Source organism: Pseudomonas sp. 102515 (genome assembly GCF_031085165.1).
GTDB lineage: Bacteria > Pseudomonadota > Gammaproteobacteria > Pseudomonadales > Pseudomonadaceae > Chryseomonas.
The window spans coordinates 111845-167792 of the sequence record NZ_JAVHTY010000006.1 but is presented as its reverse complement, the minus strand read 5'-3'; the positions used below and the strand labels follow the sequence as shown (position 1 = coordinate 167792).

General features: G+C 65.0%; 52 protein-coding genes, 1 tRNA gene and 2 pseudogenes (2 of these 55 cut by a window edge). 31 read left to right on the top strand and 24 right to left on the bottom strand.

Features of this window, described 5'->3' with window-relative positions:
• The 3 genes in view from RCF34_RS21370 to RCF34_RS21360 are tightly spaced (each overlapping or abutting the next) and all read right to left on the bottom strand, a layout consistent with a single transcriptional unit that may run on beyond the window.
• A protein-coding gene (locus tag RCF34_RS21370; protein ID WP_308709987.1) for a 4-hydroxythreonine-4-phosphate dehydrogenase PdxA crosses the window boundary here: on the bottom strand, positions 1-444 show its beginning. The gene continues 570 nt to the left of window position 1, outside the view; only the first 444 of its 1014 coding nucleotides appear in the window; the start codon lies at positions 442-444; its stop codon lies off the left edge, out of view.
• The gene (locus tag RCF34_RS21365) at positions 441-1391 is read right to left on the bottom strand and encodes an amidohydrolase family protein (RefSeq protein ID WP_308709986.1); all 951 of its coding nucleotides are present in this window, start codon (positions 1389-1391) and stop codon (positions 441-443) included. The genes RCF34_RS21370 and RCF34_RS21365 overlap by 4 nt, the downstream gene beginning before the upstream one ends.
• Complete coding sequence (locus tag RCF34_RS21360; RefSeq protein WP_308709985.1) at positions 1384-2703, bottom strand: MFS transporter; 1320 nt, start codon at positions 2701-2703, stop codon at positions 1384-1386. The genes RCF34_RS21365 and RCF34_RS21360 overlap by 8 nt, the downstream gene beginning before the upstream one ends.
• 293 nt (positions 2704-2996) lie before the next feature.
• Between RCF34_RS21360 and RCF34_RS21355 the strand changes: the two genes are divergently transcribed.
• The 10 genes from RCF34_RS21355 (at position 2997) to RCF34_RS21310 (ending at position 12598) form a co-directional block, all read left to right on the top strand.
• Positions 2997-3995, top strand: a complete 999-nt coding sequence (locus tag RCF34_RS21355) for a tripartite tricarboxylate transporter substrate binding protein (RefSeq protein ID WP_374941223.1) — start codon at positions 2997-2999, stop codon at positions 3993-3995.
• 28 nt (positions 3996-4023) lie between these two features.
• The gene (locus RCF34_RS21350; RefSeq protein WP_308709984.1) at positions 4024-4542 is read left to right on the top strand and encodes a tripartite tricarboxylate transporter TctB family protein; all 519 of its coding nucleotides are present in this window, start codon (positions 4024-4026) and stop codon (positions 4540-4542) included.
• Entirely contained in the window at positions 4539-6059 is a 1521-nt protein-coding gene (locus RCF34_RS21345; protein WP_308709983.1) for a tripartite tricarboxylate transporter permease, read from the top strand. Before RCF34_RS21350 ends, RCF34_RS21345 begins: the two co-directional genes overlap by 4 nt.
• Positions 6060-6151: 92 nt before the next feature.
• Positions 6152-7123 carry a LysR family transcriptional regulator gene (locus RCF34_RS21340; protein ID WP_308709982.1) on the top strand — a complete coding sequence of 324 codons (972 nt, stop codon included), beginning with the start codon at positions 6152-6154 and terminating at the stop codon, positions 7121-7123.
• Positions 7124-7252: 129 nt separating this feature from the next.
• Complete coding sequence (locus tag RCF34_RS21335; protein ID WP_308709981.1) at positions 7253-7987, top strand: SDR family oxidoreductase; 735 nt, start codon at positions 7253-7255, stop codon at positions 7985-7987.
• 202 nt (positions 7988-8189) lie between these two features.
• Complete coding sequence (gene zigA, locus RCF34_RS21330; protein ID WP_308709980.1) at positions 8190-9419, top strand: zinc metallochaperone GTPase ZigA; 1230 nt, start codon at positions 8190-8192, stop codon at positions 9417-9419.
• Between the two features lie 14 nt (positions 9420-9433).
• Positions 9434-10339, top strand: a complete 906-nt coding sequence (gene folE2, locus RCF34_RS21325) for a GTP cyclohydrolase FolE2 (RefSeq protein ID WP_308709979.1) — start codon at positions 9434-9436, stop codon at positions 10337-10339.
• A gap of 113 nt (positions 10340-10452) precedes the next feature.
• Entirely contained in the window at positions 10453-10716 is a 264-nt protein-coding gene (locus RCF34_RS21320; RefSeq protein WP_308709978.1) for a hypothetical protein, read from the top strand.
• Between the two features lie 268 nt (positions 10717-10984).
• Entirely contained in the window at positions 10985-11566 is a 582-nt protein-coding gene (locus RCF34_RS21315; RefSeq protein WP_308709977.1) for a hypothetical protein, read from the top strand.
• Between the two features lie 810 nt (positions 11567-12376).
• Positions 12377-12598: a hypothetical protein gene (locus tag RCF34_RS21310; RefSeq protein ID WP_308709976.1), complete on the top strand. Its 222-nt coding sequence runs from the start codon at positions 12377-12379 to the stop codon at positions 12596-12598.
• 710 nt (positions 12599-13308) lie between these two features.
• Here RCF34_RS21310 and RCF34_RS21305 read toward each other — a convergent pair.
• Positions 13309-13566, bottom strand: coding sequence for a hypothetical protein (locus RCF34_RS21305; RefSeq protein ID WP_308709975.1), 258 nt, complete (start codon positions 13564-13566; stop codon positions 13309-13311).
• Positions 13567-13725: 159 nt separating this feature from the next.
• Between RCF34_RS21305 and RCF34_RS21300 the strand changes: the two genes are divergently transcribed.
• Positions 13726-13959, top strand: a complete 234-nt coding sequence (locus RCF34_RS21300) for a hypothetical protein (protein ID WP_308709974.1) — start codon at positions 13726-13728, stop codon at positions 13957-13959.
• 768 nt (positions 13960-14727) lie between these two features.
• Here the strand turns inward: RCF34_RS21300 and RCF34_RS21295 are convergent.
• Positions 14728-15027, bottom strand: a complete 300-nt coding sequence (locus RCF34_RS21295; protein ID WP_308709973.1) for a hypothetical protein — start codon at positions 15025-15027, stop codon at positions 14728-14730.
• Positions 15028-17176: 2149 nt separating this feature from the next.
• Here RCF34_RS21295 and RCF34_RS21290 point away from each other — a divergent pair.
• Positions 17177-18103, top strand: a pseudogene (locus RCF34_RS21290) (integrase).
• 120 nt (positions 18104-18223) lie between these two features.
• Here RCF34_RS21290 and RCF34_RS21285 read toward each other — a convergent pair.
• Positions 18224-18311, bottom strand: a tRNA-Ser gene (locus RCF34_RS21285).
• Positions 18312-18438: 127 nt separating this feature from the next.
• Between RCF34_RS21285 and RCF34_RS21280 the strand changes: the two genes are divergently transcribed.
• The 7 genes from RCF34_RS21280 (at position 18439) to RCF34_RS21250 (ending at position 22571) form a co-directional block, all read left to right on the top strand.
• A complete protein-coding gene (locus RCF34_RS21280; RefSeq protein ID WP_308709972.1) occupies positions 18439-19107 on the top strand; it encodes a Bax inhibitor-1/YccA family protein in 669 nt (222 codons plus the stop codon).
• Positions 19108-19157: 50 nt separating this feature from the next.
• A complete protein-coding gene (gene tusD, locus RCF34_RS21275) occupies positions 19158-19553 on the top strand; it encodes a sulfurtransferase complex subunit TusD (RefSeq protein WP_308709971.1) in 396 nt (131 codons plus the stop codon).
• A gap of 1 nt (position 19554) precedes the next feature.
• Complete coding sequence (gene tusC, locus RCF34_RS21270) at positions 19555-19911, top strand: sulfurtransferase complex subunit TusC (RefSeq protein WP_308709970.1); 357 nt, start codon at positions 19555-19557, stop codon at positions 19909-19911.
• Positions 19908-20207 (top strand): sulfurtransferase complex subunit TusB, encoded by a 300-nt coding sequence (gene tusB, locus RCF34_RS21265; RefSeq protein WP_308709969.1) that lies wholly within the window; start codon positions 19908-19910, stop codon positions 20205-20207. The genes tusC and tusB overlap by 4 nt, the downstream gene beginning before the upstream one ends.
• 2 nt (positions 20208-20209) lie before the next feature.
• Positions 20210-20524 carry a TusE/DsrC/DsvC family sulfur relay protein gene (locus tag RCF34_RS21260; protein ID WP_308709968.1) on the top strand — a complete coding sequence of 105 codons (315 nt, stop codon included), beginning with the start codon at positions 20210-20212 and terminating at the stop codon, positions 20522-20524.
• On the top strand, positions 20521-21504 hold the full coding sequence (locus RCF34_RS21255) for a glycosyl transferase family protein (RefSeq protein WP_308709967.1): 984 nt from the start codon (positions 20521-20523) through the stop codon (positions 21502-21504). Before RCF34_RS21260 ends, RCF34_RS21255 begins: the two co-directional genes overlap by 4 nt.
• 65 nt (positions 21505-21569) lie before the next feature.
• On the top strand, positions 21570-22571 hold the full coding sequence (locus RCF34_RS21250; RefSeq protein WP_308709966.1) for a glutathione S-transferase family protein: 1002 nt from the start codon (positions 21570-21572) through the stop codon (positions 22569-22571).
• Positions 22572-22574: 3 nt separating this feature from the next.
• Here RCF34_RS21250 and cysG read toward each other — a convergent pair whose 3' ends face one another.
• The 5 genes from cysG to RCF34_RS21225 are packed head-to-tail and all read right to left on the bottom strand — an operon-like array spanning position 22575 to position 29756.
• The gene (gene cysG / locus RCF34_RS21245) at positions 22575-23969 is read right to left on the bottom strand and encodes a siroheme synthase CysG (protein ID WP_308709965.1); all 1395 of its coding nucleotides are present in this window, start codon (positions 23967-23969) and stop codon (positions 22575-22577) included.
• A complete protein-coding gene (serS, locus tag RCF34_RS21240) occupies positions 23969-25246 on the bottom strand; it encodes a serine--tRNA ligase (protein ID WP_017641767.1) in 1278 nt (425 codons plus the stop codon). The genes cysG and serS overlap by 1 nt, the downstream gene beginning before the upstream one ends.
• Before the next feature lie 47 nt (positions 25247-25293).
• On the bottom strand, positions 25294-26622 hold the full coding sequence (locus RCF34_RS21235; RefSeq protein WP_308709964.1) for a replication-associated recombination protein A: 1329 nt from the start codon (positions 26620-26622) through the stop codon (positions 25294-25296).
• 9 nt (positions 26623-26631) lie between these two features.
• On the bottom strand, positions 26632-27255 hold the full coding sequence (lolA, locus tag RCF34_RS21230) for an outer membrane lipoprotein chaperone LolA (protein ID WP_007162303.1): 624 nt from the start codon (positions 27253-27255) through the stop codon (positions 26632-26634).
• A gap of 17 nt (positions 27256-27272) precedes the next feature.
• Positions 27273-29756 (bottom strand): DNA translocase FtsK 4TM domain-containing protein, encoded by a 2484-nt coding sequence (locus RCF34_RS21225; protein ID WP_308709963.1) that lies wholly within the window; start codon positions 29754-29756, stop codon positions 27273-27275.
• A gap of 255 nt (positions 29757-30011) precedes the next feature.
• On the opposite strand from RCF34_RS21225, the gene aat reads away from it, so the two are divergent.
• The 3 genes from aat to infA all read left to right on the top strand — a co-directional run bounded on the left by aat (position 30012) and on the right by infA (position 31757).
• On the top strand, positions 30012-30701 hold the full coding sequence (gene aat, locus RCF34_RS21220) for a leucyl/phenylalanyl-tRNA--protein transferase (RefSeq protein ID WP_308709962.1): 690 nt from the start codon (positions 30012-30014) through the stop codon (positions 30699-30701).
• Positions 30702-30736: 35 nt separating this feature from the next.
• Positions 30737-31444, top strand: coding sequence for an arginyltransferase (locus tag RCF34_RS21215; RefSeq protein ID WP_308709961.1), 708 nt, complete (start codon positions 30737-30739; stop codon positions 31442-31444).
• Positions 31445-31538: 94 nt separating this feature from the next.
• Positions 31539-31757, top strand: a complete 219-nt coding sequence (gene infA, locus RCF34_RS21210) for a translation initiation factor IF-1 (RefSeq protein WP_002553999.1) — start codon at positions 31539-31541, stop codon at positions 31755-31757.
• A 71-nt stretch (positions 31758-31828) separates the two neighbouring features.
• Here the strand turns inward: infA and clpA are convergent, their stop codons facing one another.
• Together clpA and clpS are read right to left on the bottom strand one after the other, a co-directional pair.
• Positions 31829-34099, bottom strand: coding sequence for an ATP-dependent Clp protease ATP-binding subunit ClpA (gene clpA / locus RCF34_RS21205; RefSeq protein ID WP_308709960.1), 2271 nt, complete (start codon positions 34097-34099; stop codon positions 31829-31831).
• A gap of 48 nt (positions 34100-34147) precedes the next feature.
• Positions 34148-34504: an ATP-dependent Clp protease adapter ClpS gene (clpS, locus tag RCF34_RS21200; protein ID WP_007162298.1), complete on the bottom strand. Its 357-nt coding sequence runs from the start codon at positions 34502-34504 to the stop codon at positions 34148-34150.
• A gap of 221 nt (positions 34505-34725) precedes the next feature.
• Here clpS and cspD point away from each other — a divergent pair, with 221 nt between their 5' ends.
• Positions 34726-35001, top strand: a complete 276-nt coding sequence (gene cspD / locus RCF34_RS21195) for a cold shock domain-containing protein CspD (protein WP_133859227.1) — start codon at positions 34726-34728, stop codon at positions 34999-35001.
• A gap of 2 nt (positions 35002-35003) precedes the next feature.
• Here cspD and RCF34_RS21190 read toward each other — a convergent pair whose 3' ends face one another.
• Positions 35004-35324: a SelT/SelW/SelH family protein gene (locus RCF34_RS21190; RefSeq protein WP_308709959.1), complete on the bottom strand. Its 321-nt coding sequence runs from the start codon at positions 35322-35324 to the stop codon at positions 35004-35006.
• Between the two features lie 71 nt (positions 35325-35395).
• On the opposite strand from RCF34_RS21190, the gene RCF34_RS21185 reads away from it, so the two are divergent.
• Entirely contained in the window at positions 35396-37594 is a 2199-nt protein-coding gene (locus RCF34_RS21185; RefSeq protein ID WP_308709958.1) for a patatin-like phospholipase family protein, read from the top strand.
• Here RCF34_RS21185 and RCF34_RS21180 read toward each other — a convergent pair whose 3' ends face one another.
• The 3 genes from RCF34_RS21180 to recQ all read right to left on the bottom strand — a co-directional run bounded on the left by RCF34_RS21180 (position 37595) and on the right by recQ (position 42668).
• On the bottom strand, positions 37595-39778 hold the full coding sequence (locus RCF34_RS21180; protein ID WP_308709957.1) for a FimV/HubP family polar landmark protein: 2184 nt from the start codon (positions 39776-39778) through the stop codon (positions 37595-37597).
• A 240-nt stretch (positions 39779-40018) separates the two neighbouring features.
• Entirely contained in the window at positions 40019-40456 is a 438-nt protein-coding gene (locus RCF34_RS21175; RefSeq protein ID WP_007162293.1) for a MarR family transcriptional regulator, read from the bottom strand.
• 73 nt (positions 40457-40529) lie between these two features.
• Positions 40530-42668 (bottom strand): DNA helicase RecQ, encoded by a 2139-nt coding sequence (gene recQ / locus RCF34_RS21170; RefSeq protein WP_308709956.1) that lies wholly within the window; start codon positions 42666-42668, stop codon positions 40530-40532.
• Positions 42669-42830: 162 nt separating this feature from the next.
• Between recQ and RCF34_RS21165 the strand changes: the two genes are divergently transcribed.
• Together RCF34_RS21165 and RCF34_RS21160 are read left to right on the top strand one after the other, a co-directional pair.
• The gene (locus tag RCF34_RS21165) at positions 42831-43415 is read left to right on the top strand and encodes a YecA family protein (protein WP_308709955.1); all 585 of its coding nucleotides are present in this window, start codon (positions 42831-42833) and stop codon (positions 43413-43415) included.
• Positions 43416-43418: 3 nt separating this feature from the next.
• Positions 43419-43817, top strand: coding sequence for a YbaN family protein (locus RCF34_RS21160; protein ID WP_308709954.1), 399 nt, complete (start codon positions 43419-43421; stop codon positions 43815-43817).
• Between the two features lie 68 nt (positions 43818-43885).
• Here RCF34_RS21160 and RCF34_RS21155 read toward each other — a convergent pair whose 3' ends face one another.
• The 5 genes and pseudogenes from RCF34_RS21155 to RCF34_RS21140 all read right to left on the bottom strand — a co-directional run bounded on the left by RCF34_RS21155 (position 43886) and on the right by RCF34_RS21140 (position 47365).
• Positions 43886-44062 carry a hypothetical protein gene (locus tag RCF34_RS21155; RefSeq protein ID WP_308709953.1) on the bottom strand — a complete coding sequence of 59 codons (177 nt, stop codon included), beginning with the start codon at positions 44060-44062 and terminating at the stop codon, positions 43886-43888.
• 57 nt (positions 44063-44119) lie between these two features.
• Entirely contained in the window at positions 44120-44731 is a 612-nt protein-coding gene (locus RCF34_RS21150) for a tRNA-uridine aminocarboxypropyltransferase (RefSeq protein WP_308709952.1), read from the bottom strand.
• A 61-nt stretch (positions 44732-44792) separates the two neighbouring features.
• Positions 44793-46037: a methyl-accepting chemotaxis protein gene (locus RCF34_RS21145; RefSeq protein WP_374941226.1), complete on the bottom strand. Its 1245-nt coding sequence runs from the start codon at positions 46035-46037 to the stop codon at positions 44793-44795.
• Positions 46032-46358 (bottom strand): annotated as a pseudogene (locus RCF34_RS23205) (PAS domain-containing protein); the annotation flags it as partial. The pseudogene RCF34_RS23205 and the gene RCF34_RS21145, both read right to left, overlap by 6 nt.
• 107 nt (positions 46359-46465) lie before the next feature.
• Positions 46466-47365: a LysR family transcriptional regulator gene (locus tag RCF34_RS21140; protein WP_308709950.1), complete on the bottom strand. Its 900-nt coding sequence runs from the start codon at positions 47363-47365 to the stop codon at positions 46466-46468.
• A 135-nt stretch (positions 47366-47500) separates the two neighbouring features.
• On the opposite strand from RCF34_RS21140, the gene speB reads away from it, so the two are divergent.
• From speB to RCF34_RS21125, 3 genes are all read left to right on the top strand, one after another.
• Entirely contained in the window at positions 47501-48451 is a 951-nt protein-coding gene (gene speB, locus RCF34_RS21135; RefSeq protein ID WP_308709949.1) for an agmatinase, read from the top strand.
• Between the two features lie 295 nt (positions 48452-48746).
• Positions 48747-50252, top strand: a complete 1506-nt coding sequence (locus RCF34_RS21130) for a cytosine permease (RefSeq protein WP_308709948.1) — start codon at positions 48747-48749, stop codon at positions 50250-50252.
• Between the two features lie 62 nt (positions 50253-50314).
• Complete coding sequence (locus RCF34_RS21125) at positions 50315-51694, top strand: sodium:solute symporter (protein ID WP_308709947.1); 1380 nt, start codon at positions 50315-50317, stop codon at positions 51692-51694.
• 8 nt (positions 51695-51702) lie between these two features.
• Here RCF34_RS21125 and RCF34_RS21120 read toward each other — a convergent pair whose 3' ends face one another.
• Positions 51703-52965, bottom strand: coding sequence for a cytochrome P450 (locus RCF34_RS21120; RefSeq protein ID WP_308709946.1), 1263 nt, complete (start codon positions 52963-52965; stop codon positions 51703-51705).
• Positions 52966-53166: 201 nt separating this feature from the next.
• Here RCF34_RS21120 and RCF34_RS21115 point away from each other — a divergent pair, with 201 nt between their 5' ends.
• On the top strand, positions 53167-53826 hold the full coding sequence (locus RCF34_RS21115) for a DUF2238 domain-containing protein (RefSeq protein WP_308709945.1): 660 nt from the start codon (positions 53167-53169) through the stop codon (positions 53824-53826).
• On the opposite strand, the gene RCF34_RS21110 is transcribed toward RCF34_RS21115, so the two are convergent.
• Positions 53816-55513, bottom strand: a complete 1698-nt coding sequence (locus RCF34_RS21110; protein ID WP_308709944.1) for a dihydroxyacetone kinase family protein — start codon at positions 55511-55513, stop codon at positions 53816-53818. The genes RCF34_RS21115 and RCF34_RS21110 overlap by 11 nt on opposite strands.
• 213 nt (positions 55514-55726) lie before the next feature.
• On the opposite strand from RCF34_RS21110, the gene msrP reads away from it, so the two are divergent.
• On the top strand, positions 55727-55948 hold the 5' portion of the coding sequence (gene msrP / locus RCF34_RS21105) for a protein-methionine-sulfoxide reductase catalytic subunit MsrP (RefSeq protein ID WP_308709943.1). 789 nt of this gene lie beyond the right edge of the window; the window shows 222 of its 1011 coding nt (coding positions 1-222); the start codon lies at positions 55727-55729; the stop codon falls past the right edge of the window.

Below are 55948 nucleotides of genomic sequence, written 5' to 3'. Positions count from 1 at the left end.
CTCGGCGAACCAGTGCAGCTCGTCGTTATGGCCCATGCCCGCCAGGTGCAGGGAAGTCTTGTTGAGCGGACCGAAGAGGATGGCGTCGGTGTGGCCGGCCCGAGTCAGGTCGAGGGCGACGGCCAGGGTATCCAGGCTGTAGCGGCCACCAACGACACTGGCTTCGCTGCGGGGGAAGGCGCCCTCGGCACCGCCGCGGTAGGGATACAGCAGAGGCACGTCGTCCTGGAAATCGAGGGCATCCAGGCTGTCGATGCGGCGGTAGGAGTATTCGCAACCGGCGATGCGCATGCCGGTGCGCGCCTCGTCCTCGTCGGCGATCAGCACCATGCGGGCGCGGCTGCGCACCTCGGGATCGGCCAGCAGGCGGGCGATCAGTTCGGGGCCGATGCCGGCCGGGTCACCCAGCACCAGGGCCAGGCGGGGAAGCGGGGAATTGCTCATGCGAAAGTCCTCAGGTAGGTGTCCAGGCGGATGACGTCGGCCACCGGGCGATACAGGCGCTGGGCGGTGTCGTGGAAGAGCTGGCGCTGCGCCGTGATGGGCAGGTCGGCCACCAGGCGCTTGAAGCCGCCGATGATGGTGTCGTAGCTGCCGCACAGGCGGTCGACGGGAAAGTTGCTGGCGAACATGGCCCGCTCGGGACCGAAGACGGCGATGGCCTCGTGGACGATCCAAGCGTTGTCGTCGGCGCGCCAGGGCTGGCCGGCGAGGCCCAGGCCGGAGATCTTCAGCGCCACGTTGGGCCATTCGGCGAGGCGGGCCAGGGCAGCGCGCCAGGCGGCCAGACCTTCGGCGCTGCGGTCGGACGGCAGCCCCGTGTGGTTGAGGATCAACTGGATGGCCGGGAAATCCCGCGCCAGGTGACAGGCTTCGTCGAGGTTCCACCAGGGCGTCTGCAGATCGAAGTGCAGGCCGTGGCGCTGCAACTCGGCGTAGCCCTGGCGCCAGCGGTCGTCGCTCATCAGGGTGTGCCGGCTGCCCACCTCTTCGGGGCGCGCCGGGCCACCGGGCTTGTGTCTCACGCTGCGCACCCGTTCGAAGGCAGCCTGGGCAGCCAACAGCTCGGCGACGTCTTCGGCATCCAGCCAGGCCTGGGCGACCACCGCGTTGGGCGCGCCATGGCGGCGTGCCAGGTCATGGACGTAGCGGGTCTCGCCCAGGGGATCGCGCGGATCCCACTCGGTCTCGACATAGACAGTGTGGACCACCTCATGGCCGGCCGCGTCGGCCAGGTAGTGCTCGGGCAGGTAGTCACCCTTGATGGCGCTGTAGTCGCCATACCGGAAGGGGATGGTTTCCGTGCCAGACAGCCAGGGGTGGAAGTTGCGCTGGGGCTCCCAGAAGTGGTGGTGGGCATCGACGATGGGGCCGTCATAGAGTTCAGCCATGCTGCACCTCCCGCTGGTCCAGGGCGATCAGCAGGGTGCCGAGGATGAACAGGCCGGAGCAGAGGGCGAAGAAGCCCAGCACCGCAGGATAGCCACCCAGGTGCTGCAGCAGCAGGCCGACCAGGATGGGCACGGCGATGCCGCCGAGGCTGCCGGCCAGGTTCATCACCCCACCGATCAGCCCGACGCGTGCCGGCGCCGCCAGCAGCGCCGGGAAGCTCCAGTAGAGGCTGCCCCACATGAGGAAGAAGGCGGTGAGCGCCAGCAGCGCCACGGCGGCATAGGGATCGGTCAGCCGCGGCAGCAGCAGGAAGGCTGCCAGCGCCACCAGGCCGGAGCAGGACAGCAGTCCCTTGGCGGCGAGACCACGACGCATCCCCTTGCGCACCAGCAGGTCGCAGAGGAAACCACCGACCAGGGAGCCGGCCGCGCCGCAGAGGAAGATGACGAAGGTAGCGGCGCCTATGCCCTTGATGTCGAAGCCGCGAGCCTGGGCCAGGTAGCTGGGCCCCCAGGTCAGCAGGCCAAAGAAGACCATGGCCCAGCTGGCGCGGCCGATGAGGATGCCGGCCAAGGAGCGGCGGGCGATGCCCAGGCCCCGTGCGCCGGCCTTGGCGGCCTGGGCCACCGAGGTGGTGCGACCTTCATTGATGCACGCCAGCTCGGCGGCATTGACCCCGGGGTGGGTGGCCGGGTCGTCCCTCAGGTAGCGCCAGGCGAGCCAGGCCATGGCCAGGGTGGCGATACCGGCGATGAAGAAGGCGGTGCGCCAGGAACCGAAGACGGCGATCAGGTAGGCGATGAGTAGGCCGCCCAGGGCCACGCCCAGCGGTCCGCCGCAATCCATCAGTACCGCGCCGCGCCCGCGTTCGCTGGAGGCCAGCCAGAGGGAATTGAGCTTGCCACCGGCCGGGAACAGTGGCGCTTCGGCGGCGCCCAGGGCGACCCGAGCGAAGATCAGCGACAGCCCGCCGGTGGCGAAGGCGGCGAGGGTCTGGAAGACGCCCCAGAGGCCGGTGGACCAGCCGATGACGCGGCGCGGGCCGTAGCGGTCGATCAGCCAGCCGCCGGGAATCTGCAGGAGCGCATAGGCCCAGAAGAAGCTGCTGAGGATCAGCCCCTGGATGGCCGGCGTCAGCTGAAATTCGCGAGCGATGGTGGGCATGGCGATGGACAGCGACACGCGGTCCACCAGGTTGATGACGGTGAGGCCGAAGATGATGGCGAAGATGCGCCAGCGGACGCGGGAGGCCTGGAGCGCCGTGGGTACGGCGGCCTCGGCAAGGCGTGAGGAACGGAACGTCGAGAGCATGGCGTGGACCCCTGGGATTCTTGTTATGGGTGTTCAGCTGCCGGCTGGCGAGGTCGACTATCAGCCGGGAGGTGATAACCGTCTAATCAAATCTACGCATAGGTGTATAGCCACAGGATATAGGGCAATTCTTGCTCGTCCCTTACTGCCCTCTTACTGTAGGGTCTCAGGCAAAGCGCAGCGCCAGACATAACTCCAGGCTATCGGTACATGCCATCTTTTGAGTGGTCAGGATCGCCGGGTGCTGCGCACACTCGGCCCACTCAAAACAACGACAAGAAAGAGGTAGTCCCATGCGCAGCACTTCCCTGCTCGCCGCCCTCCCCCTAGGCCTGGCCGCTATGGTGGCTCCCGCCGCCCAGGCTGCCTGGCAACCCGAAGGCAAGGTGGAGATCGTGGTCGCCGGCGGCCCCGGTGGCGGCACCGACCAGCTCGGCCGACTGATCCAGTCGATCATCACCCAGCACCAGCTGCTCGACGCCAGCACCGTGGTGATGAACAAGGGCGGCGGCAATGGCGCCGAGGCCTTCCTTGAGATGAAGATGGCCAAGGGCGAGGCGGACAAACTGGTCATCGCCACCAACAACGTCTACCTGTTGCCGCTGACCGCCAAGCTCGGCTACCAGCTCGCCGACCTCACCCCGGTAGCGGCCATCGCCGAGGATGACTTCATCCTCTGGACCCATGCCGACGCGCCCTGGAAGGATGCCGGCCGGTACATCGAGGCGATCAAGCAGGATCCGGCCGGCAAGCGCATGGGCGGCAGCCAGTCCAAGGACGTCGACCAGACGCTGACCCTGCTGCTCAATCGCACCGAGGGCACCAAGCTCACCTACATTCCCTTCAAGAGCGGCAGCGAGGCGGCGACCCAACTGGCCGGCAAGCACATCACCTCCAACGTCAACAACCCCAGCGAGAGCCTGAGCCAGTGGCGCGGCGGACAGGTGGTGCCGCTGTGCGTGTTCAGCCAGACACGCATGGCCTACACCGCCAAGGTGACCGAGACCCAGGCCTGGTCCGACGTGCCCACCTGCAAGGAGCAGGGCCTCGGCATCGACCAGTACCGCTTCCCGCGTACCGTGCTGCTGCCGGGCGGGGTCAGCGAGGAACAACGGGCCTTCTATGTGGAGCTGCTGCGCAAGGTCAGCCAGACGCCGGAGTTCAAGGCCTACATCGAGCGCAATGCGCTGGTGCCCACCTTCCTCGAAGGTCAGGCGCTGCAGGACTACATCGCCCAGGACACCGCCCGGGTCACCCCGGTGTTCGAGGACGCGGGCTGGCTCAAGCGCTGATCGGCGCATCGACACAGGAGAGACGGCCATGACCGGAGATTCGCTGATCACCACCCGTTGGGTGGAACTGGGCCTGGCGGCCTTCACCGCCGGACTCGGTGGCATCGTGATGGTGGGCAGTCTGGAACAGGGTATCGGCTGGGGCGATGCCGGCCCCGAGCCGGGCTACTTCCCCTTCTACATCGGCCTGCTGCTGACCCTGGCCAGCCTGGCCACGGCGCTGCAGACCCTGTGGCGCTGGCAGACGCTGCGCACGAGCTTCGTCGAGCGCGCCGCCTTCGGCCAGGTGCTGCGGGTGTTCCTGCCGATGCTGGCCTTCGTCGTCGCCCTGCCCCTGCTGGGCCTCTATCTGACTGCTTTCCTGTTCATCGCCTGGTTCATGGCGCGGGATCGCCAGCGGCAAAGGCGCTATGGCGTATGGCAGATCCTCGCCACCGCGGGTGGCGTGAGCCTGGCCAGCTATCTGGTCTTCGCCCTCTGGTTCAAGGTGCCACTGGACGCCGGGCCCCTGGCCGACCTCGCCCGCCTGCTGAGGAGCCTGTCATGAGCGAATTCGATTCCCTTATGCACGGGATGGGCCTGATCCTGTCCTTCCATCACATCGCCCTGATGGTGATCGGCGTGCTGCTCGGCATCCTGGTCGGGGTGCTGCCCGGCCTGGGCGCGCCCAATGGCGTCGCCCTGCTGCTGCCGCTGACCTTCACCATGAGCCCGACCTCGGCCATCATCCTGCTCTCCTGCATGTACTGGGGGGCACTGTTCGGCGGCTCCATCACCTCGATCCTGTTCAACATCCCGGGCGAACCCTCGTCGGTGGCCACCACCTTCGACGGCTATCCGCTGGCGCGTCAGGGCCGCGCTGGCGAGGCCCTGACCGCGGCCTTCACCTCGGCGCTGCTGGGCGCCCTGGTCGGGGTGCTGCTGCTGACCTTCCTTTCCAGCCGCATCGCCGCCTTCGCCATGGAATTCAGCTCGCCGGAATTCTTCGCCGTCTACCTGCTGGCCTTCTGCACCTTCATCGGCATGAGCAAGAATCCGCCGCTGAAGACGGTGGCGGCCATGATGATCGGCTTCGCCATGGCGGCGGTGGGCATGGATACGGTGTCCGGCAATCTGCGCCTGACCTTCGACCAGCCGGCACTGCTCTCGGGCATCAGCTTCGAAGTGGCGGTGATCGGCCTGTTCGGCATAGGCGAGATCCTCTGCACCGTGGAGGAAGGCCTGGTCTTTCGTGGCGAGCAGGCGCGCATCACTCTGCGCACCGTGCTCGGTACCTGGAAACAACTGCCGCGCTACTGGCTGACCTGGCTGCGCAGCGCCCTGGTGGGCTGCTGGATGGGCGTGACACCTGGAGGACCTACCGCGGCGTCCTTCATGAGCTATAGCCTGGCGCGGCGTTTCTCGAAGAATCGCGAGGGCTTCGGCAAAGGCGAGCTGGAAGGGGTGATCGCCCCGGAGACCGCGGACCACAGTGCCGGCACCAGCGCCCTGCTGCCGATGCTGACCCTGGGCATTCCCGGCTCCGCCACCGCCGCGGTGATGCTTGGCGGCCTGATGATCTGGGGTCTGCACCCCGGCCCGACCCTGTTCACCGAACAGCACGACTTCGTCTGGAGCCTGATCGCCAGCATGTACCTGGGCAACGTGGTCAGCCTGATCGTGGTGCTGGCGACGGTGCCGCTGTTCGCCGCCATCCTGCGGATCCCCTTCTGCATCATCGCGCCGATCATCTTTACCGTCTGCGTGATCGGCGCCTACTCGGTGCACAACAGCCTGTTCGACGTCTGGCTGATGCTCGGCTTCGGCATCCTCGGCTACGCCTTCAAGAAGCTCGGCTATCCCATCGCCCCGCTGGTGCTGGCGGCGGTGCTGGGCGACAAGGCCGAGGACGCCTTCCGCCAGTCGATGCTGTTCTCCGATGGCCAACTGGGTATCTTCTGGTCCAACGCGCTGGTGGGCAGCCTGACCACCGCGGCGCTGCTGATGCTCTGCTGGCCCCTGCTCGCGCGGGGCCTGCAGGCGCTGCGCCAGGGCCAGCCGCGGGCCAAGGTACGGCCCTCGTGAACGCCCCGGCCTGGCGCGGACGTACCCCGCCGATGCCGGGCCTGGGCGCATGCGCTACCCTAGCCGGCTCCCCTGCCCCAAGGTCCGCCAGCATGACGCGCATTCCCGATGCCCACACCATCCACAGCCGTCTGCGCCTGCGCCAGTTGCGGCTGGTGCTGGCGCTGGCGGAATTCGGCTCGCTGCGCCGCGCCGCGGACGACATCGGCATGACCCAGCCGGCCGCCACCAAGATGCTGCACGAGATCGAGAATCTGCTGGGCGTGGGACTGTTCGAGCGGCTGCCACGGGGCATGCGCGCGACGGCCTTTGGCGAGACGGTGATCTACTACGCGCGGATGGTGTTCGCCGAACTCTCGGGCATGCGCGAGGAGCTGGTCGCACTGGAGTCGGGCAATCTCGGTCGCGTCGCGGTGGGCGCCATCCCAGCGCTGGCGTCGGGGCTGCTGACCCGCACCATCGCCACGCTCAAGCAGAGCCATCCGCGGTTGTCCATGTCCATCCAGGTGGATACCAGCGACGTGCTGGTCCAGGCGCTGCTGCAGGACCAGCTGGACGTGGTCCTGGGGCGCATCCCCACCGGTGCACGTGCCGAGGAGCTGCTGTTCGACAGCCTGGGGGAAGAGGTGCTCTGCGTGATCGCCGGCGCCCAGAATCCCCTGGCCCAGGCCACTCATCTCACCTGGGGCGAATTGCAGGAGCACACCTGGGTGCTGCAGCAGCACCCGAGCCCGATGAGGGCCATCATCAACCAGGCCTTCCACGATGCCCGGGTCGACATCCCCGGCAGCATCGTCGAGACCACCTCCATCATGACCCTGCTGGCGCTGCTGCAGCAGACCGACATGCTCGGCGTCACGCCCTTGTCGGTGGTCAACGACTATCCCGGTCGGCACCTGCTGGCGGTGCTGCCCATCGCCTTCGAGCCGCGCCTGCCGCCCTATGGACTGATCCGTCGGCGCCACCGCGTGCAGTCCTCGGCCATGCAGACCTTCATGGCCGCGGTCCGCAGCGAGCACGGGCGGTTGCGCCACGACGAGGGCCCGGCGAGCCCACCCGGCTGACCGGCAAGGCCCATCGATTGCCCCACCCGCCCTGCTTGGGCATAGTGAACCGGCCTGCCAGACACCGGAGTCACCTACCATGCCCGTCCTGTCGCCCCTCGCCCGCCCCGCTGCCTGCCGGGGTCGCCCATGAGCCAGCGCACCATGTTGCTCACCGGCGCCAGTCGCGGGATCGGTCACGCCACCGTCAAGCTGTTCCGCAACCTGGGCTGGCGTCTGCTCACCGTCTCTCGCCAGCCGTTCTCCGAGGAATGCGCCTGGCCGGAAGCCCGCGACGCGCACATCCAGGCCGATCTCGCCGACCTTTCCCAGATCGATCACCTGGTCGCCACGGTCCGCGAACGCCTGCCCAGCGGCAAGCTGGATGCCCTGGTCAACAATGCCGGTATCTCGCCCAAGGGGCCGGATGGCGGTCGTCTCGGGGTAGCCGCATCGGATGCCGAGACCTGGACCCACGTCCTGAACGTCAATCTGGTCTCCACCGCTCTGCTGGCCCGCGCCCTGCTGCCCGAGCTGGAAGCTGCTCGGGGCAGCATCGTCAACGTCACCTCCATCGCCGGCTCCCGGGTGCATCCCTTCGCGGGGGTGGCCTATGCCGCCTCCAAGGCAGGACTCGCCGCGCTGACCCGAGAACTGGCCCATGAATTCGGCCCCCGCGGCATCCGCGCCAACGCCATAGCACCGGGCGAGATCGCCACCTCCATCCTCTCGCCCGGTACCGATGGTCTGGTGGAAGCCGAGGTGCCGCTCAAGCGCCTGGGCACCCCCGAGGAAGTGGCCGAGACCATCTACTTCCTCTGCAGCGAACGCTCCTGCTACATCAACGGTGCCGAGATCCATATCAACGGCGGTCAGCACGTCTAGGTAGCGCCTGTGGCTGAGGGCAGCCCACCTGGATTTATGGCGGGCCGCCTGAGTCACCCTCCCGCTTAGCTGCAGAGGTTGCCGTACAGCCACAGATACGTCCTTAACCCCATGAAATGTTATGTTATAACGTGCTAAATTATCCTGAAGCCCCTGCTACACGAATGCCCCTGCCCTACGACCGACCCTAGCCGTGATAAACATGACGATCCAAGCGAGCTTCCCCAGCAATAAACTCCCTGTCACCGTGCTGTCCGGCTTTCTCGGCGCCGGCAAGACCACCCTGCTCAACCATATTCTCAACAACCGCGAAGGCCGGCGGGTGGCGGTCATCGTCAACGACATGTCCGAGGTCAACATCGACGCCGCCCTGGTGCGCGACGGCGGCGCCGAGCTGTCGCGCACCGAGGAAAAGCTGGTGGAGATGAGCAACGGCTGCATCTGCTGCACCCTGCGCGAAGACCTGCTGCTGGAAGTCGAACGCCTCGCCCGCGATGGCCGCTTCGATCAGTTGGTCATCGAATCCACCGGGATCTCCGAGCCTCTGCCCGTGGCCGAGACCTTCACCTTCGCTGGCGAAGACGGGCGTTGCCTCGGTGACGTCGCCCAGCTCGATACCTTGGTCACCGTGGTGGACGCCTTCAATTTCCTACGCGACTACGCCTCCAGCGACCTCCTGGAGTCTCGCGGCGAATCCCTAGGCGAGGAAGACGAACGCACCGTGGTCGACCTGCTGATCGAGCAGATCGAATTCTGCGATGTCCTGGTGGTGAACAAGCTGGATCTGGTCGAGGCGGAGGAACGCGATCGCCTGCTGGCCATCCTGCGCAGCCTCAATCCCCGCGCGCGGCTGGAGCTGACCAGCTTTGGCGCCGTCCCCCTGGAGCGCGTGCTGCAGACCGGACTCTTCGACTTCGACACCGCCGCCCAGGCGCCGGGCTGGCTGCAGGAGTTGCGCGGCGAACACACTCCCGAGACCGAGGAATACGGCATCTCAAGCGTCGTCTACCAGGCGCGCCGCCCCTTCCATCCCGAGCGCTTCTTCGCCCTGGTCGAGCAGGAGTGGCCCGGCGTGATCCGTTCCAAGGGCTACTTCTGGCTGGCCAGCCATCCCGCCCACGCCGGCACCTGGTCCCAGGCCGGCGCCGTGGCCCGCCACGGGGTGGCCGGGCGCTGGTGGGCCGCGGTCCCCCCCGAGCAGTGGCCGGAGGATGAAGAAACCGTCGCTCTCATCAAGGAGAAATGGCACGCCGGTGTCGGCGATGCTCGTCAGGAGCTGGTGCTCATCGGCATGGAGATGGACGAAGCCGATCTGCGCGCCCGCCTGGATGCCTGCCTGCTGACCGACCGGGAACTCGCCGCTGGCCCCTCGGCCTGGATGCGCCTGCACAACCCCTTCAGCGACTGGCCCCAGCCCGCCGATCCCCACTGAGCCGAGCCCTGCCCATGAATGCCATCCTGCCCGATGTCTCCCTCAGCGAGACCGCCGAACGGCCCGCCGCCCTCGACTGGGTCGGCATGCAGGGTATCGACCTGCCGATCCGCCTCGGCAAGGGCGAACTCGGCGGTCTGCTGCCCGCCAGTGCCGACGTCCAGGTCGACCTGCCCGCGGCCACCGCCAAGGGCATCCATATGTCCCGGCTCTATCAGCTGCTGGATCGCCTGAGCGGCGAAGCCCTCCTGACGCCCGAGCGCCTGCGTCTGCTGCTGAGCGACATGGTCGCCAGCCACCGCAGCTGCGACTCCCGCGCCGCCCGCCTGCGGCTGGACTTCGCCCTGCTGGTTCGCCGTCCGGCCCTGATGACCACCGAGCTGAGCGGCTGGAAACGCTATCCCGTACGCCTGGAAGCCTGCTGGGTGGCCGGCGTCTTCCAACTCAGCGCCCGCGTCGAGATCCTCTACGCCTCCACCTGCCCCTGCTCCGCCGCCCTGTCCCGACAACTGGTCGAGCGGGCCTTTCTTACCGAGCACGGGACCGCCACGCAGCTCGATCCAGCCACCGTCGCCCACTGGCTGAGACGTCACGCCTCCCTGGCCACCCCGCACAGCCAGCGCAGCCTGGCCAGGGTGCGGATCAGCCTACCGGCAGGTGCAGCCGACTTCGGCTTGCTGCCCCTGATCGACCAGTGCGAAAGGGCCCTGGGCACCCCGGTGCAAACCGCCGCCAAGCGCGCCGACGAACAGGCCTTCGCCGCGCTCAATGGCAGCAACCTGATGTTCGTCGAGGACGCCGCCCGCCGCCTGCTGGTCGCCCTGCGTGACAGCTACCGGGACGTGAGCATCCAGGTGCGCCATCTGGAGAGTCTGCATCCGCACGATGCGTCCGCCTGGGCCTCCAGCTCGCCCGCTTGACCAGGGCGTCGCTGCAGCTTTCCTTTCACAACGGCCGCTTTAGCGCTTTACTGCAAACGAAGCGGTCGCCTTGGGCGACCATTCCCCCTGTCTCAACGCAGGAGCGCTTCTCGATGAAATCACGCCTTACCGCAGCAACCATGGTTGTCTTGCTGGGCGTCCTCGGCACGGGCGTCGCGCTGGCCGAAAGCCCAGTGGAAAAGAGCATCCGCCAGGACGGCCGTGACGTGAGCAAGGACACCCGCCACGACCGAAAGGAAGTCGACCAGGGTGCGGCCCATGCCGCCAACGAAGCCGACCGCACCGATACCCACCTGGACAAGGAACGCCCCCGCGAAGACAAGAAGATGGACAAGGACTACAAGAAGACGCTTTAACCCTTGAGTGTCGGGGCAAAGCCCGGGGCGGATCCCGTTCTCGAGCGCTGCCCCCTTCCTTCAGCCACCGCCATGTCGGCTGAGTCCCCGCTACCAAAGGGCAGGGACTGCCTCCAGCAAGCAATGTCCTGGCCTGCCTGCTCAACGGATGCGGAGCTCAATGGCTCGCTCGCGGCCGTTGCTGAGCATCCTGTGATTGACGTCACGTTATTTTGGCATGACGGGCCTGATGGCTTAGACTGCGCACCTCTCGAAAAAGGAGTTTCGCATGAAGCCGTCTCATCTCTTGTTCATCACCTTCGCTGCGCTACAACTGGTCGGTTGCGCCATCGGCCAGAAGATCGATTACCGCCAGACCGCCCCGCAACTGAGCGTCAAGGCTGACAAGCCGGTCGCCGTCGCGGTACTCGATGAGCGCCCCTATGTAGTCGCCCAGAACAAGGACGCCACCTACGTCGGCAATATCCGCGGCCTCTACTACAACCCCTGGAGCGTCCGCACCTACAGCGGCAGCCCCCTTTCCGCCGATCTGCAGGACGCCGTGCAAAAGGCCCTGGCCCGCGCTGCCATCACCGCCATGCCCAGCCAGGCCAGCGACCGCGCGCCCCAGGGCCAGAAGCTGCTGGTGCTCAAACTGCGGGAATGGAAATCCGACGCCTACATGCGCGTCCGCTTCGACTATGACGTCGTCACCCAGGTCCTCGACGACCAGGGCAAGGTCCTCGCCAGCGACGAGATCAAAGGCAGCGGCCCGACCAACAACGTCATCCTATCGGGCGCCCAGGTCCTGACCAATGCCATCGACGCACCGGCCATCGCTACCGCCTTGGCCAAGGGCAATACGCCCTGACTGAACGCTGCACTTTGCTATGGAAAAGCCCGCTTCGCGCGGGCTTTTTGATGTCCCCAGATGCTGGAGCAGGATCCACAGCGGACCGTAGCGCATGGCCATCGATACGAACGCCAAGGAGCTTGAGGTGCTTCAGCCAAACTGCAGTGATTCAGCGGCGAAGACGCGTCGGGGCACGAAGACCGGAATACAAAGTAGCCAGACGGGCGCTCGAGCGAGATCGGCACTCAACTGACCCCGCCTTACCTGCAGTCCAGCAGTCCTTGCGGGCAAAGAGCTCGAAAATGACCGCCAGCCTCCGGCGCTTCAGAATCGTGGCGACCCGCGACAGATATGACGTTAGTGGGAATGACCGTATCGCTCCTGGGCTGCAACCATTACTCCAACAGAAGCCCCCTCTGCGAGCCGAATCCCCTGTCCGGCGTCGAGTGCCAACGGCCCAAGGCGCTGAACCAGATCATCTGGCGAGCAATCTCGCGAGTGGTGCACATATCAGTGAAGGTCTTGGTAGCTTCATCGGACAGGCATAGGTCTCGCCTGCCACACCGAATCCAGAAGCGACCGGAGTTGAAAGCCCAGGAGGAAGTGAAACCGCGATTTCGAGCGTGCTCTCGCAGCGTGCCAGTCACACTTCCTGTCTGACCGAATCGCGAAGCTCAGGTTGCGGACTATGGCATCCAGCTGACTGTCGACGCCTTGGCGCGGGCTGGGACAACAGCTGGCAGTCCGCACCCAACCACTACCCGCACTTCTGTCGCTTTCGGTTGTCAGACCTCCTCATTCGACGTCGACCCGTGCTAGACAATCAACATGAATGCGCCTGTGAAAGAACAGAAGGTGATCAATGCGATTGCCATAGGAACCTGCGTCTCAGCAATTGTCTTGCTGTTGAGCTTCGCTGAAGCCACAATCGCGGCCAATAGCTGGGCTCCGCAGCCCGGCACCGAAACTGAAAAGGATATTTCAGTTGCGCTATCAGTTAACAAGGACAGTGACGCTCTTCGAGTCCATGCCCCACTCCCGGATAAGTAGCGTCCCGCTGAAATCTGCACTCGCTCGTCCGAGACCGCTCTCCGGCGATCGGGGATTACTAGCGCTTGCCTTGGGTGCCATGTGCATCGGGCTGGCGACCGTCTTCATGGTGGCCTGCGGATAAATGCGCACGACTGACGCTTGACAGCTCGAGCAGGTTGCCAGATCAGTTATCGACGCCTTGCACGCTCCGATTCCAACCGCTCTGACTTCTCGTCCCCTGCGAGTCGAGCACCTTCGAGTGCCGTTCCCCCCAGCACCCGGCTGCATTCTGCTCTTCACCGCCATGCCGCTGTCATCAGGCTCGATGGCGTGTCTCGCCATTGATGGCCGGATTTCGAAGGTGTTCCGAAACAGTTTCGGAACACCTCTTTTCCTACCGGCACGTCAGCCCTTGAAATCCACCCTCGCAGGCAGCAAAAAGCCTCATTAGGGCGGGGCAGCGCAGGGATTCGAACTATGGAACCCTTGCGGGTCGTACGGAAACGATCTACTGCCTGCTCAGGCGCTTCGTCGACTCGAAAACTCATCTCTTCGCCTTCGCGGCGCGACACCTGCGCCATTGAGATCCGTAAGCACGGATAGTAACAGCGCAACCATGAATTGTGATCTGCAAGGATCAAAGACGCGGAGAAGAGACATGAAAATCTAAATGCAAAAAGAGAATCAGCTCGCTGCTCATTTCAACATCAGACAAGCCTTAGTACATCTCAAGCCTTAAATTTAACAATAACTGTATCTGCATCCAGCGGAAGATGTGAACCTTTCACCCGCAACTCATTGATAGCATAAAGTATTGTCAGATTCATTGCCTCTGCGCTTCGCATGGTTCGAGGTGTGATGAACCGGAAGACCTTGGCGGGGATTTCAACATCTAATAGAGTCAAAAGCATACCGCTACTTCTATACTCGACAAAATGCTTTATTGGTGGATCTAACGCAGACAGCGCTCGTCGTAGATCGTCCATTTCTATTTTCGCTCAGCTACTCGAAAGCTATAATAAGGAGACAGTTGGTTAGATAGACTATTGTCTACCGTTCATCAGATGAGCGAAAACCTCACAGGGCCATAGATACTATCTCTCACGAGCGGCCATCAACAGCGCTTTTCACTATAGGAGAGCGAAATGAAACAGCTGGATAGAAAGCACGGAATAGAGCTTCTCGAGCGATACTCGGCCGAACAAGACGCCATTAATCACCTGCTCCGTCAAATTTACGAATGTCATGGAACGGCCGACACCGAAGCGCTTCGCGATATGTTGGGGCTGTGCATTGTCGAAATTCAAGAAAGACAAGAGACCGTTCTGAGGGCGTTTCGCTTTCTGTTGGAATCCGACACGAGACCTCAGAAGACCTAGCGAGACGGCACTTCCGACCACAAACGCGATGCGCACCGCTTAAATGGTCGGGACCGCTTCGTTACCGTTTCGCTTGCGCGAATTCAACACGGCGAAGAACTAATTCGGGAGACTTTGCGAGCCAAGACACAATACTCGAGGTAAAGCACCTTGCTATTGGCACGCAAGAGGATCCTTATAACGCCACCATGTGTCGTCAACTACGAATGGAATTGAAAAATGAGCGGTGCAAGGAAACTGTACGTTGGCACAACCGGAATCAAGCAGCTCATCAGGCAGAAAACCAGCATCAAAGAACTGAAACCATCAGCCGATAGAGCTGCCCTAGAAATTCTATTTCAGCGTTACGCAGAAGAGCTTGAGCAAGTCCGCATGCTTAAGTTGGATCTGAATAGACTTAAGGTCATCCACTGAAATTAGGTTGGCAGCCTTTAATTTTCGCTTTCAATATCCCTGATGTAGCACTTCGCTTGCTGGCGCTCCGCAAGCAGGGCGCGAACCGCCGCCTCTAGGCTCGGCACCGGACTGGCCAGCACAATCCGCCAGTGCGACCACCATTCCCGCGATAGTCCACTTCATCGCCCCGACTCCATGTCGATGATTGCCGCTGCGGCCGTCGCCGGTGCGCTCCTGCCAGGTGCTCGGCTGCCTGATAGGCTCCGCCAGCGACCTTCACGGCCTGCTGCTGGACCAGTTTTGCCCGCTTCGCACGCTTATCGGCAGCCTGACGAAGATCCGCCAGCGCCAGGCTCTGCTCGCCGACCTGGCCTACAGGGTGTCGCTGGTACGAGAGGACGCCAAGACGCTGACCGCAGCGTCCACCTCGTCCTGGAAGTCCTTGGCGGTGGGCTGGTAATGATCGGCGGTTAGCCATTGGATAACGTCGGCACCCACCAGCGCGCCCAGGGCGAGCAACACGACGGTAGCGACCGCGAGCGCGGCTGTCCGGTACTGCTCAAGTACGTCCACCCGCCGCCCTATCCGGCAGCAGCTGGAAGTAGGGCTTACCACGTCCTTGACCGCATCGTGGCCGAAGTCGTTCGGGTGGACGTTGTCCCGGGGCGCCATCCCCGATCTGGTCCTGGCCAGCAGCATCGCGGGTGCCGGTGGCTGCTGCGGCCAAGCCCCTGATGAAGATCCCATCCGACACCCGGGACAGTCAGCTGGCGTTGTAATCACGACGGGCTGGTCATCGGCTCCCACGGCCTTGGAGTTGGTATTGAACGGCGTAGCCTCAAGCACCACCGGACGCTGTACGGCCGCCTGTAGCGTGGCGAACACAAGGTCCAGGGCCACAGCGCTAATGCCGGTTCCAGCAGTGACGTCGTTCTCGACCAGGCAGGATAGACCACCGCCTGGTTCGAGCAGTGGTAGCCCCTAGGCGCTCTAGTTTCTCATTCTCGGCGCGGTCATTGGCAACACCGGCACTGGTACGGGAGAAGCGCTTGCAGAGCTAGGCAAGGCCCTAGGCCAAACCCACGCCGCCGGCAGTGAACCACCCGACCGGGTTGCCATCGCCTAGGTCAAATGGGTCCACTTGTGGACTCCAGAAAAGAAAAAGCCCGGCGCTGTGGCCAGGCTTTGTTTGGCTTGCAACTAAGCTAGCGGGGCGCTGGCTCTTGGTCGTCGACATCGCCCGTCACCGGATCCTCCGGAGCATCCGAATCGGCATCAGGCTGATCTGCTGGGTCGACCTGATCGGGGTCCAGGGGTTCTACCGCATCAGGCTCAGTAGCCTGCGCGAAACGAGAACCCGCGATAGCCGCGTCAATCCCGAATAGCGATCTCGCTATCATAGCCGGCGCAATCGGCGAACTGAAGCGTTGGAAGACTCTGGACGTAGTGATCATTTACCACCTCACATTGAGGCCGAGAATGACCTCATAAGCTTGGAAGTGGAAAACACGCGCACGTTCAGTGGCCACTACTACCGGCGGTCCCTAATGTTGGGGATCCGCCTTTTCGTTCTTGTCGGCCGCCTTCGAACGATCGGAAAGCGCCTGTTGACGGAGCTTTGCAATCTTGGTCAAGCGGATCTGAGCGTTCCTCGCTTGAGTCTCTTCAAGCGTAGGCGGCAGATCTTCAGGGGCTGCTCCTGCATCAATCCTAGGTCTTCGAATATCTGACATCGTCGTCTCCCATGTTTGCGATAGGTGCTCTACATGGGAAGTGCCATTCGCTGCACCGTTCAGTGGCCACCATCACCGATGGTCAGAAAACAAAGGTAATAACTCGCAGAAATTTCGATCCGCTTGCGCTTGATCGAGGCGTACGCTCCTTTGACAAGCTAAGTCCTCTCGCACATGGAGGTACAAATGAATGATCCAGCAAGATGGGGAGCTTCGCGTCGGGTCATTATGCTGGCGATAGCGACAGTCGCCACCGCCGCAGCAATTCTTGCGTTAGTACTCGGAATCTTCCGACAGCCTGCCTAAAGCCCTATAGATCTGCCGGCCTATCGCGCCAGGCATGGGGCCAATAATGGCCGCGCTGTAGCTGAGGACTGGTCAAACACACTCAAGCCATCGACTGTGATCGAAGATCAAACGCTGACGCTTGTGTCCTCGGTTCGTCCTTGACCGGAGGGAGCTGTGTCCGGTGGAACTTCATCTGATAAACCGCCCCTGTCGTGGACGTGAAAGTCGAAAGGCATTTGCGGTCGAGCAGCTAGCAGAGTCGGTACAAGGCCGATGGCGGGTCTGAATAGTGGTCGTGATATACCGGGTGTCGGTGTATCTGATGGTGCCCTGCTCGATTATCTCGTTTCCCTGGCCTTGGCCGGCGAGGATTGGACCGAGCCCTCTATAGAGCGGCCAACCATGGAGGGATGGACGACGCCCATGTAGATGCTGCGGGCAAGCTGATCCGGTCCGTTGATCATGCCGACCGTTCGCCACTCGAAGCCGTGCCGCACCGAATACGACCCGTATTGGCCGCCGGTGCCGTTCTCCGGTAATTTCTCGATATGGAGGCGCCGCCCCCTGGTAGAGAGGGTTATGCCCGGCTGAGGCTGGCCGGTGCGAGATTGAATGCCACCCACGCTGCGCCCAACGCCTGGGCGCTGGACCTGTCGAGAGTGAGCTGAGATGCGCACGGAGGAGTCAGGAATAGGGATCTGCCGCGAAGGATGATCAGGCGTACAAGGAAGCTGAAATCCGGAAGGCTCTGGGTCGTCTACCACTACACCCAGACCCTGCCGGGAGGGCGATAGAAAGAGATTCCGCTAGGCGGCGGCCTCCACGAGGCGAAAGCGGACTCGGCGCGGCTCGAACGGACGACGATGCCGAAGTCCATGAAGCGCCTGGGAGACGTGTTCGATCGGTACGAGCGGGAGATCGTTCCGTCGAAAGCAGCTGAACACAACGGGACAACCTGCTTTCATTGAAGCAGCTTCGCGCGGCATTTAAGGCGCCGGTCGAAGCGGTGACGCCACCGGTCATTGCCCAATATCGGCACAAGCGCACGGCGAAGACTCGGGCGAATCGCGATATCGCCCTGCTCTCACACGTCCACGACATTGCCAAGGAGTGGGGATCACCAACATGGAGAACCTGGCCAAGGGCGTGCGCGAGAACAAGGGGACGCCGCGAGATTCCTATGCCTGAGACGAGGTATGGAAGGCGGTCTACGCCCCCGCCTGTATCGAGCAGCGCGATGTCATGGACCTGGCCTACCTGACGGCACAGCCGCCCAGCCACGTGCGGGTGCCTCGCGCCGCCGACATCCAGGACGGGTTCCTGCTGGTTGCCCAGGGCAGACGTCCAAGAAATTGCGGATCAGGCCTCTCGCCGGCGAGGTACCGACAGCCCTGGGCGTGCTCGTCGAGAAGCTGCTGGAACAGCGGAAGGAGCGTCGAGCGGTCGGGCCGTACCTGGTCACCACGCCAGACATTCGCCGGCTGACGTCGAGCATGCTCCGGATCCGCTTGGACGAGGCAGGAATAGATGCCGCAGCGACAGCGCTGGAACGCCTCGATGAGATGTTGACCGCCGCTATCCACCCGTTCCAGTTCAGGGACATCCGACCGAAAGCAGCTTCAGAGATAGAGGATCCGGGCCGGGCCTCGAACTCCTCGGCCACACCGACAAGGGTAACCGAGACCGTCTACCGGTGCGTAGGTGAAGTGGTCGACCCTACCCGCTGATCCGGTAGTCACGGAACTCACTTTAAAGTTACGGAAACCGGCCTCATATAAAGGCTAGCTGAATTGGTGCGCCCAGAAACGCAAAAGCCCCGGCAGGCGGGGCTTTCAGGGTGTTGCAGGTGGCGGAAGCGCAGAGATTCGAACTCTGGGACCCTTGCGAGTCGGCGGTTTTCAAGACCGCTGCCTTAAACCACTCGGCCACACTTCCGTAAGAGGGGCGCATAGTACCTGATGGCAACACACTGTCAAACAGTCGCAAGCGATCCTTAAGCAACATTTGCTATCTTCGGGGTCGTACGGTACACCACACCGTTAATCTAGCTTTGGAGTACACCATGAACGAGCGTCAATACGCCTACAACCCTGCCATCGCGCAACCGCGGGACGTCAGCCGTGTATTGCGCAACACCTATGCCCTGCTGGCCATGACCCTGGCGTTCAGCGGCCTGGTCGCCTTCGTCTCGCAGCAGATGCGACTGCCCTACCCCAACATCTTCGTGGTCCTGATCGGCTTCTATGGCCTGTTCTTCCTGACCATGAAGACCCGCGACAGCGGCTGGGGCCTGGTCAGCACCTTCGCCCTGACCGGCTTCATGGGCTACACCCTGGGCCCGATCCTGAACATGTACCTGGGCCTGCCCAACGGTGGCAGCGTGATCGCCTCCGCCGCCGGCATGACCGCCCTGGCCTTCTTCGGTCTGTCGGCCTACGCCCTGATCAGCCGCAAGGACATGAGCTTCCTCGGTGGCTTCCTGATGGCGGGCTTCTGGATCCTGCTGGGCGCCGTGGTGCTGTCCTTCTTCGTCCAGATCAGTGGTCTGCAACTGGCCATCAGCGCCGGCTTCGTGCTGTTCGCCGCCGCGGCCATCCTGTTCCAGACCAGTGCCATCGTACATGGTGGTGAAGACAACTACATCATGGCTACCATCTCCCTGTACGTCTCGATCTACAATATGTTCATCAGCTTGCTGCAGATCTTCGGATTCGCCAGCAACAACGATTGATCACCAGCGGTAGCCCAAAAGGCCCGCTTCGGCGGGCCTTTTTTACATCCATGAAATTTGCCATCGTTGTCCTTTCCCCACCCCAGGCGCCTTCGGCGCGCCGGGCCCTGCGCTTCTGCGAGGCGTTATTGGCCGGGGGTCACGAGGTGTCGCGACTTTTCCTCTATCGCGACGGGGTCCATAACGCTTCCCACGCCACGGTCAGTGGCCAGGACGAGTTGGACCTGCCCGCGCGCTGGCGTGAGCTGATCGAGCACCATCAGATCGATGCCGTGGTCTGCATCGCCGCCGCCCTCAAGCGTGGGCTGCTGGACGAGAACGAGGCACGGCGCTACGAACGTGAGGGCGCGGTAAACGTGCGGGCACCCTGGCAGCTGTCCGGTCTGGGCCAGTTGCACGAGGCGGTGCAGGACGCCGATCGCCTGCTCTGCTTTGGAGGCGACTAGCATGCCCAAAAGCACTCTTGTCATCTCCCGCCAGCCCGCATTGGCCGGTCCCGCTCCTCGCGAGGCCCTGGATATCGTATTGGCCGGCGGTGCCTTCGAACTGCCCCTGGCGCTGCTGTTTGCCGGTCCTGGCGTGACCCAGTTGCTGGCGGCCGACAGCGCCGCGCTGGAGCAGAAGGATCTAAGTGCCAACCTTTCCGCGCTGCCGCTGTTCGGTGTCGAGGCCATCTATGCCGAAGCCACCGCTCTGCAACGACTGGGCATCACGCCCGAGCAAGTGCCCGCCTGGGTGACGCCGCTGGCGCCTGAAGCCCTGGCGGCGCTGATCCATGACCATGACCAGGTGATTTCCATTTGACTACCCTGCACCTGTTTTCCCGTTCGCCGCTCCTGGACGCCGATGCCCTGGACGGTCTGACCTGGGTCCGCAGCGGGGATGTCGTTCTGCTCACCGGCGGTGCGGTCGAAGCGCTACGGCCTGGCAGTGCGGTGGCCGCGTTACTGACGAGCATGCCTGCCGAAGCGACTCTCCATGCTCTGGCGGACGACGTCCAGGCGCGCCACCTACAACCCGAACGCGCCGTGAGCCTGATCGACTACCCCACTTTCGTCGACCTGAGCGTGAGCTGCGCCAAGGTCATCAGTTGGACCTAGCCATGCGTCCTCTCGATCTCGACCCCGAAGGCTACCTGCGCGACCTCTCCCAGTGGAGTCCCGAGGTGGCCCGGCAACTGGCACTCAAGGAAGGCATCGAGCTGACCGATCGCCACTGGCAGGTGCTGCAGGCGCTGCGTGACTTCTACGCACAATTCCAGCTTTCGCCGGCCAATCGGCCGCTGATCAAGTACATTGCTCAGACGCTGGGCCCGGAACTGGGCACCAGTCTGCAGCTGAACCTGCTGTTCAGGGGCGCGCCGGCCAAGCTCGGCGCCAAACTGGCCGGCCTGCCGAAACCGGATAATTGCCTATGACCCTCACCATGCCCGAAGAACATCCCTTCGCCGTCTATGTCCGGGCCTTGGGCAAGGGCAAGCGCGGCGCGCGCAGCCTGACCGAGACCGAGGCGGAAATGGCCATGGGCCTGATCCTCGACGGCCGGGTGACCGAGGCTCAGCTCGGCGCCTTTCTCATGCTGCTCAGGCACAAGGAAGAGAGCGCCGAGGAACTGGCCGGCTTTACCCGCGCCGTCCGGGCACGGTTGCAGCCACCAGGCTTCACCGTCGACCTCGACTGGCCCTCCTACGCCGGCAAGAAGCGTCATCTACCCTGGTATCTGCTGGCGGTGAAATGCCTGGCCGGTGGCGGCGTGCGGGTGGTCATGCATGGCGGCGGCACTCACACCGCGGGCCGACTCTATACCGAACAGTGCCTGGCCGACCTGAGGATGCCGACCGCCACTGATTGGCAGGACGTCGGCACCCTGCTCGAGCGTGGTCAGCCGGCCTTCCTGCCGCTGGCCGCCTGGATGCCGGCCCTGCAGCGGATGATCGATCTCAAGGCCGAGCTCGGCCTGCGCTCGCCGATCCACTCCCTGGTACGGCTACTCAACCCCAGCCAGGCGCGTTGCATCCTGCAGAGCATCTTCCACCCGGGTTACCAGGAGGTGCATCGCGAGGCCAGTCGATTGCTGGGTGACGACAGTATCGTCATCAAGGGCGAAGGCGGTGAAGTCGAGCGTAATCCCGATGTCATCGCCCATCTCTATGGCACCCGTGGCGGCGAAGCCTGGGGCGAAAGCTGGCCGGCGCTGACCGAGCGCCGCCAGGTCAAGCCGGAACGCCTCGATCCGGCCCTGCTGGCCGCCACCTGGCGGGGTGAAGCGGAAGATCCCTATGGCCGCCTAGCGGTCATCGCCACCCTGGCCGTGGCCCTGCGCGCCCTGGGCCAGGACCAGGCCAGTGCCCAGCGCGACGCCGAGCGACGCTGGGACGCGCGCGACCGGACGCTCTGACGTCGCTTCAGGAACCCGGGGCTGCTCCCCGGGTTCCTAACCGCAATGCAGCGGAGGATGACGATATGGGCTTGTTGGTCGATGGACAGTGGCAGGACCGCTGGTACGACAATGGCAAGGATGGCCATTTCAAACGGGAGGAAGCCCAGCGTCGTGACTGGGTCGCCCGCCCCGAGCAGGCCATTCCGCCAGGTGCCTCGCGCTATACCCCGGAAGTCGGTCGCTACCACCTCTATGTGTCCCTGGCCTGTCCCTGGGCGCATCGCACCCTGATCTATCGCAAGCTCAAGGGCCTCGAAGACCTGATCGGCGTCTCGGTGGTCAGCTGGCTGATGCGTGAGGAAGGCTGGACCTTCGACTTGGCCAAGGGCTCCAGTGGCGACGACCTCTATCACCTCGAGCGCCTTTACCAGCTCTATCAGCGCGAACACGCCGACTACACCGGGCGGGTCACCGTCCCGGTGCTCTGGGATCGCCATGAGGAGCGCATCGTCAGCAATGAATCCGCCGAGATCATCCGCATGTTCAACGGCGCCTTCGACGAGCTGACCGGCAATCGCCTGGATCTCTATCCAGAGCCCCTGCGCGGTCGCATCGATGCCCTCAACGACCGTATCTATCCGACGGTCAACAATGGTGTCTACCGGGCCGGTTTCGCTACCACTCAGGAGGCCTACGAAGAGGCCTTCGACGAGGTCTTCACCACCCTGGACGATCTGGAAAAGTCGCTGCAGACTCAACGCTATCTGACCGGCCAATGGCTGACTGAAGCTGATTGGCGCCTGTTCACCACCCTGATTCGCTTCGACGCCGTCTACCACGGCCACTTCAAGTGCAACCTGCGGCGCATTCGGGATTATTCGGCGTTGCAGAGCTGGCTGCGAGAGCTGTATCAGTGGCCGGGTATCGCCGAGACCGTGGACTTCCAGCACATCAAGCACCACTACTACGGCAGCCATGCGCAGATCAATCCGGCCGGCATCGTGCCCAAGGGACCAGCCCTGGAGCTGGATCTGCCCCATGGCCGCGAGGTCCTGAGCAGTGCCGGGATCCAGGGCGCGGCCTGAGGATCAAACCGCCGTCTGGGCGCCTTCGAACCAGGCCAGCTTCTCACGCAGCGCCACCACCTCGCCGACGATCACCAGGGTCGGCGCATGCACCTCATGCTCGGCGACCAGCTGCGGCAGATCCTGCAAGGTACCGGTGAACACCCGTTGATTGAGGGTGGTGCCCTGTTGCACCAGCGCCGCCGGCGTGGCCGGGTCCTTGCCGTGGGCGATGAGTTGCGCGCAGATGTTCGGCAGCCCCACCAGGCCCATGTAGAACACCAGGGTCTGCCCGGGCGCCACGAGATCGGTCCAGGGCAGATCGGCCGAGCCGTCCTTGAGATGGCCGGTGACGAAGCGTACCGACTGGGCATGGTCTCTGTGGGTCAGGGGAATACCGGCATAGGCCGCACAGCCACTGGCCGCGGTGATACCCGGCACCACCTGGAAGGGAATGCCTTCGGCCGCCAGCTCCTCGATCTCCTCGCCACCGCGGCCGAAGATGAAGGGATCGCCACCCTTCAGCCGCAGAACCCGCTTGCCCTCCCGGGCCAGCTTGACCAGCAGGCGATTGAGATCGTCCTGGGGCACCGCATGCTCGGCACGACGCTTGCCGACATAGATGCGATCTGCATCGCGCCGGCACATGTCGAGGATGGTCGGGGCCACCAGGCGGTCGTAGAGCACCACGTCGGCCTGTTGCATCAGCCGCAGGGCGCGGAAGGTCAGCAGATCCGGATCGCCGGGACCGGCGCCGACCAGATAGACCTCGCCGCGAAAGGTGGCCGTCTCGCTGGTCAGCTTGTCTTCCAGCAGCTGTTCGGCAGCCTGGGGCTGGCCGGAAAAGACCTTTTCCGCGACCTCGCCCTGGAACACCTCTTCCCAGAAGATGCGCCGCGCCTGCAGATCGGCGAAGCGCGTCTTCACCCGCGCGCGAAAGCGCTGCGCCAGTTGCGCCAGCTGCCCGTATGTGGCCGGAATCCAGCTCTCCAGCTTGGCGCGCACCAGGCGCGCCAGCACCGGGGCGTCACCGCCGCTGGAAATGGCGATCACCAGGGGCGAACGATCGACGATGGCCGGGAAGATCACGGTGCACAGCTTGGGAGCGTCTACCACGTTGACCGGCAGGCCCAGGGCCTGGGCATCGTGGGACACCGTCTCGTTGACCTCGTCATCGTCGGTGGCGGCGATTACCAGGCAATGCCCGGCGAGGTGGTCCGCCGCATAGCGCTGGACCCGGCAACTGCCGCCCCGCGCCTCGACGAAGGCGCGTACCTCCGGCTCGATCTCCGGCGCCACCAGGGTGATGCGTGCGCCGGCTTCGGCCAGCAGCACGCTCTTGCGCAAGGCGATGTCGCCCCCGCCGATCACCAGTACCGGACGGCCATCGAGCTTGTGGAAGAGCGGCAGGTAATCCATCAGCCGATGACCTCGAGGCCACCCATGTAGGGCTTGAGCACCTCGGGGACGCGGATGCTGCCGTCAGCCTGCTGGTAGTTCTCCAGTACGGCGACCAGGGTGCGACCCACGGCCAGGCCGGAGCCGTTGAGGGTGTGCACCAGCTCGGGCTTGCCCTCGGCGTTGCGGTAGCGGGCCTGCATGCGGCGCGCCTGGAAATCACCACAGTTGGAGCAGGACGAAATCTCGCGATACTTGCCCTGGCTCGGCACCCAGACCTCCAGATCGTAGGTCTTGGTGGCGCCGAAACCCATGTCGCCGGTGCACAGCGACAGCACCCGGTAGGGCAACTCCAGCCGTTGCAGCACGGTTTCGGCGTGGCCGGTCAGTTCTTCCAGGGCCTGGAAGGAGGTACTCGGCTCGACGATATGGACCATCTCCACCTTGTCGAACTGGTGCTGACGGATCATGCCGCGGGTGTCGCGACCCGAGGCACCGGCTTCGCTGCGGAAGCAGGGGGTATGGGCGGTGAACTTCAGCGGCAGGCGCTTGGCGTCGAGGATCTGGCCGGCGACCAGGTTGGTCAGGGTGACCTCGGCGGTGGGGATCAGGTAGAGATCGCTCTCGCCTTCCCGGCCGATCTTGAACAAGTCTTCCTCGAACTTGGGCAGCTGACCAGTACCTTGCAGGGTCTCGGCCTGCACCAGGTAGGGGGTGTAGGTCTCTTCGTAGCCATGCTCACCGGTGTGCAGGTTGAGCATGAATTGCGCCAGGGCACGGTGCAGACGCGCGATCGGACCACGCATCACGGCGAAGCGGGCGCCGGAGAAGCGTGCGGCGGTCTCGAAGTCCAGCCAGCCGTGGGTCTCGCCCAGGGCGACGTGGTCCTTGATCTCGAAGTCGAAGTCGCGCGGCGTGCCCCAGCGACGGACCTCGACATTGTCGTCTTCATCCTTGCCGACCGGCACCGAGGCGTCAGGCAGGTTGGGCAGGCCCAGCAACAGCGCATCCAGCTCGCCCTGGACCAGATCCAGCTCACGCTTGGCTTCTTCCAGTTCACTGCCCATGCGATCGACTTCGGCCAGCAGCGGCGCGATGTCCTCACCACGCGCCTTGGCCTGGCCGATGCCCTTGGAGCGAGCATTGCGCTCGGCCTGCAGGGTCTCGGTGCGGGTCTGCACGGCCTTCCGACGAGCTTCCAGCGACTCCACCAGGCTGACGTCGAGGACGTAGCCACGGGTCGCCAGACGTGCGGCCACCTCCTCGGTTTGGGTGCGAACCAGTTTCGAATCAAGCATGTGCGTGTCTCTTGCTTAGGAATGGGGGCAGCCGCGCGGGCGGGACGTCAGGAACGCGGCCGGCGCTGGCGCGGGCTGGACCGGTCGAGGTCCGCCAGGTGCTGCAGTTTATCGCGGATCTTCAGCTCCAGCCCACGGGGAACCGGCTCATAGTAGCGCCGCGGCTCCAGCTCTTCGGGAAAGTAGTCCTCGCCTGCGGCATAGGCTTCGGGTTCATCGTGGGCATAGCGGTATTCGTCGCCATAGCCGAGAGTCTTCATCAGCTTGGTCGGCGCATTGCGCAGGTGCAGCGGCACCTCGCGCGAGCCGTTCTGGCGCACATCGGCCAGGGCGGCCTTGTAGCCCATATAGACGGCATTGCTCTTGGGCGCGCAGGCCAGATAGACGATCGCCTGGGCGATGGCCAGCTCACCCTCCGGGCTTCCCAGGCGCTCCTGGACGTCCCAGGCGTCCAGGCACAGGCTCAGGGCGCGGGGATCGGCGTTGCCGATGTCTTCGCTGGCCATGCGTACCACGCGGCGGGCGATGTACAGCGCGTCGCAGCCGCCGTCGATCATCCGGGCGAACCAGTAGAGGGCGCCATCGGGGTTCGAGCCGCGCACCGACTTGTGCAGCGCGGAGATCTGGTCGTAGAAGGCCTCGCCGCCCTTGTCGAAGCGGCGGCGCTGATCGCCCAGCAGACTCTGGAACAGCTCGGCGTCCAGGACGCCACCGTCCTCGGCCAGGTCCGCGGCGTTCTCCAGCAGATTGAGCAGTCGGCGACCATCACCGTCGGCAGCGGCCAGCAGCAGCGCCAGGGCATCGTCGGGCAGGCTCAGCTGTCGCTCGCCCAGGCCCTTGGCACTGATCAGGGCCCGTCGTGCCAGGCCACCGAGGGCGTCATCGTCCAGACTCTTGAGCACATAGACCCGCGCCCGTGAGAGCAGCGCGTTGTTGAGCTCGAAGGAGGGATTCTCGGTGGTCGCCCCGATGAAGATCAGGGTGCCGTCTTCGACATAGGGCAGGAAGGCATCCTGCTGCGACTTGTTGAAGCGATGCACCTCGTCGACGAAGAGGATGGTGCGGCGGCGATACTGGGCAGCCTGCTGCTTGGCCACCTCCACCGCATGGCGGATCTCCTTGACCCCGGAGAGTACCGCCGAGAGCGTTTCGAAATGGGCATCGGAAACCTGGGCCAGCAGCCGCGCCAGGGTGGTCTTGCCCACGCCTGGCGGTCCCCAGAAGATCATCGAATGCAGTGCACCCTGCTCAAGCGCCTCGCGCAGGGGCTTGCCCCGCGCCAGCAGGTGCTGCTGACCCGCGTATTCATCGAGGGTCTCGGGACGCATGCGGGCAGCCAAGGGCTGCCCGACAGGTGCAGCGCTGAAGAGATCCATGGGGTGCGATCACTCCTGGATGACGTCGGCTCCCTTGGGCACCTGGAAGGTGAACTGGGACGCCGCCACCGGCTCGTTGAGCTTGACGTTGAAGAAGAGGATGTTGGTTCTCTGACCGGCACCGTCGATCAACTGCATGTCGTTGATCACGCCGTTGCGGAACGACAACCGCAGGCTGTCGAACAGGGTGTCCTTGGTCTTGGGCTTGAGCACGAAGTCGACGACGTTGCCGGCATCCTTGCTGGTGACGTCGAAGCTGCTCTCGATCTTGGAGATGTCACCCGACAAGAGCAGCGCCGGCGTCTGGGTCAGGCGCAGGTCCAGCTTGCGGATGGTGACCTGCTCCAGGTCCGGATCGTACAGCCAGACCTGCTTGCCGTCGGACACCAGCAGCTGCTCCTGGGGCGCATCGGAATGCCAGCGGAACAACCCGGGACGCTTGAGGCTCATGTTGCCGGCGGTTTCCTGCAGACGGGTACCCGAGCCATCCAGGGTCAGCTGCGAAAAGCGCGCGGTCAGGGTCTGCGCCTTGTCCAGCAGTTGCGACAGGCGGCCCACGGACGCCTGGTCGGCATGGGCGGAAAAGCTTACGGCAGCCAGGGCGGCCAGGGCGAAGCAACGCAGCTTGTGCATCGAGGTCCTCATGGATGTCAGTCTCTCACCGGAGCAGGCGCTGTGACCTCGCGCGAGCCGTTGGTGTTCATGGGCGATACGACACCGGCCATTTCCATGGTTTCGATCATCCGTGCCGCCCGGTTGTAACCGATCTTGAGCTTGCGCTGGACCGCGGAGATGGAGGCCCGACGACTTTCGGTGACGAAGCGTACGGCCTCGTCATAGAGCGGATCGTCCTCGTCGCTGTCGCTACCCTCGCCGCTGCCGCCATCGAAGCCCGCACCACCGCCCTCGTCCGGACCGCTGAGGATGTCTTCGATGTAGTCGGGTGCGCCGCGCTCCTTCCACGCCTCGACGACGCGATGGACCTCATCGTCGGACACGAAGGCGCCATGGACGCGGATCGGCAGGCCGGTGCCCGGCGGCAGATAGAGCATGTCACCGTGACCGAGCAGCTGTTCGGCACCGCCCTGGTCGAGAATGGTCCGGGAGTCGATCTTGCTCGATACCTGGAAGGCCATCCGCGTCGGGATGTTGGCCTTGATCAGACCGGTGATGACGTCCACCGAGGGGCGCTGGGTGGCCAGGATCAGGTGGATGCCGGCCGCCCGCGCCTTCTGCGCGATCCGCGCGATCAGCTCTTCGACCTTCTTGCCGACGATCATCATCATGTCGGCGAATTCGTCCACCACCACCACGATGGTCGGCAGCGTCTTCAGCAGCGGAGCCTCGTCGTCCATGCTCTCGCGACGATAGAGCGGATCGGTCAGCGGCGTACCGGCTTCCTCGGCATCCTTCACCTTGCGGTTGAAGCCGGCCAGGTTACGTACGCCCATGGCCGCCATCAGCTTGTAGCGCCGCTCCATCTCCGCCACGCTCCAGCGCAGGGCGTTGGCGGCTTCCTTCATGTCGGTGACCACCGGACAGAGCAGGTGCGGAATGCCCTCGTAGATCGAGAGTTCCAGCATCTTGGGATCGATCATGATCAGGCGGGCGTCTTCCGGGCTCGACTTGAACAGGATCGACAAGAGCATGGCGTTCACGCCCACCGACTTACCGGAACCCGTGGTACCGGCCACCAGCAGGTGCGGCATCTTGGCCAGGTCGGTGATGACCGGCTTGCCACCGATGTCGTGACCCAGGGCCAGGGTGACGGGCGACTTGGCCGCCGCGTACTCGGGCGACTCGAGGACCTCGGAGAAGCGCACCATCTGGCGATCCTCGTTGGGAATCTCGATACCCACGGTGGTCTTGCCGGGAATGACTTCCACCACCCGGACGCTGAACACGGCGAGCGAACGCGCCAAGTCCTTGGCCAGGTTGGAAATGCGACTGACCTTGACGCCCGCCGCCGGCTGAATCTCGAAGCGGGTGATCACCGGACCGGGATGAACGCTCTCCACGATCACCTCGACGCCGAACTCCTTGAGCTTGACCTCGAGCAGGCGCGACATGTTCTCGAGGAATTCCGGCGAATAGCTCTGCTGCTTCTTCTCGGCGCGATCCAGGATCGACAGCGGCGGCAGCGTACCTTCCAGATCCGCGTCGACCCGGACCACGGCAGCCGCCGGCGAATAAGGCGCGGGGGCCGGTGCTGGCGCCGCCTTGCGCGGCGGAGGCGTGGGCATGGCGACACTGGCGGGCGCTGGGACAGGCGCAGCGGCCACCGGCGCGGACTCGGGCGTTTCGGCGACGAAGCGACTGGGCGCGGGCATCTCGATGCGCGGCGCAGCACGCTCCACCCGCGGCGGGGGCGCGATGTCGAGCAGATCATCGAGGTCTTCGTCGGCGACGGGAATCGGTACCTCGCGGGCCTTGCTCTTGCGCGCAACCGGCGGCGACACCGGCTCGTCGAAGGTGTCCAGTTCCGGAGCCTGACGACGGCCGCCGGCCAGGCGACTGAAGCCACCCTGCACCAGGTCCAGCAGGTCCAGTACGACCTTGCCGGTGAAATCCATCACCTTGAACCAGGACAGATCGGTGAAGACCGTCAGTCCCAGCAGGAAGAGCGCGAGGAACAGCAGCGTGCTGCCCTGAACATTGAGTGCGGCGACCGCCAACTGCCCCAGGCTCTCGCCCAGCGCACCGCCAGCGGACGCCGGCAGCGCCGAGGCCGCATGGAAATGGATATAGGCCAGTACCGAGCCCGAGATCACCAGCAGGACCAGGCCGGTCAGCCGCCAGGAAAACAGCCAGCCGCTCCACTCCCAGGGCAGATGCCGTTTGCGGAAGATCTGCCAGGTCTTGACGGCGAGCAGGACGGGGAACACGAAGGCGAAATAGCCGAGTGCCATGAACAGCACGTCGGCCAGCCAGGCGCCGGCGCGGCCCGCGGTGTTATGGACCTGATCGATGCGGCTGGTGTGGGTCCAGCCCGGATCGGAGGGGTCGTAGCTCAGCAGAGCCATGAGCAGATACAGGCACAAGGCGGCCAGTGCGATGAGCACCACCTCCTTGAGACGATAATGCAGATGCTCACGCCATTGGTTGACGTGGCTGACAGAACTGGATTGCTTCAAGCGCGCTTTTCCCGCACACGGAACGTGTGACCGTGAATCAAAAACAGTGCGCCATTCTAGATCGCCCGGGCCCTGCTTCTACAGTCCCGTGGCGAAACATGGCACGATAGCGGACGGCCGTACCGGAACCGCCTCAGGCACAACATTGGAGCATTCTTTCGTTGTCCTGACAAAGAGTTATGACGATTTCTTGAGCTCGTTACGCACAAGCCGCACCCCTTCGGCTCCACTCATCAGAAGGCGCCCTCCCCTACCATGGTGAAATGGCTGACCCGCGAAAGCCCTGACTTCCCGCCCCTGCAGCAGGCGCTGCGCGAACCCAACGGCCTCCTGGCCATCGGAGGCGACCTGAGCGCGGCACGCCTGATCGGCGCCTATCGTCACGGCTGCTTTCCCTGGTACCAGGCCGGCCAGCCCTTGCTCTGGTGGTCGCCGGATCCCCGCACGGTACTTTTCCCGCCGGACCTGCACGTCTCCCGCAGCCTGGCGAAGACCCTGCGCAAGACGCCGCTGCGCGTCACCTACGATCAGGCCTTCGCCAGGGTGATCCAGGCCTGCGCCGGTCCGCGACGCGATGCCGACGGCACCTGGATCACCGTGGAGATGCGCCAGGCCTACCAGGAACTGCACGCCCAGGGCTGGGCTCATTCCGTCGAAGTGTGGAACGGCGACCAGCTGGTCGGCGGCCTCTATGGCATCGCCATGGGCAAGCTGTTCTTTGGCGAGTCCATGTTCAGCCATGCCGACAACGCTTCCAAGATCGGCTTCGTGACCCTGGTGCGGGACCTGGCCGCCTGGGGCTTCGTGATGATCGACTGCCAGATGCAAACCGCGCATCTGGAGAGTCTCGGCGCGAGCAGTCTCTCCCGGGAACGCTTTGCCGAATACCTGGCCAAATACCTGGATCAGGCCAGCATGGCCGCCTGGCCTACCTTCCGCGGGTGACTTACACTCAAGCCAGGCTTATGTAGAGATTCGACATGACCGAGCTGGCGAGACTCAAGTTTTACGCAACCCAGCCTCACGCTTGCAGTTACCTGCCCAACGAGCAGGCGACCACGCTGTTTCTCGACCCCTCGCAGCCCATGAACGGCCAGATCTACGCCGAGCTGTCCGAACTGGGCTTCCGCCGCAGTGGCGATCACCTCTACCGCCCCCACTGCCAGCTCTGCAAAGCCTGCGTTCCCGCCCGCATCCCCGTCGCTCGCTTTCGCCCCAGCCGCAAGCAGACGCGCGTACTCAAGCGCAATCTCGACATCAAGGTCACGCGCTGCGACCCGGGTTTCACCGAAGAGCGCTATCAGCTATACGCCCGCTATATCAGCGAACGCCACGCCGACGGCGACATGTTCCCGCCGAGTCGCGGCCAGTTCTCCACCTTTCTGGTCAGCCACCTGCCCTACGCCTTCTTCTACGAGATGCGCGTCGAGGACCGCCTGATCGGCATAGCGGTGACCGATGTGCTGCCCAACGGCATGTCGGCGGTCTACACCTTCTACGACCCCAGCGAAGAAAAGCGCAGCCTGGGCGTATTCGGCATCCTCTGGCAGATCGCCGAAACCCGCCGCCTCGGCCTCGATGCGGTTTATCTCGGCTACTGGATCAAAGGGTGTCGCAAGATGTCCTATAAGACCGAGTATCGCCCCATCGAGCTCTTCGTCAATCAGCGCTGGGTCGCCCTGGCCTGACGAAATAGCGCTTTTTCTGAATTTCTGTCAGAATATGGGCCTTTTTCGCCCGGACTGCTCTGGGCCTATCTTGTCACCGAGGGCTTTTCTATATATGTCGAAAGAAGACAGCTTCGAAATGGAAGGTACTGTCGTCGACACCCTGCCCAACACCATGTTTCGCGTGGAGTTGGAAAACGGGCACGTCGTCACCGCGCACATCTCCGGAAAGATGCGTAAGAACTACATCCGCATCCTGACGGGGGACAAGGTTCGCGTGGAGCTGACGCCTTATGATCTGAGCAAGGGCCGGATCACTTACCGCGCGCGTTAAGCGAATCCGCTCATGAAAAAGCCCGGCAATGCCGGGCTTTTTCATGAGCGATTGTCAATCGCGACCTGCCCTCAGGCAGGTTCGGCCGTGGTCTCGAACTCGAATTCCAGCTCGTCGTTCACCGCGTCGATATGGACGATACCACCATGGTCGGCCAGGTCCCCGAACAGGATCTGCTCCGCCAGCGGCCGCTTGATCTTGTCCTGGATGAGGCGCGCCATGGGGCGGGCACCCATCTGTACGTCGTAGCCGCGCTCTGCCAGCCAGCTACGGGCCGTATCGGTGACTTCGAGCTGGACACGCTTGTCTTCGAGCTGCGCCTGGAGTTCGGTGAGGAACTTGTCGACGATGCTCTTGATGACTTCCGTGCTCAGGCGGCCGAACTGGATGATGGTATCCAGACGGTTGCGGAACTCGGGCGTGAAGCTCTTCTTGATGACTTCCATGGCATCCGTGGTGTGATCCTGCAGCGTGAAGCCGATGGAGGCACGGGACGCGGTTTCGGCGCCGGCGTTGGTGGTCAGGATCAGGATCACGTTGCGGAAGTCGGCCTTGCGCCCGTTGTTGTCCGTCAGGGTGCCATGGTCCATGACCTGCAGCAGCAGGTTGAACACCTCGGGGTGAGCCTTCTCGATCTCATCGAGCAGCAGGACGCAGTGCGGCGTCTTGGTGATGGCTTCGGTCAGCAGACCACCCTGGTCGAAACCGACATAGCCAGGAGGCGCACCGATCAGGCGAGACACGGTATGCCGCTCCATGTACTCGGACATGTCGAAGCGCACCAGCTCGACGCCCATGGCCTTGGCCAGCTGCCGGGCCACTTCGGTCTTGCCCACGCCCGTAGGACCGGCGAAGAGGAAGGAACCAACCGGCTTGTCCGGTGATTTCAGCCCGGCACGGGACAGCTTGATGGCGGTGGACAGGGACTCGATGGCCAGGTCCTGACCGAAGACGGTCAGCTTGAGGTCGCGCTCCAGGTTGCGCAGCAGCTCCTTGTCGGAACTGTTGACGGTCTTCGGGGGGATCCGCGCGATCTTGGCGACGATGTCTTCGACCTGTTGCACGTCGATGCGCTCGGCACGACGGTCTTCGGGCTGCAGGCGCTGATAGGCACCGGCTTCGTCGATGACGTCGATGGCCTTGTCGGGCATGTGCCGGTCGTTGATGTAGCGCGCAGCCAGCTCGGCTGCAGCACGCAGCGCCTCGTCGGTGTACTCGATATGGTGATGCTGTTCGAAGCGCCCCTTGAGGCCACGCAGGATGCCGTAGGTGTCATCCACCGAGGGCTCGACCACGTCGACCTTCTGGAAGCGCCGCGCCAGCGCCCGGTCCTTCTCGAAGATGCCACGGAATTCCTGGAAGGTGGTCGAGCCGATGCAGCGGATCTCCCCGGAGGACAGTAGCGGCTTGAGCAGGTTGGAGGCATCCATCACCCCGCCCGAGGCCGCGCCGGCACCGATGATGGTATGGATCTCGTCGATGAAGAGCACGGCATGGGGCCGCTTCTTCAACTCGGCCAGCAGGGCCTTGAATCTCTTTTCGAAATCGCCGCGGTATTTGGTACCGGCCAGTAGCGCGCCAAGATCGAGGGAATAGACCACGCTGTCGGCCAGCAGGTCGGGTACCTGACCATCGACGATGCGCTTGGCCAGGCCTTCGGCGATGGCGGTCTTGCCGACGCCGGCCTCACCCACCAGCAGCGGATTGTTCTTGCGGCGCCGGGCGAGAATCTGGGCTACGCGCTCGACTTCCTGCTCGCGTCCCACCAGTGGATCGATACGACCCTGACGGGCCTGCTCGTTGAGGTTACTGGCGTAGGCTTCGAGCGGATTGTTGGAGGAACTGGGTTCGGCACCCTCCTCCTCGGCGGCATCCTGATCCTGCTCGGCTTCGGGTGCGGCCCCTGGCACCTTGGAGATGCCATGCGCGATGAAATTGACGACGTCGATCCGCGCCACGCTCTGCTGCTTGAGCAGGAACACCGCCTGACTTTCCTGCTCGCTGAAGATGGCGACCAGGACGTTGGCCCCGGTCACTTCGCGCTTGCCCGAGCTTTGCACGTGGAAAACCGCACGCTGGAGGACACGCTGGAAACCCAGCGTCGGCTGGGTTTCGCGCTCGTCGTCCTGCTGTGGGATCAGGGGGGTGGTGGAGTCTATGAATTCCAACAGATCGCGCCGCAGGCGATCGATGTTGGCACCGCAGGCTCTCAACACGGTGGCCGCCGCTTCATTGTCCAGCAGCGCCAGCAGGAGGTGCTCAACGGTCATGAATTCATGACGCTTCGTCCTCGCCTCCTTGAAGGCGAGATTCAGGGTGACTTCGAGCTCACGATTCAACATAGCTTCACCTCATAGCCCAAGCAGCACAGTAGCCCAAGCAGCACAGATCTAACTTTCGATTTCGATTTCACACAGCAGCGGGTGGTTGCACTCCCTGGCATATTGATTGACTTGCATGGCCTTGGTTTCAGCGACATCGCGAGTAAATGTTCCGCAGACGGCCTTTCCCTGAGTGTGCACGGTGAGCATCACCTGGGTAGCCGCTTCGCGGTTCATGCTGAAGTACCGTTCCAGGACCTCGACGACGAACTCCATCGGGGTGTAGTCATCGTTATACATCAGAACTCGGTATCTGGCTGGCCGTTTTAGCGCAGGTTTTGCCTCCTGCACCGCCAGGCCGCCGTTGTCGCCGTCCTGATGTTCGTTGTCGTCCGCCGCCAGTCGGATGGGGTCGATTACACGCATTCTGATCGATTCCGAATTACGGGATGAATAGCAGGAAAAAAGAGCTTGATCCACGTCTCAGCCGCCTATTGCCTCGCCTTGACTAAGGCTGAAAGGGTGTTACAAACATCCTGTACCCGACGAGGTACCAAGCGTTCCGTTGTAGTGGCGTCTGTGTGGATTCACTGGAACTGTAGTCGAATGATACTCCAGGCTTGGAGTCCTTTGCAGAGGGAGCCGGTATGCTCAGTGGCAAGGTCAAATGGTTCAACAACGCCAAAGGATATGGCTTCATCGTTGCAGATAACAGTGATGAAGACCTATTCGCTCATTACTCGGCCATTCAGATGGACGGTTACCGCACACTGAAGGCGGGCCAGGCGGTCAACTTCAATATCGTTCAGGGTCCCAAGGGCTTGCACGCCGTCGAGATTCGCGCGGCCGAAGTGAGCGCACCCGCCGCTGCGCCGGCCACCAACACCCTCGATGTGCGGGATACGGTCAGTACGGAAGCCTGATCTCACGCCCCTTCGGGGGCGCCACCTTCCCCTTCGCGCCGCTGTCCTTCGCTGTGCCCCAGATCGCGCTCCGGAAACAGCAGGTTCCTGACCCGGTTCTTCAGCGCCCTGGCGTCGGGAAAGCCGCCATCCCTCTTCCGCTCCCAGAGCACCTCCCCGCCACAGGCAATCTCGAACACGCCACCGGTTCCCGGCAGCAACGTCACCCCACCCAGATCGGTACCGAAGGTGCTGAGCAGCTCCTGGGCGAGCCAGCCCGAACGCAGCAGCCATTGGCACTGGGTGCAGTAGTGGATCGTAATGTAGGGTCTGGCGTCCGCCACGGTACACCTCGCAAGGCCTGGGCTCCCTATAATACGCAGCCCCCGATCCCGTCCGCCATGTGGTCCGTCCTATGCGCCTGTTGCTGCTGGTAGCCTGCCTTCTCCTGTCCGCCCTGGCCTGGAGTGCACCGCCGCCCAAAATCGGCCTGGTGCTGTCTGGTGGTGCTGCCCGGGGCCTGGCGCATATCGGCGTGCTGAAGGCCCTGGAAGAACAGGGTATCCAGGTCGACGCCATCGCCGGCACCAGCATGGGTGCGGTGATTGGTGGTCTCTATGCCGCCGGCTACAGCGCGGAAGAGTTGGAACGCATTGCCCTGGAAATGGACTGGGGCCAGGTGCTCTCCGACCAGCCGCCACGCAAGGACGTGCCCTTTCGGCGCAAGCAGGATGACCGGGATTTCCTGGTCAAGCAGAAACTCAGCTTTCGCGACGATGGCACCCTGGGCCTGCCCATCGGGGTGATCCAGGGCCAGAACCTGGGGATGATGCTGGAAAAGCTGTTCGTACACACCAGCGATACCCGGGATTTCAACCAGTTGGCCATCCCCTTCCGCGCCGTGGCCACGGACATCACCACCGGCGAGAAGGTGGTGTTCGATCACGGCCATCTGCCCCGGGCCATCCGCGCCAGCATGTCGATTCCGGCGGTGTTCGCACCGGTGGAGATCGACGGCCGGCTGCTGGTGGATGGCGGCATGGTCGACAACATCCCCATCGACGTGGCGCGGGACATGGGCGCGCAGCGGGTGGTGGTGGTCGACATCGGTACCCCGCTGCTCAAGCGCAAGGACCTGACCACGGTACTGGACGTGCTCAATCAGTCCACCACCCTGATGACCCGCAACAACTCCCAGGCGCAACTGGCGACCCTGGGCAAGCAGGACCTGCTGATCCAGCCGCCACTGGCCAGCTATACCAGCGCCGACTTCAGCGAGGCCAAGGCGCTGATCGATGCCGGCTATCGGGCGACCATGGCCATGGCGAGCGAACTGGCGGTGCTGCGCAAGGACTCGAAAAGCGAGCGCTCCTCGGCCGTGGCAGCAGCTCGCACCCCCAGCAGCCGCACGCCGATCATCGATGCCATTCGCATCGAGAACGACTCCAAGGTCGAAGACGAGGTCATTCGTCACTACATCCGCCAGCGCTTGGGCGAACCCCTCAATGTCGAGCGCCTGCAGGACGACATGAGCACCCTCTATGGCCTGGATTACTTCGATCAGGTGGAATACCGCATCCGCCGGGATGGTCCCGGCGACAACGTGCTGGTGATCTACGCCCGCGGCAAGCGCAGCGGCACGGACTTCCTGCGGCTGGGCCTGAATCTGTCGGATGACCTGCGAGGCGACAGCGCCTTCAACTTCGGTGCCAGCTATCGCATCAACGGCCTCAACCGCCTGGGTGGCGAATGGCTGACGCGGGTGCAGATCGGCGATCACCAGGAACTCTACAGCGAGTTCTATCAGCCATTGGATGTCGGCTCGCGCTACTTCATCGCCCCCTACCTCGGCGGCGAGGCAAGAAACATCGAGCAACTGGAGCGCAACGATCCCATCGCCGAATACCGGCGTGAGCGCTATGGCTTCGGCCTCAATGTGGGCCGGCAGATCGGCAACAAGGCCGAGGTGCGCCTGGGTATCGGCCACGACTGGGGCAGTACCAAGGTGCATGTGGGACCGCGCGACACGCCGGAGGAAGCCTTTACCGAAGGCTTCTACGAGTTGCGCTATTCGCTGGACGATCTGGACGACGTGAACTTCCCGCGGGAGGGCCAGGACCTGGCGTTGACACTCAAGCAGTTCGATCCGAGCCTGGGTTCGGATTCGCGCTACCGTCAGCTGGACCTGCACCTGAACAAGGCGCTCAGCTATGGCTACAACACCTTCGTGCTGGGGGGCGGCCTGGGGCGCACCCTGTCGACGGACAGCGACACCAACGTGGTAACCAGCAGCTTCCTGCTGGGGGGTGCCTGGCAGCTCTCGGGCTATCGGCAGGATGCCCTGTCCGGGCAGAACTACGGCCTGGCGCGGCTGATCTACTACCACCAGCTCACGCAGCGCTCGCTGTTCCCGCTGGATACCCCGGTCTATCTGGGCGGTAGCCTGGAACAGGGACGCATCTGGAATCGGGATGACGATTACGACAGCGGCAACATCAGTGCCGCCAGCCTGTTCCTCGGGCTGGACACGCCGCTGGGACCGCTCAGGTTCACCTATGGCCTGAGCGACCAGGGCGAGCACGCCTTCTACATCAACCTGGGCAACAGCTTCTGATCAGGCGATGCGGGACAGCAGGATCTCGGCCCGCTCGCGCTGACTGTCGCTGCCTTCGCTGACGATTTCCTGCAACAGCGAGGTGGCGTGCTGGACATCGCCCTGGTCGAGACAGGCCTCGGCCTCGGCGAAACGCCGGGCAATGGTGTCAGCCATGAAGTGCTCGTCGAGACTCAGGTCCAGCTCCATGACCGCCGGCAACTCGCCCAGGCCGTCGGGAAAGTCGTCCTCGATGCTGACTTCCAAGGCATCGACCTGCTTCCACCCGGAATCGGCATCCAGCTCTTCGGTCAGGGCGATGGCTTCATCGAGACTCAGATCCGCCAGATCCAGATCGTAGTGCTCTTCGGTCACCGGCGCAGGTACCGCCGGCTCGGCGAACTGCAATTCCGCCGACCATTCGCTGGCCGGCGCATCGAAGGCTGGCAGGTCGAGATCAAGATCGCCCTCCAGCAGAGGCTCCACCGGATCGGCGGACATCCCGGGAAACTGGGCATGCAGCACCGCCAGACTCGCCGCCACGCCCCCCAGCGCCAGAAAACGCTGCTCGTGTTCTCTGAATGCCGGAGCCTCGCCCAGGGTGGCCAGTACCCGGAGCAGCAGCAGCCGCAGGTCCTGGCGCCGATCATCTTCGGCCAAGCCGCTTTCCAGCACTTCCCGCGCCTGGCCATAGCGGCCATAGGCGATGTAGATCTCCGCACGACCAGCATGGTCGTCGACCGGCGCCGGGCTGGCGGCAACGGCCGCAGGCTGGGCCCTGGTCTTGGCGACCTCCGGCTGGGTAGCGACCAGCACAGGCTCAGGCAAGGGCTCGACCATCTCGACGCTCTCGACTTCATCCGCGTCATCGAGGGCGACGTCTTCCGCCTGCCGCCGACGCCACCAGAGCACACCGGCCAGGGCCAGCAGGGCCGCGCCACCCGCCAACAACAGCGAGCGCAACGACAACAGACCCTCGTCGGTGCTACCCGCGGCAGGAGTGGAGGCGACAGGTGGCGCTGGAGCGGCGGGGCTTTCGGTTGCCGGCGTCGCGGGTGCGGGCGTCGGCGTGGCCAGAGCCACCGAACGCGCCTGCTTCAGTTGCTGCTGCAGACCTTCACGGTCCTGCTGGAGCTGCTCGATCATCACCTCTTTCTGTGCCAGCAGCGCGTCGTAACGCTCCTGCAGCTGGGTCAGCTGGCCTTCCAGATCGCCGACCTGACGCCCGAGATCCTGCGTCACCAGCAGCGGCTTGGTGTCTTCGGCAGAGCTTCCGGCCGACTGAGGAGCGGCCGTAGGTGGCGTAGTCGAATCCGCTACAGGCGCCGGCGCGGGAGCGGCCGAGGCAACCGACACCGGTGCAGGCACGCCAGCCACCGGTACGGTGGGTGTCGGCGTGGGCGCAGGCGGCGGTGCGCTTTTCGCCACCACCGGCTGCCGCGGCGCAGGCTCGCTGACCCCCGCGGGCAGACGCAAGCGCTGACCGGCCTTGAGTCGCCCGGGATCGTTATTGGCGAAGGACGCCGGATTAAGGGCGAACAGATCGGCCACGAGCTGCTCGGCCGATCGATTGGCCATTGGCCCCAGGCGCTTGGCGATACTCCAGAGGGTGTCCTTGGGACGCGTCTGGTAGACGCCCTCCCCGGCGGTCAGGTCTGGCGAGGGTGCCAGTGCCTGGCGCGGCACAGACACGGCTTGCCGTGCCACTGGGACAGGGGCTGGAGCGGCGGCGCGAGCGGACGCAGCCTCGACACGCGCAGGCGCCGTACCGGCGACGCTGCTGGGCGCGCCGCCGCTGCGCGGCGGATCCACCAGCAGGGTGAATTCGCGCAGCTGCTTGCCGCCCGGCTGTTCCAGCTGGACGATGAAGCCCAGATAGGGCTCGACCAGGGAGCGACGGGAGGTGACTTCGATGTAGCTGCCCGCCGCCGTGCGCAGGTGCGGGGTGAATACCAGGTCATCGAGGAACTGGGTGCGATCCACCCCGGCCTGGGCGAACGCCTCGTTCGCCGCCAGGTGGATGCGGAAGTCCCCAGCATCGGCATCGCCGATATTGACCAGCTCGATCCGCGCGCGCAGGGGCTCGTTGAGAGCAGACTGCAGGGTAATGCCCCCCAGGCCGAGCGCGAGCGCCGCTTGGGGAAGACTGGTCAGCGCGGCGGCCGACAGGATGACAAGGGCAAGGGGACGGCATTTCGCGACCATGGATACCGCTGCGTCAGGTATTCGAGTAAACCGGTGTTTTAGCGCGGTGGCTCACAAAAATCGCCTCCGCCACGCTGGAACGTAGCATCGATACCGACAGACGGCAAACCGATGGCCGCCAGCGCGAGGAAGGCGGCTGCGGACCGGGTGCAGCGCTAGAGGCGATGCCAGACGCTCCGGCCAGACCCAGTACCGACGCCGAATAGAGGTACCCAGGTGGAGCCAGCCGCCAGACGGCGGTCAGCCGCGCTCGAGATTGGCGAGGACGCGCTGGTGCACCTGCTGGCAGATGGCGATCTCTTCATCGTCGAGACCGCTGAGCAACTCCTTGCGCAGGGCCTCGGCGATGGTCTCGATCTTCTCGATCAAAGGACCCGCTTCCTGGGTCAGCATGATGCGCTTGGCGCGACGGTCCTCGGTGACCGCCAGGCGCTTGACCAGGCCCTGCTTTTCCAGGCCGTCCAGCAGCCGTGCCAGGGTCGGCCCCTCGATGCTGATGCTCTGGGCGAGTTCACGCTGGGTGGGCTGGACGCCCTTCATCCGGGCCAGGTTCAGCAACACCTGCCAGCGCGCCTGAGACAGCCCCAGATGACTCAGGCGCCGGTCGAGTTCGGCGCGCCAGGCACGGGAGACATGGAAGATCTGGCGGCCAAACAGGTGTGGATCGGTAGGGGTCATTCAGGCTAAACCTTGTACTTGGATTTTCTCATTATTCTGGTTACAGGCATGGCGGGGCAACCGCCGCGCCTCGCTAGTCCGCCAATTCCGCCTGCAGGGCTGCCCGCACACAGTACAGCGCGCCAGCCGCCACCCGGCCTTCGAAGCGCGTGGCGATCTGGGCTACCGGCGGTAATTCGCCCTCGTCCTCGAGGAAGGCATCCTGGATTTCCGCCAGCAGATCCTCCGGCAGGTCCAGGGCCTGTTCCAGGGCGATCTGCTGTCCGGCGATGGCCTCGGCCAATAGTGCATAGACATTCTTTTCCGAGCAATTGAGCTGCCGCGCCACCTGCTCGGGCGTCATGCCGGCACGTACCAAGGTCAGCACCTCGTGGCGCACGTCGGCCACCGGCGGTGGCGCGGCATCGCCGTCATTGAGAGCGTCGAGAAAGGCCTGGCCATAGCGCTCCAGCTTGCGCGCACCCACACCGCTGACGCGGCTCATCTCGTCCAGCGAGCGCGGCTGGCTGCGCAGCATCTCCAGCAGGGTGGCGTCGGGGAAGATCACATAGGGCGGCACCGAGTGCTCTTCGGCCAGCTTGCGTCTCAGGGTGCGCAGGACCTCCCAGAGCTCGCGCTCGGCGGCGCGCACCAGCTGGCTGGCGGCGCTGGCCGAGCCGCTGCCACTGCTGCCCCGGCCACGCTGGGGCTTGGGATCGCGGCGCAATTCGATGCGGACCTCGCCCCGCAGCAGGGGGCGACAGCTCTCGGTCAGGCGCAGGCCGCCGAAGCCGTCGACATCCACTTCGGCCAGGCCGCGGGCGACCAGTTGGCGGAACAGGGTGCGCCACTCGTCTTCGCCGCGGGCCTTGCCCAAGCCGAACACGGCCAGGCGCTGATGGCCGAGGCTTACGATCTTTTCGGTTTCCCGACCGAGCAGGATGTCGACCAGGTGCCCTACCCCATAGCGCTGACCGCTGCGGTAGATGGCCGACAGCGCCTGGCGCGCCGGCTCGGTGGCGTCCCAGGTCTCCACGGTATCGATGCAGTTGTCGCAATGGCCGCAGGGCTGGGGCAGATGTTCGTCGAAATAGGCCAGCAGCACCTGGCGCCGGCAGCGCGTTTCCTCGCACAGCGCCAGCATGGCTTCGAGCTTGTGCCGCTCGATGCGCTTGTGGCGCTCGTCGCCCTCGGAGTTCTGCATCATCTGTCGCAGCAAGAGCACGTCCTGCAGGCCGTAGGCCATCCAGGCGTCGGCCGGCAGGCCATCGCGGCCGGCACGCCCGGTTTCCTGGTAGTAGGCTTCCAGGCTCTTGGGCAGATCGAGGTGGGCGACGAAGCGTACGTTGGGCTTGTCGATGCCCATGCCGAAGGCGATGGTGGCGACCATGATCAGCCCTTCCTCGTTGAGGAAACGCTTCTGGTTGGCGGCGCGCACGTCATTGGGCAGGCCGGCGTGATAGGGCAAGGCCGGAAAACCCTGGTTGCTGAGCTGCTCGGCCACCTCCTCCACCTTCTTGCGCGACATGCAGTAGACGATGCCGGCATCGCCGCGTCGCTCGGCCAGAAAGGCCAGCAGCTGCTTGCGCGGCGCTTCCTTGGGCACGATGCGGTAGAAGATGTTGGGCCGGTCGAAGCTGGAGAGAAAGCGCTCGGCCTGCTCCAGGTGCAGGCGGCTGGCCATCTCTTCGCGAGTACGGGAATCGGCAGTGGCGGTGAGCGCCAGGCGCGGCACGTCGGGGAAGTGTTCGGCCAGCTGACCGAGCTGCATGTATTCCGGACGGAAGTCATGCCCCCACTGGGACACGCAGTGGGCTTCGTCGATGGCGAACAGGGCGATCGGCAGGCGCTTGAGGAAATCCAGCATGCGCGGCTGGACCAGGCGCTCGGGTGCCAGATAGAGCAGCTTGATCTCGCCCCGCTCCAGTTGCGCGGCGACGGATCTCTGCTGTTCACCGGTCATGGTGGAGTTGAGCGCGGTAGCCGCCACCCCCAGCTCCAGGAGGGTAGCGACTTGATCGTCCATCAATGCAATCAAGGGCGAGACCACCACCGCCACACCGGGGCGCATGAGGGCCGGCACCTGATAGCAGAGCGACTTGCCCCCGCCCGTGGGCATCAGCACCAGCGCATCGCCACCGCCGGCCACGCGCTCGATGATCCGGGCCTGGTTGCCACGGAACGCGTCGTAGCCAAAGACGTCTTTAAGGATGCGCAGCGCAGGTTCTGACATGAAGCCTCCTCGAATGGAAAGGCCATTATACGGATGCCGAGGTCGCTGCGGCGGTGCTTTTCCGTCGGCCGCCCCCTGGCCGTCAGGTTCGACGTGACCCGGGCGCTCGTCTACAATTCCGGCCGTTGCGCCCTTTCGAATCCTTTCCGAGGTAAGTAGCCGATGTCCTTCGCCGAACAATTGACCCGTCTGCGCGATTTTCTCGATGCAGACGATCTGCACGAAGAAGCGCTCGACTACGTAGCCGCCCATGGCTACCTGACCGCCCTGTCCATCTGCCCGGATGAGGTTCCCGAACGCGAGTGGATCGACGCCCTCTTCGCCGAGCCGCCGCAGTATCGCGACGCCGCCCAGCAGGAAGAGATCGAGCGCTCCCTGGTGCAGCTCAAGGCGCATATCCTGCGCGTGCTGGGCAGTGACGAAGAGCTGGACCTGCCCTGCGACCTGGAGCTCGGCCCCGAGCCGGACGACTCCGAGCTGCGCGGCTGGTGCATTGGCTTCATGGAAGGCGTGTTCCTGCGCGAAGCCGTGTGGTTCGAAGATGCCGAGGACGAAGTCAGCGAGCTGCTGCTGCCGATCATGGTCGGTTCGGGTCTGTTCGACGAACAGCCGGAATTCGCCGAGATCGCCCAGGACCGCCGTCTGGTCGCCGACATGATGGTACAGATTCCGGAATTGCTGACCCAGCTGTTCCTGCTCTGCCATTCCCCGGAAGAAAAGCCGGCGCTGCTCAAGCCGCGTCACTGAGCGATGGACGAGGCCACTCCCAGACCTCGCCAGCGCAAGGGCTGGGTCCGCTACCTGCTGCTGGGCCTCGGCTGGCTCAGCGTGGCCTTGGGCATCATCGGCGCCTTTCTGCCGCTGCTGCCCACCACGCCCTTCCTGCTGCTGGCCGCGGCCTGCTTCATGCGCAGTTCGGAGCGCTTCTACCTGTGGCTGATCAATCACAGATGGTTGGGCCCCTGGGTCAAGCCCTATCTGGAAGGCGAAGGCATCCCGCTCAAGGGCAAGGTCTACGCCATCGTCGCCATGTGGGTCAGCGTGGGGTTTTCCTGCTGGCTGGTGCCCTACCTCTGGGCACGGGTGGCGGCCTTCACCAGTTGCGCGGCGGTGACGGTCTACCTGCTCCGGCAGAAGACCCGGCGCTAGCCAAGCGACCGACATGAAAAAGGGCGATCAGTGATGATCGCCCTTTTTCATGGGAGACGCAGCGGCGCTCAGGCGGCGCTGGCCATGGGGGTCGGCGGCGCCTGATCGGGGACGGTGGGCTCGCCCGGTTCGCTGGGCTGGACGGGCGCCGGATCGGGCTGATCGGGTTCGCCGCCGGCACGGGGCATGGCGAGGGCGACAAGGCGGGCGAATGGGTCGGGCTGGCGGATCGGGAAGCTGGACATGGGGTGACTCCTCTGCTGACTCTCTAGGTAGAGTGGTCCGGCACCTGGGTAATTCCCTCAGTCCCCCGGCTCTGCCCCGCCATGATTGCGTGCGAAGGTTTCCGGCCCCATGGCGGCGATCTGGCCGTCGATCAGCGCCTCGAAAGGCGCCAGCAGGGCATCGAAGCGGCGTGGAGCCTCCAGCGCATTCAACGCCGCGACCACGGCCTCCACGGTCGACAGCGCATCCGGCACCGGGGCCTTGCGCACCCGGTAGCGCGAGGGTGCCCCGGGCGGCAGGGTGAGCCTGGGCAAGGCCGCCAGCAGCGGATTGGCGTGCAGCAGCAACCGCGCCTTGCGCCAGGTGCCGTCGGGAATCACCAGCAGCCGTGGCGCTTCGGACTCGGCAGCGGGCGGCAACAGATCGACCGTGATCGCCTCGGGTCCGGGAAACAGCAGCCAGGCGTCATGATCGGCGAGCCAGAGCGGCAGGTCGGGAAAGGTCTCGCCAATCTCCAGCTGCGCATTGCCGAGCCCCAGGGCGGCCAGGCGTGCCGTATTGAGGGGATGGCGCCGTTCGCTGGGGTGCTGCAGCAACAGCACCCGGGTACGATTGGCCAGTGAGGGGATCAGCGCGCACAGGCAGAGCCACAGGGGACGCTGGCAGCGTGCGCAGGCGGGACGGGACATCAGGGCTTCCGCAGCGAATCGGGGCGGCGATCATACCGGATCGCCGCCGCCCTACCCGGCCTTAGCGATTGAAGCGGGCGGTGAGGTCGTGCAGGTAGTCGGCCATGCCTTCCAGTTCGCGACTCAGCTCCGAGCCGCGACGGGCCTGGGCGGAACTGTGATCGGAGAGATCGGCGATGCGGCTGAGCTGGCGATTGATGTCTTCGGAGACGTGACTCTGCTCTTCCACCGCGGTGGCCATCTGCTGGCTCATGGCGGTGATGAGGCTGACCGACGCACTGATGCCTTCCAGGGATTCGCGTACCGCTGCCGAGTGGCGCTCGCTCTGGCGCGAGGTCTCTTCGCCACGACTGGCGGTGGCCACGGCGCGGTCGGCATTGGCCTGCAGATTGGCGATGATCTGGTGGATCTGTTCGGTGGATTCACGGGTGCGCGAGGCCAGCGAGCGGACCTCATCGGCCACCACGGCGAAACCACGACCCGCCTCACCGGCACGGGCGGCCTCGATGGCGGCGTTGAGCGCCAGCAGGTTGGTCTGTTCGGCGATGGCGGTGATGACGTCGGCGACGCTGCCGATGCTCTGGGTCGAATTGGCCAGCTCGCCCACCGCCTGACCGATGTCGCTGACCGCCGTACCGAGTTCGCGCATGGAGGTCAGGCTCTCTTCGGCCTTGTCACGCCCGGAATGCACCAGGCTCTCGGCATTGGCGGCGGCCTGGGCGGTCTCCTGGACGTTTTGCGAGACCTCATGGATGGTGGAGGTCATCTGGGTGATGGCGGCGGCGGACTGGTCGGTCTCGTGGCGCTGCTGATCCAGCAATTCGGCCTCGGACTGGGCCAGCTGGGAGGATTCGCGCGCCTTGACGCGCACGCTGTCGCCGACATCGGCCAGGCGGGTCAGGGCCGTCTGCAGCCGCGCGGCTTCGCTGTGCAGCGCCAGATCCAGGCGCGCCGGGGCGCCGCACTGGTCGCTGTAGGTCGGGGCCACAACGGCGCTGGAAAACATCTTCGGATGAGCGGCGAGGATGCGCTCGATGCTGGCGCGCTGGCGATAGAGCTGATGGACGCTGATACCCAGCAGCGCCGCGACGATGAGGACCGCCTGAGGGGTGTCATCGAGCAGGAAGTGGCCGCTCAGGATCACTCCGGTGGCCGCCACCGTCGACCAGCAGGCGGCGATGGCGCTGCCCAGGCGTCGAGTCACGGGCACGGGCGCCTTGCCGGCATTGATGCGGGCATAGAGTTCGCCGGCGCGACGGACTTCGCTGGCGCTGGGCAGCGAACGCACGGATTCGTAGCCGATCATCCGGCCCTGTTCGAGGATCGGGGTGACATAGGCGCTCACCCAGTAGAAATCGCCGTTCTTGCAGCGATTCTTGACGATGCCCATCCACGGCTTGCCTTCCTTGAGGGTCGCCCACATGTGGCCGAACACCGGCGGCGGCATGTCGGGATGACGCACCAGATTGTGCGGACTGCCGATCAGCTCCTCCCGGGTATAGCCACTGATGGCGATGAAGGCCTCGTTGCAGTAGGTGATGTTCCCCTGCAGGTCAGTGGTGGAGATGAGTCGTTCTTCATCCTTGAAGGTACGGCCTTGCTGGGTGACCGGCAAATTCGTGCGCATGCGGGTGCCTTATCTAGCGGGTTATCTACTCTGTGCGACATCAACCAGTTCAATAGTGGCCAACTGCCTGCACAGGCGACAACGGTAACCATTTGGTTATCGTCCTACTAACTATCGGCATGTTGCATCTGGGCTTTAAGGATGCGCTGAAAACTCTGGATAAGCGGCTCTCTGCCGCGCCCTCGGCGGCTTATGAGGGAGAACGGCGCCTGATAGCCGAAGGTGGCCGGCTGCAGCGCCTTGAGCCGGCCCTGGTCGACCCAGGCGTGGACATAGTGCTCCGGGAGATAGCCGATATAGGCGCCCGAGAGGATCAGGATCAGCTGCGCCTCCATGCTTTCCACGGTGGCGGCGCTTTCCTTGAAGCCATGGCGCGCCAGCTCGGCCTGACTCCAGTAGCCGCGCCGCACCATCCGCTGCCGGGTGATCACCTCGGCGGGAATGCGCCGCTCCTGGAACAGCGGATGGCGATCACTGCAATAGAGCCAGTGCTGCTCGCGATACAGCGGCTGATAGACCACCCCGTTCATCCGCGCGGAAAAGGCACCTACCGCCAGATCCAAGCGACCCTCCAGCACGCCGAGCTGCAATTCATAGGGGCTGGTCACGGCCAGGTGCAGGTGCACGCCGGGATAGTCATGGGTATAGCGGCCGATCACCTTGGCCAGCGGCAATGCCGGTTCGCTGGACAGCGAATCCAGCACGCCGAGGTTGAGGGTGCCGCTCAATTCGCCCTTGAGGGTGGTGGCGTAGCGTTCGAAGCCCTCGATCTCGCCCAGGATGCGCAGGGTTTCCTGATGGAAGAGTTCACCCTTGCTGGTCAGGGCGAAGCCGCCCCGACCGCGATGACAGAGGGTCACGCCGAGTTGGCCTTCCAACTGGCTCATGTAGGTGCTGATGGCCGAGGTGGACAGGTTCAGTTCCTGCTGCGCCGCGGCGAACCCCTGGTGGCGTACCACGCAGGCGAACAGCTTGAGCAGGCGGATGTCGTGGAGGGCATTGGCCATGGCGGACTCCCGTGGACGCGGCCCGGCAGTCTAGCCATTAGTTCAGAAATCTCTGAAGTGATTTTTTGCCCGGGCCGATTCTTCGGTTGACGGCGGCTTTGCACAATCGAGCCATCAGCACAACGAGGATGACCCGTGGAAAAGATCCTGCACCAGCCGCTGGGCGGCAACGAGATGCCCCGTTTTGGCGGCATCGCCAGCATGCTGCGACTGCCCCACCTCGCTTCTGCCCGTGGCCTCGACGCCGCCTTCATCGGCATCCCGCTGGATATCGGTACCTCGCTGCGTTCCGGCACCCGCTTCGGTCCGCGGCAGCTGCGCAGCGAATCGGTGATGATCCGGCCGTACAACATGGCCACCGGCGCGGCGCCCTTCGATTCCCTGAGTGTCGCCGACCTGGGCGACGTCGCCATCAACACCTTCAACCTGCTCGATACGGTGCGGCTGATCGAGGAGCATTACGACCGGGTGCTGGAACACGATGTCATCCCCCTCACCCTGGGCGGCGATCACACCCTCACCTTGCCGATCCTGCGCGCCATGAAGAAGAAGTACGGCAAGATCGGCCTGGTGCACGTGGATGCCCACGCCGATGTCAACGAGCACATGTTCGGCGAGAAGATCGCCCATGGCACCACCTTCCGCCGCGCCGTGGAGGAAGGCCTGCTCGACTGCGACCGGGTGGTGCAGATCGGCCTGCGCGCCCAGGGCTACGCCGCCGACGATTTCGACTGGTGTCGCGAGCAGGGCTTTCGGGTGGTCCAGGCCGAGGAATGCTGGCACAGATCGCTGACGCCGCTGATGGCCGAGGTGCGCGAGCGGGTCGGGGGCGGACCGGTGTATCTGTCCTACGACATCGACAGCATCGACCCGGCCTGGGCACCGGGGACCGGCACCCCGGAGATCGGCGGCCTGACCACCATCCAGGCACTGGAGATCATCCGCGGCTGCCAGGGCCTCGACCTGGTGGGCTGCGACCTGGTCGAGGTCTCGCCGCCCTATGACACCACCGGCAATACCGCGCTGCTCGGTGCCAATCTGCTCTACGAAATGCTCTGCGTGCTGCCGGGGGTGGCCTACCGCTGAGTTCCAAGAGCCGGTTCAAAGGCTCGCGAGCTAGAGCCAAACAGGGCGAAAAGACCTGAGGAAGCGGATCGGACTCGCGCACGAGCTTGCGAGGGGTAAATGCGCATCCCGAAGGTCTTTCCAACGCCGTTTGGCCGACGCGCAGCAGACGTTGAACAGGCTCTGAGGTGCGGCGACCCGCCATGATGGTCGCCCACCCGCTGTCTTTTCGCTGCCGAACACCGGTGGGCCACCTGGCCCGCCGACAACAAGAACGCGGGTCCAGCCTGCGTATAACCGTGTCGAGGCGTCATCCATGGACCATCATGACGGCATCACCCGTATCGAAACCTTCGGCGTCGAGCAGATTCCCGACCACGAACGCCAGGCCACCCCCTTCGATCTGTTCCGCCTGATCTTCGGCGGGGCCAACACCTTCGCCACCGCCGTGCTCGGTAGCTTTCCGATCCTGTTCGGGCTGTCCTTCGAGGCCGGGGTACTGGCCATCGCGACCGGGGTCCTGTGTGGCGCCCTGATCCTGGCGCCCATGGGACTGTTCGGCGCGCTGAACGGCACCAACAACGCCGTCTCCTCCGGTGCCCATTTCGGGGTCCACGGTCGTATCGTCGGTTCCTTTCTTTCGCTGCTGACCGCCATCGCCTTCTTTTCGCTCTCGGTATGGAGTTCCGGCGACGCCCTGGTGGGCGGCGCGCAGCGCCTGGTCGGACTGCCGGAAAACGCCCTCAGCCTGGGGCTGGCCTACGGGCTGTTCGCCGTGCTGGTGCTGACGGTCTGCCTCTATGGCTTTCGCTTCATGCTGTGGGTCAACAAGATCGCCGTGGTCAGTGCCAGCCTGCTGTTCCTGCTCGGTATCCCGGCCTTCGCCGGCGGCTTCGACGCCGGTTACGCCGGCACCCTGCAACCGGGTCAGCCGGGCTTCTGGGCGGCCTTCGTCGGTGCAGCCCTGGTGGCCATGAGCAACCCGGTGTCCTTCGGCGCCTTTCTCGGCGACTGGTCGCGCTACATTCCACGGCAGACACCGCGCTGGCGCATCCTGCTGGCGGTGATCGCGGCCCAGGCCGCCACCCTGATTCCCTTCCTGTTCGGCCTGGCCACCGCCTCGCTGGTCGCGACCAGGGCTCCCGACTATATCGCGCAAAACAACTATGTGGGCGGCCTGCTGGCCATCGCCCCCACCTGGTACTTCCTGCCGGTGTGCCTGCTGGCGATCATCGGTGGCCTGTCCACCGGCACCACGGCGCTCTATGGCACCGGCCTGGATCTCTCCAGCGTGCTGCCCCGGCTACTGACCCGGGTGCGGGCGACCCTGCTGATCGGCCTGGCGGCCATCGCCTTCATCTTCATCGGGCGCTTCAGCTTCAATCTGGTGCAGAGCGTCTCCACCTTCGCCGTGCTGATCGTGACCTGCACCAGCCCCTGGATGGTGATCATGATCCTCGGGCTAGTGGTCCGCCGGGGCTTCTATTGCCCGGACGACCTGCAGGTGTTCACCCGCGGCGAGCAGGGTGGCCGCTACTGGTTCCACCATGGCTGGAACTGGCGCGGCATGGGCGCCTGGATTCCCAGCGCCCTGCTCGGCCTCGCCTTCGTCAATCTGCCCGGTCAGTTCGTGGGGCCCCTGGGTGAGCTGGCGGGCGGCATCGACCTGAGCCTGCCGCTGGCCCTGGGCAGCGCCGCCCTGCTCTATCTGCTGCTGCTCCTGCTGTTCCCGGAACCGGCTGCCGTCTATGGGCCGGCCGGCCCGCGGCGCCCCAGACGCAGTCGTGCCCGCACCTCGCTTACCGGCATCCGCGCCGCCTGATACCTGAACCCTGTCACGGGTCGGTGCGCCCGGCCCTGTCTAGTCCTGCAAGAGATTCCGTCATGATCCTGGATATTTCCGTCGTCCTGGCCTACGCCCTGGCCATGCTGCTGCTCGGCTGGTACGGCATGCGCCGCGCCCGCAGTCAGGAAGAATTCCTCGTCGCCGGTCGCAACCTCGGCCCGGCCTGCTACCTGGGCACCATGGCCGCCACGGTGCTGGGTGGCGCCGCCACCGTGGGCACGGTACGCCTCGGCTACGTCCACGGGCTGTCCGGTTTCTGGCTGTGCGCCATGCTGGGTGGTGGCATCCTGGTGCTCAATCTGTTTCTCGCCAAACCCCTGCTGAAGTTGCGCATCTACACCGTGACGCAAGTGCTGGAACGGCGCTATACGCCCCTCGCCCGCCAGGCCAGCGCCGCCATCATGTTCGTCTATGCGCTGATGCTGAGCGTGGTCTCGGTGCTGGCCATGGGCACGGTGATCCAGGTGCTGTTCGAGCTGCCCTTCTGGAGCGCCATCCTGCTCGGTGGGAGTGTGGTGGTGATCTATTCCAGCATCGGCGGCATGTGGTCGCTGACGCTGACCGACATCGTCCAGTTCGTCATCAAGACCGCAGGCCTGATGTTCGTGCTGCTGCCGATCTGCCTGACCCGGGTCGGTGGCTGGGATGCCCTGGCGGCCACGCTGCCGGCCAGTGCCTTCGCCCTGACCTCCCTCGGCTACGACACCATCTTCACCTACTTCCTGATCTACTTCTTCGGCATCCTCATCGGCCAGGACATCTGGCAGCGGGTCTTCACCGCCCGCAGCGAGGGCGTGGCGCGCGTGGCGGGCAGCCTGGCCGGCGTCTATTGCGTGATCTACGGCTTGGTGGGCGCGCTGATCGGCATGTGTGCCCGGGTGCTGCTGCCGGACCTCGCCGACGCCAACAACGCCTTCGCCGCCATCGTCCGCAGTGCCTTGCCGGACGGTATCCGCGGCCTGGTGATCGCCGCTGCCCTGGCCGCCATGATGTCCACTGCCAGTGCCGGCCTGCTGGCGGCCGCCACCACCCTGACCGAGGACCTCCTGCCGCGACTGCGCGGCGGCCAGGCCTCGACCCTGGGCATGGCCCGGTTGTTCACCCTGCTCACTGGTCTTGCCGTGCTCGCCATCGCCCTGCTGGTAAATGACGTCATCGGCGCCCTGACCTTGGCGTACAACCTGCTGGTGGGTGGCATCCTGGTGCCACTGCTGGGGGCGATCCTCTGGCCGCGCGCCACCACGGCGGGCGCCCTGGCCAGTATGCTGCTGGGTTCCGGGGCGGCCATCGTCTTCATGCTCAAGGACGGCCTGGAGGCCAATACACCGATCTACTTCAGCCTCGGCCTGAGCCTGGCCAGCTTCACGCTGGTGAGTCTGCTCACGACGCGCCCTCAGGTAGCGCCGCGGGCCGCCTGATCGCCCGCCTAGCTGACCGAACTGCGGGTCCGCTGCACCGCATGAACCTCGCTCAGGATCAGGCCGCTGACCGGGCGCATCGGCATCCGGGCCAGGTCGATGCGCAGGTCTTGGGTCGGCACCTGATAGGTCATGTCCTGTAGCAGGAGGCGCAGGGCGGAGGTCATGAGTTCCAAGGCGATGCCCTCGCCCGGACAGCGGTGCTGATGGGCCACTTCACCGCCGCCCTGGGGCACGAAGGCGGCCTCTGGTGCCTGTTCCATGAGAAAGCGCGTGGGATCGAACACCTCGGGACGCTCCCAGCTGCGCGGATCGCGATTGGTGCCATAGAGATCCAGCAAGACCCGCGTACCGCGAAGAAAGGTGACGCCGTGCCATTCGAAGGTTTCCCGCACCCGCGCCACGGTGAAGGGAAAGAAGGCATAGAAGCGGCGCACCTCCTGGGCGAAGGGCACCCGGGCGGCGGGATCGGCTCTCAGCCGTTCACGCCAGGCCGGTTGCTTGTACAGCGCCAGGGCGGCGAAGGTGGAAAAGCGCGCCACGGCCACCGTCGGCCGCAGCACATTGAGCAGCTCCACCGCCGCCACCCGCGGCGACAGCAGCTGGCCGTCCACCTCGCGGTGCTGCGCGATCAGCGCCAGGGCGCTGCCGGCAGGCGCCGGCTGCCGGCGGGCCTGCTCGACCTGGCGACCGAGCCAGAGCTCCAGCCGCTGTCGAGCGCGGCGGGCGCCCAGGTTGGTCAGACCCACGCGGCCGCTTCCCTCGATCAGGGCGACCAGCTCGGAACAGCGTTGCCCTTCATCCTCAATGCCCAGTGCGACACCGGCCCAGTCACAGACCGCGCGGGTATAGAGGCGATGCAATTCGTCCAGCAACACGATCTCGCCGCGGCTCTGCCAGTTGGCCAGTCTGGCGCGCCACTCCTGCTCCACCCGGGTGATCAAGGCTTCCACCCGCGTCGACCGGGTGATGTCGAGGAACACCGCCTTGCGCAGGCGATGGGCGGTGCCGTCCAGGCCCTGGACGCCGCCTTCGCCGAAGAGCGTCTTGCGCAGCTGACGAGGCGCAGCATCCACCCGACTGAAGCGCTCTTCACGATAGAACAGCTCGACCGCCGCCGGGCCGCGCAGGCAGAGGGTGGGCCGCAGGAGCAGGCGTGTGGCGAAGACATCGCTTTCCAGGCGTTCACAGCGATTGCTGATGAAGGCATAGCCTTCGCGCCGCAGTGCCAGGCTCGAATCGAAGGCCGGGAGCTTGGGCAGGATGGACATTGGAGGGCTCCAGGGTAGCGGATAGACCTGCTCGTGGGACCGCTGGCAAGCGCCGCCGGTGCCTCCGTCGCGCTTGCGGTTTTTGCCAGCGAAACCGCGCCGACACCGGGCCGCTGCGCTCGAACGGCAGCGCCCGAAGACCGGTCCATGCTGCTGGGATCGCCGTCGCGATGCTCCGCTTTCCGCACAAGGCGCCCGTGCTTGAACACCCTTCGCTGCTCTCGTCTGCAACTCGCCCTGCTGCTGATGCTGGCGCTAATGACCCTGACGCTCGGCTGGGCACCCTTCGACCGTCTGACCTGGATGATAGAGCAACTGCTGGTGCTCGCTGCGCTGGTGGGCGCCGCCCTCGTACAGCGGCGCAGCGGGCTGTCGGCCAGCGCCAGCCTGCAACTCTGCGGCTTTCTGCTGCTGCACCAGGTCGGCGCTCACTACACCTATTCCCAGGTGCCCTACGACGAGGCCTGGCAGGCGCTGACCGGTGTTCGCCTGGACGAGGCGCTGGGCCTGGGACGCAATCACTACGACCGGCTGGTGCATTTCGCCTATGGCCTGCTGCTGGCGCGCCCCGTTCGCGAGGTGGTCCAGGGCCTGACCGGACTGCGCGGCTGGCGGAGCGCCTATGTGGCCCTGGAATTCGTGCTGGCCTCCTCGGCCGGCTACGAGCTGATGGAATGGCTGGGCGCCGACCTGCTGGCGGGCGCTGCCGCCGAAGCCTTCGTCGGCGCCCAGGGCGATCCCTGGGATGCGCAAAAGGATATGGCCCTGGCCTTTCTCGGCGCCCTGCTCTCGCTGATCTGCCGCCATGGCTGGCCCGGTCGCCGCGGGACCGGCCAGGGCGTTTCTCGGCCTAGCAGGTGATCACGGGTTCCAGGGCTTCCAGCCAGCAGACCACCGCCACGGCGCCGCCATCGGGAATGCCGCGGGCGCGCTCCCCCAGGTAGCTGGCGCGGCCCTGGGCTGGCAGCATCCCGGCGGTGGCCGCGGCGCCCTGGCGAGCGGCGGCGAGGGCTGTGGCAAAGGACTGCGTCGGGCTGGCGCCCGCCTGGGCACCGGCCAGCAGGGCATCCGCGGCCGGGCGCAAGGCATCGAGCATGGTGCGCTGGCCCGGCTGGGCGCCACCCAGTTCGGCCAGCGCCTGGACGCCGCCATCCAGGGCCTCGGCCCATTGGGCCAGCGTGGGTCGCTCCACCCCGTCCAGCACCTGGGCGGCGCGGACCAGTGCGCAGGCGTAGAAGGGTCCGGAGCTGCCGCCGATGGCTCGGCGCAGTGCCTGACCGATGGCTGCCAGGGCGCTGGCCGGGGTGTACCAGGCACTGGCGGGCAAGGCGCGCATCGCTTTAGCGCCACGAGCCAGGCTGGTGCCCAGGTCGCCATCACCGGCGCGACTGTCCAGATCGGTGAGGCGGGCTTCGTTGGCCAGCAGGCTGGCGATGATCGCAGCGGCAGCCGCCTGCAGACGCTCTGCCAGGGGGCCGGGGGTATGGGGAGTTGTTTCGGCTGCCGCCGCGGGTGCGGGCAGCAGGGTGGGCGCAGCCGGGACCTGGCCGCAGCCCGGCCAGGCGCGGGCCTGGGTCGGCGCATCGAGCAGCGCCAGGCGCGCCTCGTCTACCGGCAACAGCGACAGCGAACAGCCGGGCATGTCCAGGGCGCTGAGGAAGGTGCCGGTCCAGGCGCGTTCCACCACCAGGTTCCGCTGGCGCAACTGGATCAGCGCCGCCCGCGCTACCAGGGCGAGTTCCAGCGGCGGCGTCGCGCCCAGGCCATTGACCAGCAGCACCAGGCGCGTGCCCGCTGGATAGCCGCCGTCTTCGATGAGGGTATCCAGCAGCCGCCCCACGGTGGCGTCGGCGCCCAGCCGGGGACCGCGCTCGACGCCCTGCTCGCCATGGATGCCGAGGCCCCACTCCACCTCGTCGTCCGCCAACTGGAAACCCGGATGCCCCACCGCCGGCACCGTACAGGCGCCCAGGGCGACACCCATGCTGCGCAGCTCGGCGCTCGCGGCGCGGGCCAGGCCGGCCACCTCGGCCAGGGGTCGTCCGGCAGCGGCCGCGGCGCCCGCGAGCTTGTGGATCAGCACGGTACCCGCGATGCCCCGGCGCTTTTCCGGCGCTACGGTGTGCCGCAGAGCCGCATCGTCCGCCACCAGCACCGTCTCGACCGGGATGCCTTCGCTGCGCGCCAGTTCGGCGGCCAGGCCGAAGTTGAGACGGTCGCCGGTGTAGTTCTTGACCACCAGCAGGGCGCCGGCAGGACCGGCCGCGGCACGGATGGCGGCCAGCACGGCATCCACGCTGGGCGAGGTGAAGACGTCTCCCGCCACCGCCGCGCTCAGCATGCCCTCGCCGACATAGCCGGCATGGGCCGGTTCGTGGCCGCTGCCGCCGCCGGAAATCACCGCTACCGGGCGATCGCCCACAGAGGCCAGGGGCTGGCGCAGGATGACCTGCTCCTCGGCCAGCAGGGCCAGGCCGGGATCCAGGCTGACGAGACCTTCGAGCAGTTCGCGAACCACCGTGGTGGGGCTATTGATCAGCTTCTTCATCGGGGACTCCTGAGGGCGAGAGGTCGCCGCAGTATGGCACGGGCTCCCGCCACTGCCTGGCAGCGGCCTGAACGCTTCACTTGGCCAGGCGCAGCGGCCTTCCGCCGGACCGGGGCGGCAGGCTATCGTTGGCCTGGGAAGCTTTTCACGACCGGGATGTCTCACGCTGTTAGCCAGCCGCTCTCCTGCGAGCGCTCCCCACCGAGGTCTGTCATGCCGATCAAGATCGTTCCGCGCTCTGCCTGCCTGGGGTCGGAGATCACCCCCGAAGCCGTCTACCTGTCCCGGCGCCAGCTGCTCGGTGCCGGCGGCGCCCTGCTCGCCGGCACCGCCCTGCCCGGCTGGGCCTTGGCGGCCGCCTCCAGCTATGGCGACGTCGAAGCCGCCAAGGGCCCGGACTGGTTCGAACGCAAGCTGCCCGATACCCGCTGGCAG

Excerpts from the sequence above, each read along its gene's own strand:
- RCF34_RS21365 (WP_308709986.1), bottom strand. The coding sequence starts at position 1,391 with ATGGCTGAACTCTATGACGGCCCCATCGTCGATGCCCACCACCACTTC.
- RCF34_RS21360 (WP_308709985.1), bottom strand. The coding sequence starts at position 2,703 with ATGCTCTCGACGTTCCGTTCCTCACGCCTTGCCGAGGCCGCCGTACCC.
- RCF34_RS21355 (WP_374941223.1), top strand. The coding sequence starts at position 2,997 with ATGCGCAGCACTTCCCTGCTCGCCGCCCTCCCCCTAGGCCTGGCCGCT.
- RCF34_RS21350 (WP_308709984.1), top strand. The coding sequence starts at position 4,024 with ATGACCGGAGATTCGCTGATCACCACCCGTTGGGTGGAACTGGGCCTG.
- RCF34_RS21345 (WP_308709983.1), top strand. The coding sequence starts at position 4,539 with ATGAGCGAATTCGATTCCCTTATGCACGGGATGGGCCTGATCCTGTCC.
- RCF34_RS21340 (WP_308709982.1), top strand. The coding sequence starts at position 6,152 with ATGACGCGCATTCCCGATGCCCACACCATCCACAGCCGTCTGCGCCTG.
- RCF34_RS21335 (WP_308709981.1), top strand. The coding sequence starts at position 7,253 with ATGAGCCAGCGCACCATGTTGCTCACCGGCGCCAGTCGCGGGATCGGT.
- zigA (WP_308709980.1), top strand. The coding sequence starts at position 8,190 with ATGACGATCCAAGCGAGCTTCCCCAGCAATAAACTCCCTGTCACCGTG.
- folE2 (WP_308709979.1), top strand. The coding sequence starts at position 9,434 with ATGAATGCCATCCTGCCCGATGTCTCCCTCAGCGAGACCGCCGAACGG.
- RCF34_RS21320 (WP_308709978.1), top strand. The coding sequence starts at position 10,453 with ATGAAATCACGCCTTACCGCAGCAACCATGGTTGTCTTGCTGGGCGTC.
- RCF34_RS21315 (WP_308709977.1), top strand. The coding sequence starts at position 10,985 with ATGAAGCCGTCTCATCTCTTGTTCATCACCTTCGCTGCGCTACAACTG.
- RCF34_RS21310 (WP_308709976.1), top strand. The coding sequence starts at position 12,377 with ATGAATGCGCCTGTGAAAGAACAGAAGGTGATCAATGCGATTGCCATA.
- RCF34_RS21305 (WP_308709975.1), bottom strand. The coding sequence starts at position 13,566 with ATGGACGATCTACGACGAGCGCTGTCTGCGTTAGATCCACCAATAAAG.
- RCF34_RS21300 (WP_308709974.1), top strand. The coding sequence starts at position 13,726 with ATGAAACAGCTGGATAGAAAGCACGGAATAGAGCTTCTCGAGCGATAC.
- RCF34_RS21295 (WP_308709973.1), bottom strand. The coding sequence starts at position 15,027 with ATGGCGCCCCGGGACAACGTCCACCCGAACGACTTCGGCCACGATGCG.
- RCF34_RS21280 (WP_308709972.1), top strand. The coding sequence starts at position 18,439 with ATGAACGAGCGTCAATACGCCTACAACCCTGCCATCGCGCAACCGCGG.
- tusD (WP_308709971.1), top strand. The coding sequence starts at position 19,158 with ATGAAATTTGCCATCGTTGTCCTTTCCCCACCCCAGGCGCCTTCGGCG.
- tusC (WP_308709970.1), top strand. The coding sequence starts at position 19,555 with ATGCCCAAAAGCACTCTTGTCATCTCCCGCCAGCCCGCATTGGCCGGT.
- RCF34_RS21260 (WP_308709968.1), top strand. The coding sequence starts at position 20,210 with ATGCGTCCTCTCGATCTCGACCCCGAAGGCTACCTGCGCGACCTCTCC.
- RCF34_RS21255 (WP_308709967.1), top strand. The coding sequence starts at position 20,521 with ATGACCCTCACCATGCCCGAAGAACATCCCTTCGCCGTCTATGTCCGG.
- RCF34_RS21250 (WP_308709966.1), top strand. The coding sequence starts at position 21,570 with ATGGGCTTGTTGGTCGATGGACAGTGGCAGGACCGCTGGTACGACAAT.
- cysG (WP_308709965.1), bottom strand. The coding sequence starts at position 23,969 with ATGGATTACCTGCCGCTCTTCCACAAGCTCGATGGCCGTCCGGTACTG.
- serS (WP_017641767.1), bottom strand. The coding sequence starts at position 25,246 with ATGCTTGATTCGAAACTGGTTCGCACCCAAACCGAGGAGGTGGCCGCA.
- RCF34_RS21235 (WP_308709964.1), bottom strand. The coding sequence starts at position 26,622 with ATGGATCTCTTCAGCGCTGCACCTGTCGGGCAGCCCTTGGCTGCCCGC.
- lolA (WP_007162303.1), bottom strand. The coding sequence starts at position 27,255 with ATGCACAAGCTGCGTTGCTTCGCCCTGGCCGCCCTGGCTGCCGTAAGC.
- aat (WP_308709962.1), top strand. The coding sequence starts at position 30,012 with ATGGTGAAATGGCTGACCCGCGAAAGCCCTGACTTCCCGCCCCTGCAG.
- RCF34_RS21215 (WP_308709961.1), top strand. The coding sequence starts at position 30,737 with ATGACCGAGCTGGCGAGACTCAAGTTTTACGCAACCCAGCCTCACGCT.
- infA (WP_002553999.1), top strand. The coding sequence starts at position 31,539 with ATGTCGAAAGAAGACAGCTTCGAAATGGAAGGTACTGTCGTCGACACC.
- clpA (WP_308709960.1), bottom strand. The coding sequence starts at position 34,099 with ATGTTGAATCGTGAGCTCGAAGTCACCCTGAATCTCGCCTTCAAGGAG.
- clpS (WP_007162298.1), bottom strand. The coding sequence starts at position 34,504 with ATGCGTGTAATCGACCCCATCCGACTGGCGGCGGACGACAACGAACAT.
- cspD (WP_133859227.1), top strand. The coding sequence starts at position 34,726 with ATGCTCAGTGGCAAGGTCAAATGGTTCAACAACGCCAAAGGATATGGC.
- RCF34_RS21185 (WP_308709958.1), top strand. The coding sequence starts at position 35,396 with ATGCGCCTGTTGCTGCTGGTAGCCTGCCTTCTCCTGTCCGCCCTGGCC.
- RCF34_RS21180 (WP_308709957.1), bottom strand. The coding sequence starts at position 39,778 with ATGGTCGCGAAATGCCGTCCCCTTGCCCTTGTCATCCTGTCGGCCGCC.
- RCF34_RS21175 (WP_007162293.1), bottom strand. The coding sequence starts at position 40,456 with ATGACCCCTACCGATCCACACCTGTTTGGCCGCCAGATCTTCCATGTC.
- recQ (WP_308709956.1), bottom strand. The coding sequence starts at position 42,668 with ATGTCAGAACCTGCGCTGCGCATCCTTAAAGACGTCTTTGGCTACGAC.
- RCF34_RS21165 (WP_308709955.1), top strand. The coding sequence starts at position 42,831 with ATGTCCTTCGCCGAACAATTGACCCGTCTGCGCGATTTTCTCGATGCA.
- RCF34_RS21160 (WP_308709954.1), top strand. The coding sequence starts at position 43,419 with ATGGACGAGGCCACTCCCAGACCTCGCCAGCGCAAGGGCTGGGTCCGC.
- RCF34_RS21155 (WP_308709953.1), bottom strand. The coding sequence starts at position 44,062 with ATGTCCAGCTTCCCGATCCGCCAGCCCGACCCATTCGCCCGCCTTGTC.
- RCF34_RS21150 (WP_308709952.1), bottom strand. The coding sequence starts at position 44,731 with ATGTCCCGTCCCGCCTGCGCACGCTGCCAGCGTCCCCTGTGGCTCTGC.
- RCF34_RS21145 (WP_374941226.1), bottom strand. The coding sequence starts at position 46,037 with ATGATCGGCTACGAATCCGTGCGTTCGCTGCCCAGCGCCAGCGAAGTC.
- RCF34_RS21140 (WP_308709950.1), bottom strand. The coding sequence starts at position 47,365 with ATGGCCAATGCCCTCCACGACATCCGCCTGCTCAAGCTGTTCGCCTGC.
- RCF34_RS21130 (WP_308709948.1), top strand. The coding sequence starts at position 48,747 with ATGGACCATCATGACGGCATCACCCGTATCGAAACCTTCGGCGTCGAG.
- RCF34_RS21125 (WP_308709947.1), top strand. The coding sequence starts at position 50,315 with ATGATCCTGGATATTTCCGTCGTCCTGGCCTACGCCCTGGCCATGCTG.
- RCF34_RS21120 (WP_308709946.1), bottom strand. The coding sequence starts at position 52,965 with ATGTCCATCCTGCCCAAGCTCCCGGCCTTCGATTCGAGCCTGGCACTG.
- RCF34_RS21110 (WP_308709944.1), bottom strand. The coding sequence starts at position 55,513 with ATGAAGAAGCTGATCAATAGCCCCACCACGGTGGTTCGCGAACTGCTC.